This window comes from Pseudomonas sp. D3 (assembly GCF_029320995.1).
Taxonomy (GTDB): Bacteria; Pseudomonadota; Gammaproteobacteria; order Pseudomonadales; family Pseudomonadaceae; genus Aquipseudomonas; species Aquipseudomonas paraveronii.
Genome location: NZ_CP119772.1, coordinates 4973784 through 5030879, shown reverse-complemented (window position 1 = coordinate 5030879; position 57096 = coordinate 4973784). Strand labels below are relative to the sequence as shown.

55 protein-coding genes and 1 tRNA gene (1 of these 56 cut by a window edge) are annotated in these 57096 nt (G+C 60.7%); 36 read left to right on the top strand and 20 right to left on the bottom strand.

Features of this window, described 5'->3' with window-relative positions:
• The 3 genes from araG to P3S72_RS23145 all read left to right on the top strand — a co-directional run.
• Positions 1-1197, top strand: partial view of an L-arabinose ABC transporter ATP-binding protein AraG gene (gene araG, locus P3S72_RS23155; RefSeq protein ID WP_276197983.1) — the 3' portion only. 303 nt of this gene lie to the left of the window's left edge; the window shows 1197 of its 1500 coding nt (coding positions 304-1500); the start codon falls outside the window, past its left edge; its stop codon occupies positions 1195-1197.
• A gap of 19 nt (positions 1198-1216) precedes the next feature.
• On the top strand, positions 1217-2182 hold the full coding sequence (gene araH / locus P3S72_RS23150) for an L-arabinose ABC transporter permease AraH (protein WP_247408657.1): 966 nt from the start codon (positions 1217-1219) through the stop codon (positions 2180-2182).
• 100 nt (positions 2183-2282) lie between these two features.
• Entirely contained in the window at positions 2283-3086 is an 804-nt protein-coding gene (locus P3S72_RS23145; protein ID WP_276194383.1) for an IclR family transcriptional regulator, read from the top strand.
• Here P3S72_RS23145 and P3S72_RS23140 read toward each other — a convergent pair whose 3' ends face one another.
• On the bottom strand, positions 3087-4139 hold the full coding sequence (locus tag P3S72_RS23140) for an NAD(P)-dependent alcohol dehydrogenase (RefSeq protein ID WP_276194382.1): 1053 nt from the start codon (positions 4137-4139) through the stop codon (positions 3087-3089). It lies immediately after the preceding gene.
• Positions 4140-4320: 181 nt separating this feature from the next.
• Here P3S72_RS23140 and P3S72_RS23135 point away from each other — a divergent pair, with 181 nt between their 5' ends.
• The gene (locus tag P3S72_RS23135; RefSeq protein WP_276194381.1) at positions 4321-5214 is read left to right on the top strand and encodes an AraC family transcriptional regulator; all 894 of its coding nucleotides are present in this window, start codon (positions 4321-4323) and stop codon (positions 5212-5214) included.
• Positions 5215-5394: 180 nt separating this feature from the next.
• On the opposite strand, the gene P3S72_RS23130 is transcribed toward P3S72_RS23135, so the two are convergent.
• Positions 5395-7059, bottom strand: a complete 1665-nt coding sequence (locus P3S72_RS23130) for an electron transfer flavoprotein-ubiquinone oxidoreductase (protein WP_247406486.1) — start codon at positions 7057-7059, stop codon at positions 5395-5397.
• Positions 7060-7589: 530 nt separating this feature from the next.
• Here P3S72_RS23130 and P3S72_RS23125 point away from each other — a divergent pair.
• The 14 genes from P3S72_RS23125 to P3S72_RS23060 all read left to right on the top strand — a co-directional run bounded on the left by P3S72_RS23125 (position 7590) and on the right by P3S72_RS23060 (position 19153).
• Positions 7590-8339 (top strand): electron transfer flavoprotein subunit beta/FixA family protein, encoded by a 750-nt coding sequence (locus tag P3S72_RS23125; RefSeq protein WP_253398123.1) that lies wholly within the window; start codon positions 7590-7592, stop codon positions 8337-8339.
• A gap of 2 nt (positions 8340-8341) precedes the next feature.
• Positions 8342-9271, top strand: a complete 930-nt coding sequence (locus tag P3S72_RS23120; RefSeq protein WP_276194380.1) for an FAD-binding protein — start codon at positions 8342-8344, stop codon at positions 9269-9271.
• 68 nt (positions 9272-9339) lie between these two features.
• Entirely contained in the window at positions 9340-10158 is an 819-nt protein-coding gene (locus P3S72_RS23115; RefSeq protein WP_276194379.1) for a transporter substrate-binding domain-containing protein, read from the top strand.
• Positions 10159-10167: 9 nt separating this feature from the next.
• Positions 10168-10530 (top strand): DUF4398 domain-containing protein, encoded by a 363-nt coding sequence (locus P3S72_RS23110; RefSeq protein ID WP_253398117.1) that lies wholly within the window; start codon positions 10168-10170, stop codon positions 10528-10530.
• Complete coding sequence (locus P3S72_RS23105) at positions 10527-11342, top strand: OmpA family protein (RefSeq protein ID WP_247402644.1); 816 nt, start codon at positions 10527-10529, stop codon at positions 11340-11342. The genes P3S72_RS23110 and P3S72_RS23105 overlap by 4 nt, the downstream gene beginning before the upstream one ends.
• Positions 11343-11545: 203 nt before the next feature.
• On the top strand, positions 11546-12985 hold the full coding sequence (locus P3S72_RS23100) for a PLP-dependent aminotransferase family protein (protein WP_276194378.1): 1440 nt from the start codon (positions 11546-11548) through the stop codon (positions 12983-12985).
• A 104-nt stretch (positions 12986-13089) separates the two neighbouring features.
• Positions 13090-13581 (top strand): translation initiation factor 2, encoded by a 492-nt coding sequence (locus tag P3S72_RS23095; RefSeq protein ID WP_276194377.1) that lies wholly within the window; start codon positions 13090-13092, stop codon positions 13579-13581.
• Between the two features lie 162 nt (positions 13582-13743).
• Positions 13744-13998, top strand: a complete 255-nt coding sequence (locus tag P3S72_RS23090) for a YkgJ family cysteine cluster protein (protein ID WP_276194376.1) — start codon at positions 13744-13746, stop codon at positions 13996-13998.
• A gap of 41 nt (positions 13999-14039) precedes the next feature.
• Positions 14040-14645 carry an START domain-containing protein gene (locus tag P3S72_RS23085; RefSeq protein WP_276194375.1) on the top strand — a complete coding sequence of 202 codons (606 nt, stop codon included), beginning with the start codon at positions 14040-14042 and terminating at the stop codon, positions 14643-14645.
• Positions 14646-14748: 103 nt separating this feature from the next.
• Entirely contained in the window at positions 14749-14985 is a 237-nt protein-coding gene (locus P3S72_RS23080) for a hypothetical protein (RefSeq protein ID WP_247402633.1), read from the top strand.
• Positions 14986-15197: 212 nt separating this feature from the next.
• The gene (locus P3S72_RS23075; RefSeq protein WP_003193463.1) at positions 15198-15539 is read left to right on the top strand and encodes a ribonuclease E inhibitor RraB; all 342 of its coding nucleotides are present in this window, start codon (positions 15198-15200) and stop codon (positions 15537-15539) included.
• Between the two features lie 449 nt (positions 15540-15988).
• On the top strand, positions 15989-17398 hold the full coding sequence (locus P3S72_RS23070; RefSeq protein WP_276194374.1) for a circularly permuted type 2 ATP-grasp protein: 1410 nt from the start codon (positions 15989-15991) through the stop codon (positions 17396-17398).
• Between the two features lie 4 nt (positions 17399-17402).
• Positions 17403-18353 (top strand): alpha-E domain-containing protein, encoded by a 951-nt coding sequence (locus P3S72_RS23065; RefSeq protein ID WP_276194373.1) that lies wholly within the window; start codon positions 17403-17405, stop codon positions 18351-18353.
• Positions 18350-19153, top strand: coding sequence for a transglutaminase family protein (locus tag P3S72_RS23060; RefSeq protein ID WP_276194372.1), 804 nt, complete (start codon positions 18350-18352; stop codon positions 19151-19153). The genes P3S72_RS23065 and P3S72_RS23060 overlap by 4 nt, the downstream gene beginning before the upstream one ends.
• Before the next feature lies 1 nt (position 19154).
• Here P3S72_RS23060 and P3S72_RS23055 read toward each other — a convergent pair whose 3' ends face one another.
• Positions 19155-19961: a cytochrome c gene (locus P3S72_RS23055; protein WP_276194371.1), complete on the bottom strand. Its 807-nt coding sequence runs from the start codon at positions 19959-19961 to the stop codon at positions 19155-19157.
• A gap of 640 nt (positions 19962-20601) precedes the next feature.
• Here P3S72_RS23055 and P3S72_RS23050 point away from each other — a divergent pair.
• The 3 genes from P3S72_RS23050 (at position 20602) to P3S72_RS23040 (ending at position 24820) form a co-directional block, all read left to right on the top strand.
• Positions 20602-21807, top strand: a complete 1206-nt coding sequence (locus tag P3S72_RS23050; protein WP_276194370.1) for an acetyl-CoA C-acetyltransferase — start codon at positions 20602-20604, stop codon at positions 21805-21807.
• 15 nt (positions 21808-21822) lie between these two features.
• Positions 21823-23970 (top strand): 3-hydroxyacyl-CoA dehydrogenase NAD-binding domain-containing protein, encoded by a 2148-nt coding sequence (locus P3S72_RS23045; RefSeq protein ID WP_276194369.1) that lies wholly within the window; start codon positions 21823-21825, stop codon positions 23968-23970.
• 118 nt (positions 23971-24088) lie between these two features.
• Positions 24089-24820 (top strand): amidotransferase, encoded by a 732-nt coding sequence (locus P3S72_RS23040; protein ID WP_276194368.1) that lies wholly within the window; start codon positions 24089-24091, stop codon positions 24818-24820.
• Here the strand turns inward: P3S72_RS23040 and P3S72_RS23035 are convergent.
• The 3 genes from P3S72_RS23035 to P3S72_RS23025 form a co-directional block, all read right to left on the bottom strand.
• Positions 24817-25788: a magnesium and cobalt transport protein CorA gene (locus P3S72_RS23035; protein WP_276194367.1), complete on the bottom strand. Its 972-nt coding sequence runs from the start codon at positions 25786-25788 to the stop codon at positions 24817-24819. The two genes, P3S72_RS23040 and P3S72_RS23035, sit on opposite strands and share 4 nt — an antisense overlap.
• Positions 25789-25830: 42 nt before the next feature.
• On the bottom strand, positions 25831-26577 hold the full coding sequence (locus tag P3S72_RS23030; RefSeq protein WP_276194366.1) for a 1-acylglycerol-3-phosphate O-acyltransferase: 747 nt from the start codon (positions 26575-26577) through the stop codon (positions 25831-25833).
• Positions 26578-26789: 212 nt separating this feature from the next.
• Positions 26790-27482: a crotonase/enoyl-CoA hydratase family protein gene (locus tag P3S72_RS23025; RefSeq protein ID WP_247405379.1), complete on the bottom strand. Its 693-nt coding sequence runs from the start codon at positions 27480-27482 to the stop codon at positions 26790-26792.
• A gap of 319 nt (positions 27483-27801) precedes the next feature.
• Between P3S72_RS23025 and P3S72_RS23020 the strand changes: the two genes are divergently transcribed.
• The 3 genes from P3S72_RS23020 (at position 27802) to P3S72_RS23010 (ending at position 32126) form a co-directional block, all read left to right on the top strand.
• Positions 27802-27891, top strand: a tRNA-Ser gene (locus P3S72_RS23020).
• A gap of 428 nt (positions 27892-28319) precedes the next feature.
• Positions 28320-29960, top strand: coding sequence for a methyl-accepting chemotaxis protein (locus P3S72_RS23015; RefSeq protein WP_276194365.1), 1641 nt, complete (start codon positions 28320-28322; stop codon positions 29958-29960).
• Between the two features lie 606 nt (positions 29961-30566).
• On the top strand, positions 30567-32126 hold the full coding sequence (locus P3S72_RS23010) for a diguanylate cyclase (RefSeq protein WP_247402521.1): 1560 nt from the start codon (positions 30567-30569) through the stop codon (positions 32124-32126).
• A gap of 29 nt (positions 32127-32155) precedes the next feature.
• On the opposite strand, the gene P3S72_RS23005 is transcribed toward P3S72_RS23010, so the two are convergent.
• From P3S72_RS23005 to P3S72_RS22980, 6 genes are all read right to left on the bottom strand, one after another.
• On the bottom strand, positions 32156-33196 hold the full coding sequence (locus P3S72_RS23005) for a DMT family transporter (protein ID WP_276194364.1): 1041 nt from the start codon (positions 33194-33196) through the stop codon (positions 32156-32158).
• A 77-nt stretch (positions 33197-33273) separates the two neighbouring features.
• Entirely contained in the window at positions 33274-33609 is a 336-nt protein-coding gene (locus P3S72_RS23000; protein WP_247408343.1) for a hypothetical protein, read from the bottom strand.
• 93 nt (positions 33610-33702) lie between these two features.
• On the bottom strand, positions 33703-34056 hold the full coding sequence (locus tag P3S72_RS22995; protein ID WP_276194363.1) for a gamma-glutamylcyclotransferase family protein: 354 nt from the start codon (positions 34054-34056) through the stop codon (positions 33703-33705).
• 20 nt (positions 34057-34076) lie between these two features.
• On the bottom strand, positions 34077-34736 hold the full coding sequence (locus tag P3S72_RS22990; RefSeq protein ID WP_276194362.1) for a M24 family metallopeptidase: 660 nt from the start codon (positions 34734-34736) through the stop codon (positions 34077-34079).
• 77 nt (positions 34737-34813) lie between these two features.
• Positions 34814-35392: a DUF4337 domain-containing protein gene (locus P3S72_RS22985; RefSeq protein WP_276194361.1), complete on the bottom strand. Its 579-nt coding sequence runs from the start codon at positions 35390-35392 to the stop codon at positions 34814-34816.
• 54 nt (positions 35393-35446) lie between these two features.
• Positions 35447-36331 carry a LysR family transcriptional regulator gene (locus P3S72_RS22980; protein WP_276194360.1) on the bottom strand — a complete coding sequence of 295 codons (885 nt, stop codon included), beginning with the start codon at positions 36329-36331 and terminating at the stop codon, positions 35447-35449.
• 93 nt (positions 36332-36424) lie between these two features.
• On the opposite strand from P3S72_RS22980, the gene P3S72_RS22975 reads away from it, so the two are divergent.
• Together P3S72_RS22975 and P3S72_RS22970 are read left to right on the top strand one after the other, a co-directional pair.
• The gene (locus P3S72_RS22975; RefSeq protein ID WP_276194359.1) at positions 36425-37393 is read left to right on the top strand and encodes an NAD(P)H-binding protein; all 969 of its coding nucleotides are present in this window, start codon (positions 36425-36427) and stop codon (positions 37391-37393) included.
• A 90-nt stretch (positions 37394-37483) separates the two neighbouring features.
• A complete protein-coding gene (locus tag P3S72_RS22970; protein ID WP_017848488.1) occupies positions 37484-38173 on the top strand; it encodes an HAD-IA family hydrolase in 690 nt (229 codons plus the stop codon).
• An 18-nt stretch (positions 38174-38191) separates the two neighbouring features.
• Here the strand turns inward: P3S72_RS22970 and P3S72_RS22965 are convergent, their stop codons facing one another.
• Positions 38192-38938: a 3-oxoacyl-ACP reductase family protein gene (locus P3S72_RS22965; protein ID WP_276194358.1), complete on the bottom strand. Its 747-nt coding sequence runs from the start codon at positions 38936-38938 to the stop codon at positions 38192-38194.
• 126 nt (positions 38939-39064) lie between these two features.
• Here P3S72_RS22965 and P3S72_RS22960 point away from each other — a divergent pair, with 126 nt between their 5' ends.
• A complete protein-coding gene (locus P3S72_RS22960) occupies positions 39065-39988 on the top strand; it encodes a LysR family transcriptional regulator (protein ID WP_276194357.1) in 924 nt (307 codons plus the stop codon).
• 69 nt (positions 39989-40057) lie between these two features.
• On the opposite strand, the gene P3S72_RS22955 is transcribed toward P3S72_RS22960, so the two are convergent.
• The gene (locus tag P3S72_RS22955; protein ID WP_046382409.1) at positions 40058-40792 is read right to left on the bottom strand and encodes a phosphoadenylyl-sulfate reductase; all 735 of its coding nucleotides are present in this window, start codon (positions 40790-40792) and stop codon (positions 40058-40060) included.
• 152 nt (positions 40793-40944) lie between these two features.
• Between P3S72_RS22955 and thrH the strand changes: the two genes are divergently transcribed.
• Entirely contained in the window at positions 40945-41562 is a 618-nt protein-coding gene (gene thrH / locus P3S72_RS22950) for a bifunctional phosphoserine phosphatase/homoserine phosphotransferase ThrH (RefSeq protein WP_276194356.1), read from the top strand.
• Positions 41563-41695: 133 nt separating this feature from the next.
• On the opposite strand, the gene P3S72_RS22945 is transcribed toward thrH, so the two are convergent.
• From P3S72_RS22945 to P3S72_RS22920, 6 genes are all read right to left on the bottom strand, one after another.
• Positions 41696-42052 carry a transcriptional regulator gene (locus P3S72_RS22945; protein WP_276194355.1) on the bottom strand — a complete coding sequence of 119 codons (357 nt, stop codon included), beginning with the start codon at positions 42050-42052 and terminating at the stop codon, positions 41696-41698.
• A complete protein-coding gene (locus P3S72_RS22940; protein WP_247401215.1) occupies positions 42052-42354 on the bottom strand; it encodes a type II toxin-antitoxin system HigB family toxin in 303 nt (100 codons plus the stop codon). The genes P3S72_RS22945 and P3S72_RS22940 overlap by 1 nt, the downstream gene beginning before the upstream one ends.
• A 226-nt stretch (positions 42355-42580) precedes the next feature.
• Positions 42581-43924: an aminodeoxychorismate synthase component I gene (gene pabB, locus P3S72_RS22935; RefSeq protein WP_276194354.1), complete on the bottom strand. Its 1344-nt coding sequence runs from the start codon at positions 43922-43924 to the stop codon at positions 42581-42583.
• A gap of 99 nt (positions 43925-44023) precedes the next feature.
• Positions 44024-45010 carry an alpha-L-glutamate ligase-like protein gene (locus tag P3S72_RS22930; protein ID WP_276194353.1) on the bottom strand — a complete coding sequence of 329 codons (987 nt, stop codon included), beginning with the start codon at positions 45008-45010 and terminating at the stop codon, positions 44024-44026.
• On the bottom strand, positions 45010-46542 hold the full coding sequence (locus tag P3S72_RS22925) for an inactive transglutaminase family protein (RefSeq protein ID WP_276194352.1): 1533 nt from the start codon (positions 46540-46542) through the stop codon (positions 45010-45012). The genes P3S72_RS22930 and P3S72_RS22925 overlap by 1 nt, the downstream gene beginning before the upstream one ends.
• 5 nt (positions 46543-46547) lie before the next feature.
• Entirely contained in the window at positions 46548-47096 is a 549-nt protein-coding gene (locus P3S72_RS22920) for an ATP-dependent zinc protease (protein ID WP_276194351.1), read from the bottom strand.
• 47 nt (positions 47097-47143) lie between these two features.
• Here P3S72_RS22920 and P3S72_RS22915 point away from each other — a divergent pair, with 47 nt between their 5' ends.
• From P3S72_RS22915 to P3S72_RS22880, 8 genes are all read left to right on the top strand, one after another.
• Complete coding sequence (locus P3S72_RS22915; RefSeq protein WP_276194350.1) at positions 47144-47326, top strand: hypothetical protein; 183 nt, start codon at positions 47144-47146, stop codon at positions 47324-47326.
• 46 nt (positions 47327-47372) lie between these two features.
• Positions 47373-48092 (top strand): GntR family transcriptional regulator, encoded by a 720-nt coding sequence (locus P3S72_RS22910; protein WP_276197981.1) that lies wholly within the window; start codon positions 47373-47375, stop codon positions 48090-48092.
• A complete protein-coding gene (prpB, locus tag P3S72_RS22905; RefSeq protein WP_247401165.1) occupies positions 48089-48982 on the top strand; it encodes a methylisocitrate lyase in 894 nt (297 codons plus the stop codon). The genes P3S72_RS22910 and prpB overlap by 4 nt, the downstream gene beginning before the upstream one ends.
• A gap of 41 nt (positions 48983-49023) precedes the next feature.
• A complete protein-coding gene (prpC, locus tag P3S72_RS22900) occupies positions 49024-50151 on the top strand; it encodes a 2-methylcitrate synthase (RefSeq protein ID WP_276194349.1) in 1128 nt (375 codons plus the stop codon).
• Between the two features lie 191 nt (positions 50152-50342).
• Positions 50343-52937 carry a Fe/S-dependent 2-methylisocitrate dehydratase AcnD gene (gene acnD, locus P3S72_RS22895; protein ID WP_276194348.1) on the top strand — a complete coding sequence of 865 codons (2595 nt, stop codon included), beginning with the start codon at positions 50343-50345 and terminating at the stop codon, positions 52935-52937.
• Positions 52938-52948: 11 nt separating this feature from the next.
• Complete coding sequence (gene prpF, locus P3S72_RS22890; protein WP_276194347.1) at positions 52949-54139, top strand: 2-methylaconitate cis-trans isomerase PrpF; 1191 nt, start codon at positions 52949-52951, stop codon at positions 54137-54139.
• Between the two features lie 197 nt (positions 54140-54336).
• Complete coding sequence (gene prpD, locus P3S72_RS22885; protein WP_276194346.1) at positions 54337-55821, top strand: 2-methylcitrate dehydratase; 1485 nt, start codon at positions 54337-54339, stop codon at positions 55819-55821.
• Positions 55822-56008: 187 nt separating this feature from the next.
• On the top strand, positions 56009-57079 hold the full coding sequence (locus tag P3S72_RS22880) for a hypothetical protein (protein WP_276194345.1): 1071 nt from the start codon (positions 56009-56011) through the stop codon (positions 57077-57079).
• The last annotated feature ends 17 nt before the right edge of the window (positions 57080-57096 follow it).

Here is a 57096-nt window from a genome sequence, read left to right as displayed (position 1 = left end):
TTCCTCGGGCATTTGCCGGCGCGCTTCGGCGTGGTCAACCGCCGGCGGCTGCGCGAGCAGGCGCTGGCCTGCCTCAAGGGCCTGGCCGATGAAATCGACCCGCAGGAGAAGCTCGGGCGGCTGTCCCTGGGCCAGCGCCAACTGGTGGAAATCGCCAAGGCGCTGTCCCGTGGCGCGCATGTGATCGCTTTCGATGAACCGACCAGCAGCCTGTCGGCCCGCGAGATCGACCGGCTGATGGCGATCATCACGCGCCTGCGCGACGAGGGCAAAGTGGTGCTGTACGTGTCCCACCGCATGGAAGAAGTGTTCCGCATCTGCGACGCGGTGACGGTGTTCAAGGACGGCCGCTACGTGCGCACCTTCGACGACATGAGCGCGCTGAGCCACGACCAGTTGGTCACCTGCATGGTCGGCCGCGATATCCAGGACATCTACGACTATCGCCCGCGCGCGCACGGCGACGTGGCGCTCAAGGTCGACGGTTTGCTCGGCCCTGGCCTGCGCGAGCCGATCAGTTTTGACGTGCGCAAGGGCGAGATCCTCGGCCTGTTCGGCTTGGTCGGCGCCGGGCGTACCGAGCTGTTTCGCCTGCTCAGCGGCTTGCAGCGCGCCACGGCGGGGCAGTTGGAACTGTGCGGCGAAAGCCTGAACCTGCGTTCACCCCGCGACGCCATCGCCGCCGGCGTACTGCTGTGCCCGGAGGACCGCAAGAAGGAAGGCATCATCCCGCTGTCCAGCGTGGCCGAGAACATCAACATCAGCGCGCGCGGTGCCCATTCCCGGTTTGGCTGGCTGCTGCGCGAGGGCTGGGAGCAGGGCAACGCCGGCCGGCAAATCAGCGCGATGAAGGTCAAGACCCCAAGCGCCGAGCAAAAGATCATGTACCTGTCCGGCGGCAATCAGCAGAAGGCCATTCTCGGCCGCTGGCTGTCGATGCCGATGAAGGTGCTGCTGCTGGACGAGCCGACGCGGGGCATCGACATCGGCGCCAAGTCGGAGATCTACCAGATCATCCATGACCTGGCGGCCAGTGGTATCGCGGTGATTGTGGTGTCCAGCGACCTGATGGAGGTGATGGGGATTTCTGACCGCATTCTGGTGCTGTGCGAAGGCGCCCTGACCGGTGAATTGAGCCGCGAACAAGCGGATGAAGCACGGCTGCTGCAACTGGCACTCCCGCGGATGCGGGCTTGAAGAATTCGAGGGCACAGGTATGTCTCAGGTAAAAACTGCAAAAGGCTTCTGGCCGGGTTTCAACCAGCGCAAGTTTCTCGATGACTGGGTGATGCTGCTCGCCGCGTTGGGCATCTTTGTGCTCAGCGCACTGTTTATCGATAACTTTCTCTCGCCGCTGAACATGCGCGGCCTGGGCCTGGCGATTTCCACGGTGGGCATTGCGGCCTGCACCATGCTGTTCTGCCTGGCCTCGGGGCACTTCGACTTGTCGGTGGGCTCGGTGATCGCCTGCGCCGGCGTGGTGGCCGGGATCGTGATTCGTGACACCGACAGTGTGCTGCTCGGCGTGTCGGCGGCCTTGGCCATGGGCCTGGTGGTGGGGCTGATCAACGGCATCGTCATCGCCAAGCTGCGCATCAATGCGTTGATCGCCACCTTGGCGACCATGCAGATCGTGCGCGGCCTGGCCTACATCTTCTCCAACGGCAAGGCGGTCGGCGTGATGGACGAGCGCTTCTTCGTGCTCGGCAACGGCCAACTGCTGGGCGTGCCGGTGCCGATCATCATTACCGTGCTGTGCTTTGTGTTCTTCGGCTGGCTGCTCAACTACACCACCTACGGGCGCAACACCATGGCCATCGGCGGCAACCAGGAAGCGGCATTGCTCGCCGGGGTGAATGTCGACCGCACCAAGATCATCATCTTTGCCGTACACGGGTTGATCGGCGCATTGGCCGGGGTGATCCTCGCGTCACGCATGACTTCCGGCCAGCCGATGATCGGCCAGGGCTTTGAGCTGACGGTGATTTCCGCCTGCGTGCTAGGCGGGGTGTCGCTCAGCGGCGGCATCGGCATGATCCGCCATGTGATCGCCGGGGTGCTGATTCTGGCGATCATCGAGAACGCGATGAACCTGAAGAACATCGACACCTTCTATCAGTACGTGATCCGCGGCTCGATCCTGTTGCTGGCGGTCATCATCGACCGCATGAAGCAGCGCTGAATGCATGCCATGTGAAGATCCCACATTTGGATCTCAACTGTATTGAGGTTCGGTATTTGCCATAATGCCGCTCGTTTTCGTACCACCACATAGGCCCGATATGCAGGAAACCGCCCACACCCCCGTCAAAGACGCCGCTCCCACCGGCACCCAGACCTTGCTGCGTGGCTTGGGCGTGGTGCAGGCGGTGGCGGCCGGTGCGCGGGATCTGAAAGAGATCGCCCGGCGCATCGGCACCACCCGCAGCACCACGCACCGCCTGGCCAGTTGCCTGGTGGAGGAGCGCTACCTGCGCGTGGTGCCGCAAGTCGGCTACCTGCTGGGGCCGAAGCTGATCGAGCTGGGGTTTCAGGCGCGCGAAGAGTTGCCGTTGGTGACCCTGGCGGTGCCATATCTGGACGAGTTGTCGGCGCTGACCGGCGACACCATCCACCTGGCGATTCGTGAAGACGACGACGTGCTCTATCTGCACAAGAACCCCGGTCGCAACGGTCCGGAAATGCGCTCGCGGGTCGGCCATCGCATGCCGCTGGCGCGGACTGGTATCGGCAAGGCGTTGCTGTTGGATGACAGCGTCGAAGAGTGGCAGCGCCTGTACGAAGTCAGCCATCCGACGGCAGGGAAAAACCTGCAGTGGCCGCAACACCCGGAGCAATCCTGGGCGCAATTCGAGCAGCGCATGCGTGAGTATGTGGTGGGCGGTTATGCGTTCGACCTGGAAGACAACGAGCCGTCGATCCGCTGCGTGGCGGCACCGGTGCGCGATGCCAGCCGGCGAATCGTCGCCGGCATCAGCATCGCCAGTACCGTGCCCTACATGCCGCTGGAGAAAATGGCCGAGCTGATTCCCGTGATCAAACAGGTCGCGGCGCGGCTATCTGCGCAGTTGGGCGCGAAGGCCTGATCAGGCCTTCAAGGTCGCCATGTCGATGACAAAGCGGTACTTCACATCGCCGGCGATCATGCGCGTGAAAGCCTCGTTGATCTGGCGGATGTCGAGCATTTCGATGTCGCAGGTGATGCCATGCTCGGCGCAGAAATCCAGGACTTCCTGGGTTTCGGCGATGCCGCCAATCAGCGAACCGGCCAGCATTTTACGGCCGAGCACCAGCTTGGCGGCGTTGACGGGCGGGTCTACCGGCTCGATTAGACCGACCAAGATATGCACGCCGTCAAAGCGCAGCACATCGAGGTAGGGGTTCAGGTCGTGCTGCACCGGGATGGTGTCCAGCAGGAAGTCGAAGTGCCCGGCGGCGGCTTTCATTTGCGCGGCGTCGGTGGACACGATCACATGATCCGCGCCCTGGCGCCGGCCTTCCTCGGCCTTGCTCGCAGAACGGGTGAACAGCGTGACTTCGGCGCCCATGGCCTTGGCGAACTTGATGCCCATATGCCCCAGGCCGCCCATGCCGAGAATCCCGACTTTATCGCCGGCCTTCACACCGTAGTGCTTGAGCGGCGAGTAGGTGGTGACGCCTGCACAGAGGATCGGTGCGGCGCTGGCCAGATCGAGCTTGGCCGGGATCTTCACCACAAAGTGTTCGCTGACCACGATGCTGTCGGAGTAGCCGCCCATGGTGTTGCTGCCATCCACCCGGTCCGGGGTGGCGTAGGTCATGGTCGGGCCTTCGAGGCAGTATTGCTCCAGGTTCGATTGGCAGGCGGCGCAGTGGCGGCACGAGTCGACCATGCAGCCGACGCCGACCAGGTCGCCGACTTTATGCGCGGTGACGTTGGCGCCGACGGCGCTGACTTTGCCGACAATCTCATGGCCCGGCATCAGCGGGTACACGGCGATGCCCCATTCGTTGCGGGCCTGGTGGATGTCGGAATGGCAGACGCCGCAGTACAGAATTTCGATCGCCACGTCATCGGCGCGCGGGCTGCGGCGTTCAAACGACAGGGGGGCGAGGGGAGTGGTGGCCGACTGGGCGGCATAACCGATAGCGGTGTACATGGGCAAACCTCGCAAAAGCAGTGACAAGTGAGGTGGGCCATTTTCCGCGCCGACCCCGCAGGCGACCATGGCGATTGCTCCGAGTCTCATGCCTATTCGTCCGGGAGTGCCTCTGGTTTGGATGCACGGGGCGCTCGACCTGCGATGATGCTCTCATCCCTTATTAGCGAAGTTTTTTGCCATGTTGTTGACCCGCCATCTCGACGCCAACGCCACCCTGGTTTCCTTGATCGAGAGGCTGACGCCCCGCGACGGTTTCTCCCCGACCCACCTGCCGGGTGTGCAAGTGTTGCGCGCCAGTTGCGACGTCGCGCGCGGGCCGCAGATCTATGAGCCGAGCCTGATGTTCGTCGCCCAAGGCAGCAAAGTCGCGTACCTGGGCCCGCGTACCCTGGAGTACGGCGCGGGGCACTACCTGATCCAGGCGATGCCGGTGCCGTTCGAATGCGAGACGTTCGCCCGGGCGCCCGGCGCACCGCTGTTGGGGGTAACGGTGGGGATTGATCGGGTGGTGCTGGGCGAATTGGTGATGGCCATGGGCATGCAGGCCGGGCCGCCGCCGACCGCGCAGACCTTGGAGTCGATGAGTTCGGTGGTATTGGATGACGCCATGCGTGGCTGCGTCGAGCGGCTGTTGCAATGCCTGCACGATCCGCTGGAAAGCCGGATCATGGGCCCGGCGCGGGTGCGTGAATTGTTGTTCACCGCGTTGCGTGGGCCCCAGGCGGATGTGTTGCGCGCGTTGGTGGAACAGCAGGGGCAGTTTTCACGAATCGCCACCTCGTTGAATCACCTGCACGCCCATTACGCCGAGCCGCTGAATATCGAGACGTTGGCAGGTTATGCGCACATGAGTGCGTCGACCTTTCATGAACACTTCAAGCGCTGCACTTTGTTGTCGCCGGTGCAGTATCTGAAGCGTTTGCGGTTGCTCAAGGCGCAGCAGTTGTTGCTGGTGGAAGGCATGGGCGTGGCGCAGGCGGCGCATAGCGTGGGGTATCAGAGTACGTCGCAGTTCAGTCGCGAATATAAGCGCTACTTTGAGCGCAATCCCGGCGAAGAGCGCGCGGCCTGATTCTCCCTGGCTCAACGGGATTAAAAATGTGGGAGGGGGCTTGCCCCCGATAGCGGTGGAACAGTCAGCACATCTATGGCTGAACCACCGTCATCGGGGGCAAGCCCCCTCCCACATTGAGTTGATGCCAGCCACAAAAAAGGCTCCCGATCTGGGAGCCTCCTGGGTCATGCAACCCTCTTACATATTCGGGTAAGTCGGCCCGCCCGCGCCTTCCGGCGTCACCCAGGTGATGTTCTGCGAAGGGTCCTTGATGTCACAGGTCTTGCAGTGTACGCAGTTCTGGGCGTTGATCTGGAAGCGCTTCTCGCCGTCTTCCTTGGTCACCACTTCATACACGCCGGCCGGGCAATAGCGCTGCGCCGGTTCATCGTAGAGCGGCAGGTTGGTGCCGATCGGGATGCTCGGGTCTTTGAGTTTCAAGTGGCACGGCTGTTCTTCTTCGTGGTTGGTGCCGGAGATGAACACCGAGCTCAGTTTGTCAAAGCTCAGCTTGCCGTCGGGTTTGGGGTAGTCGATCTTCTGGCAGTCCTTGGCCAGCTTGAGGCAGGCATAGTCCGGCTTGGTGTCGTGCAGGGTCAACGGCATCTTGCCGCCGAGGATATTTTGGTCGAACCAGTTGAAGCCAGCACCGATGATCGGGCCGAACTTGTGCATCGCCGGGCCGAAGTTACGCGTGGCAAACAGTTCTTCGTAGAGCCAGCTTGCCTTGAAACTGTCAACGTAGTTGGTCAGCTCGTCGCCGCCTTCGGCGTCCGCCAGCAGGCGCTCGGCCACGGCTTCGGCGGCGAGCATGCCGGATTTCATCGCGGTGTGGCTGCCCTTGATCTTGGCCACGTTCATGGTGCCCAGGTCACAGCCGATCAATGCGCCGCCCTTGAACACCATCTTCGGCAACGAGTTGATGCCGCCCTTGGCCAGCGCGCGGGCGCCGTAGCTGATGCGCTTGCCGCCTTCCAGGTACTGCGCCAGCACCGGGTGATGCTTGAGGCGCTGAAACTCATCGAACGGTGACAGGAAGGTGTTGCTGTAGGACAAGTCGACGATCAGGCCGACGACCACCTGGTTGTTTTCCAAGTGATAGAGGAACGAGCCACCGGTGTTCTCGTTGCTCATGATATCCAGCGGCCAGCCGGCGGTGTGGACCACCAGGCCTGGTTGGTGCTTGGCTGGGTCGATTTCCCAGATTTCCTTCAGGCCGATGCCGTAATGCTGGGCGTCGGCGTCGCTGTCCAGCTTGAAGCGCTGGATCAGTTGCTTGCCGATATGGCCACGGCAGCCTTCGGCGAACAGCGTGTACTTGCCACGCAGTTCCATGCCGGGGGTGTACAGGCCTTCTTTCGGGTTGCCTTCGCGGTCGACGCCGAGGTCGCCGGTGATGATCCCGCGCACCACGCCGTTTTCGTCGAACAGCGCTTCCTGGGCGGCGAAGCCTGGGTAGATTTCCACGCCCAGGTTCTCGGCCTGCTGGGCCAGCCAGCGGCACAGGTTGCCCAGGGAGATAATGTAGTTGCCTTCGTTGTGCATGGTCTTGGGCACAAAGAAGTCAGGCACCTTGGTGGCGGTGTTGCTGCTGCGCAGTACATAGATGTCATCGCGCACCACGGGGGTGTTGAGCGGAGCGCCGAGTTCTTTCCAGTCCGGGAACAGTTCGTTCAGGGCGCGTGGTTCGAACACGGCACCGGAAAGGATATGTGCGCCGACCTCGGAGCCTTTCTCGACCACGCAGACGCTGATTTCCTTACCGGCTTCGGCGGCCTTCTGCTTCAGTCGGCAGGCGGCAGACAGGCCCGCCGGGCCAGCGCCGACGATGACCACGTCGAATTCCATGTATTCGCGTTCCACAGGCTATCTCCTACTCAGGCTCACAGGCTTTTTTTCTAATGGGTGGAGGTTGGGTGTCGTCACCGTCATCGCTGCGCTCACTGGGCAGGCGGATGACCACCTTTCTCTCTAGGTGGCGCATTATATCTACACCACTCTCAGCGTCCAATACAAACGTTTGTTTGAATTGCTTGGAAGCTAGGTAAATCAAAGCAACGGGGCTTATGACTGGCCATTTTGCCGTATTGACCAGAATAGGCGTTCCGGTCAATATACGGTCGGTTTTGCGCTAGCCGTAGGCTGACTGTAGGTTTCAAGAGCACCTTTAAAGACAGGCGAAGGCGAAAAAGGCTGGCGCGTGCCCAATGCTGGCGCGCAGTTTACACGTCGCGATCATGAATGACCTCCCAGTCACCTCTGACGAACGGTCATCACTCTCTATCGCTGCGTCACTTGCCGAAGGTTTTGAAGGTGCCCTTGTGTGCCGATGAGCATCAACCGCCAGGTTCGCCTAGGCGACTTTCTTTTCACCGGAGAGTAACGAGGAATCCATGAAGGTTCTTGTAGCTGTCAAACGCGTTGTCGATTACAACGTGAAAGTTCGCGTCAAGGCGGACAATTCCGGCGTCGACCTCGCTAACGTCAAGATGTCGATGAACCCTTTCTGCGAAATCGCCGTGGAAGAAGCTGTACGCCTGAAAGAGAAAGGCGTGGTGACTGAAATCGTCGTGGTTTCCATCGGCCCGACCACTGCTCAAGAGCAGCTGCGTACCGCCCTGGCACTGGGCGCTGATCGCGCCATCCTGGTTGAGTCGGCTGAAGAACTGACCTCCCTGGCCGTTGCCAAGTTGCTCAAAGCCGTTGTCGACAAGGAACAGCCATCGCTGGTGATCCTCGGCAAACAGGCCATCGACAGCGACAACAACCAGACTGGCCAGATGCTGGCTGCACTGACCGGTTACGGCCAGGGCACCTTCGCCTCGAAAGTCGAAGTGAGCGGCGACAGCGTTGCCGTGACCCGCGAAATCGACGGCGGCGCGCAAACAGTTTCGCTGAAACTGCCGGCCATCATCACCACCGACCTGCGTTTGAACGAGCCGCGCTACGCGTCCCTGCCAAACATCATGAAAGCCAAGAAGAAGCCTCTCGAAGTGCTGACTCCGGACGCTTTGGGCGTTTCCACCGCCTCTACCAACAAGACCGTCAAAGTTGAAGCGCCGGCTGCACGCAGCGCGGGCATCAAGGTCAAGTCGGTGGCTGAACTGGTTGAGAAACTGAAAAACGAAGCGAAGGTAATCTAATCATGACTATCTTGGTAATCGCAGAACACGACAACAAGGTACTGGCTCCGGCCACCCTGAACACCGTGGCTGCCGCTGCGAAAATCGGTGGCGACATCCACGTGCTGGTTGTCGGTCAGGGCGCTGGCGCCGTGGCCGAAGTCGCAGCGAAAATCGCTGGCGTGAGCAAAGTACTGCTGGCCGACAACGCCGCTTACGCTCACCAACTGCCGGAAAACGTCGCGCCGCTGGTAGCAGAGCTGGGTGCTGGCTACAGCCACATCCTGGCTGCCGCGACCTCCAACGGCAAAAACATCCTGCCGCGCGTTGCTGCGCAACTGGACGTTGACCAGATCTCCGAGATCATCTCGGTCGAAAGCGCCGACACCTTCAAGCGCCCGATCTACGCCGGTAACGCCATTGCCACTGTGCAATCGAGCGCTGCGGTCAAGGTCATCACCGTGCGTGCCACCGGTTTCGACCCGGTTGCAGCCGAAGGTGGTTCGGCTGCCGTTGAAGCCGTCTCCGCTGCCCACGACGCTGGCCTTTCCAGCTTTGTTGGCGAAGAGCTGGCCAAGTCGGATCGTCCTGAGCTGACCGCTGCCAAGATCGTCGTTTCGGGCGGGCGTGGCATGCAGAACGGTGACAACTTCAAGCACCTGTACGCCCTGGCCGACAAGCTGGGCGCTGCGGTCGGCGCTTCCCGCGCGGCCGTCGACGCCGGTTTCGTGCCCAACGACATGCAGGTCGGCCAGACCGGCAAGATCGTTGCGCCACAGCTGTACATCGCGGTCGGTATCTCCGGCGCGATCCAGCATTTGGCCGGCATGAAAGACTCCAAGGTGATCGTGGCGATCAACAAGGATGAAGAAGCACCGATCTTCCAGGTGGCTGATTACGGCCTGGTGGCGGACTTGTTCGAAGCCGTACCTGAGTTGGAGAAGCTGGTCTAATCCAGTCGCTTCACTTATAAAGAGCCCGGTCTTGTGACCGGGCTTTTTATTTATCGGAGCACCTCGCCATGGAATTGCGCCCCTGGGCCGTACTGCTGGGTTTCACACTGTTGCTGCCGACCTTGTCGCTGGCCGCCGGCAAATGCGAGCGCCTGGTGGTCACCGGCAGCCCGGATGCTCCGCCTCTGCTCTGGCGCGACCCCCAGGACCCCACGCACCTGATCGGCGCCACCGCCGACATGCTGCAGCAAGTGGCCCAGGACCTTGGGCTGAAAATCGACCTGCTTTACGGCGGCAAGCGCTCCCAGGCCTTGGATGAAGTGCGCAGCGGGCGCATGGATCTGCTGGCCGATGCGCCGTTGAATCTCGGCGAGCTGGAAACCCTCGACTACATCCACCCGGCGCTGGTGCAGATCGACTATCTGGTCTGGACCCGCAAGGATTCGGCGCTGGCCTATACCACGGCCACTGACCTGCACGGCCACAAGGGCGCGGTGTCCGAACGGGCGCGGTTGAGCCACGACTTTGAAACCTTCGCCGCCCAGCAATTGACTCTGCAACGCCTGCCTGCCTTGACTCCTGCGTTCCAGAAATTGCTGCTGGGGGAAGTGGATTACGTACTTGCCGGGCGTTACTCCGGCATGGCCATGGCCGAGACCTTGGGCATGAGCAAAGACCTGATTGCCCACGACATACCCGTCGATCAGCCTGGCCTGTACCTGGCGATTTCCCACAACTCCGCGTGCAATGATCCATGGCTGCGCGGACAGCTGGCGAAAAAGATGACAGAATTGTCCGGGTCTGGTGTGGCGCAAGCTGCGCTGCAGCGCAATCTAGAGCGCTGGAAAGCGCAATTGCAACAACCTGTCGGCACCCCAACAAAGTAGGGATTTTCAGTGACTTTTCGACCTCTTTTAGCGGCCCTCGCCGTCGTTGCTCTGGCGGGATGTGCAGCCGATCCTGCGCCGAATGAACAAATACGCCTCACCCAGCAAGCCTTGGAACAAGCCAATGCCGTGGGTGCCAACCCCGATGAATCGCCTGAGCTGAAACTGGCCGAAGGCAAACTCACCCAGGCCCAGGCCGACATGGCCGACCGGTCCTACAAGGACGCGCGCATGCAGGCCGAACAGGCCGAACTGGATGCACGTCTCGCCGAAGCCCAAGTGTTGACCCGCAAGAGCCAGGAACAACTGAACGTGCTCAATACCCGTATCACCCGCCTGCGTAAGCAATTGCAGTTGGGAGAAGCCCAATGAGCCCGATGATCCGTGGTTTGAGTTGTATCGTGCTGCTGGGCAGCGCGGCCCTGGGCGGTTGCGCCAGCCATCCGAATGGCGAGCAGGCCCTGCAACAGGCGGGCAGCGACTTCCAGAAGGTCAAGGAAGACGCCAATGTGCTGCGCTTCGCGCCCAAGGACGTGATCCGCGCCGGAGAGTCCCTGGCCCGTGCCGATCGCTTGTCCAGCTACTGGGGCAGCGGCGCCGACGTGGTGCATTACGCCTACCTCAGCCGGCGCTACAGCGCGATCGCCCGCGAACACACCGAGCAGGCACTCAACCAGGAACACGGTGCCAAACTCGAACTGGAACGCCAGCGACTGCAACTGGCCCTGCGTGAAAGCAAGCTGATCAGCGTGCAGCAGCAAGGCAAATGGCTCGAAGAACAGATCGCCAGCCTGGCCACCACCCAGACCGATCGCGGCTTGGTGATGACCCTGGGCGACGTGTTGTTCGACACCGGCGAAGCCGAATTGAAAAACTCGGCCAACCGCACCGTGCTGAAAATCGTCCAGTTCCTGCAACTGAACCCCAAACGCATAGTGCGTATCGAGGGTTACACCGACAGCACCGGCGGCGAGCAGGAAAACCTCCAACTGTCCCGCGACCGCGCGCAATCGGTGGCCGATGTGCTGGTGGACCTGGGGATCGACGAAAAACGCATCCAGGTCGAAGGCTATGGCGACCAGTACCCCGTGGAGGCCAACGCCTCCGAGCGCGGCCGTGCGCAGAACCGGCGGGTAGAGATCGTGTTCTCTGACGCAAAAGGCCAACTCGGCGCGGCCCGCTAGGAGCCTGGCGCAAGCAAAATGTGGGAGGTGGCTTGCTCCCACATTTTTTTGGATGTACCCGAAACGCCGCAGGCCACCCTTACAGTTTTTTCTATCACTGCCGCCCGCGCTCGACTATTGTGGCAACTGTCCCCGTACACTTCTAAACTGTGCCGGTATGTTTCACACAAAAATAAAATACCCGTGAAATCGAGTGCTGCGTCATGACCAATCTGTTGCTTTACCAACGTATCGCCCAGCAACTGGCTGAGGATATCCGGCGCGGTGTCTATCAACCGGGCGAACGCGTGCCCTCGGTGCGCAAGATGAGCTCCCAGCTCAACGTCAGCCATGCCACGGTGTTGCAGGCCTACGCCAATCTGGAAGATCAGGGCTTGATTCGTGCGCGGCCACAGTCCGGGTATTACGTACACCAGACACCGGCGCTGACGGCACCGACGCCGGATATCGCCCGGGTCGAGCGCCCAGGGTTGGTGACCCGCAGCAGCATCATTCAGCAAGTGTTGGTGGAGTCGCGTCGTGAAGGCGTATTCCCACTGGGCGCGGCCGTGCCGAGTGTGGATTACTTGCCGGTACGTGCACTGCACCAGCAGTTGGCCAAGGTCACGCGCTTCCAGAGCCCACGGGCGTTCAGCTACATGTTCAGCCCCGGCTTCGAGCCGTTGCGCCGCCAGGTGGCGATCCGCATGCGCGATGCCGGCGTGGTGGTGGACCCTTCCGAAGTGGTGATCACCCACGGCTGCGTTGATGCGTTGCAGATGTCGCTGCGGGTGCTGACGCGGCCGGGCGACCTGATCGCCGCCGAGTCACCCACCTATTACGGCTTACTGCAGTTGGCGGACCTGTTGGGCCTCAAGGTCATAGAGATCCCCAGTGACCCCGCCACCGGCATGAGCCTCGAAGCCCTGCAATTGGCCGCCAATCAGTGGTCGATCAAGGCCCTGGTGCTGACCACGCGCCTGAGCAACCCTTTGGGTGGCACCATGCCCGAGGAACGGCAGAAACAATTGCTGCGCCTGGCGTCGGATTTCGATATCCAGATCGTCGAAGACGACATCTACGGCGAACTGATGTTCGAGCTGGGTCGCACCAAAGCCCTGAAAGCCTACGATCGCCTTGATCGCGTGATTTATTGCTCGAGCTTTTCCAAAACCTTGTCACCCGGCGTGCGCATTGGCTGGATGATTGCCGGTAAGTATCAGCAGGAAATCCAGCGCTTGCAGATGTTCAGCACGCATTCGGCGTGCAGCGTCACCCAAATGGGCGTCGCCGCGTACCTGGAGAACGGCGGTTACGATCGGCACCTGCGTTACATCCGCCAGGAATATCGCAAGAACCTCAGTGCTTTCCAACTGGCGGTTCAGCAGTATTTCCCCGAAGGCACCCAGATGACCCGTCCGACCGGCGGTTTTATCCTGTGGGTCAGTTTGCCGGGGCGGGTCAATACCCAGGAACTGCATGTGCGTGCATTGCAACAGGGCATCAGCATCGCACCGGGGTTGATCTTCAGTAATACGGAACAGTTCAACCACTGTATTCGTCTTAACTGCGGCACGCCGTGGAACCGCGAAGCAGAGCGGGCGCTGATGACCTTGGGGATGCTCGCCAGTCAGTTATGCCAGGAGACCGCTGTCGGTTTTTGAGGTTCGCCAAGCAGACAACGCGGATAGCTGGCTGATCACCGCGCTTGTCATGCTGCCCTCAACAAGCGAGCATATGGCCCTCTGCCGTTAATGCTGTTGGCAATATGACTTCTATTTTTCGCGCTGTTTTAGTGATTAGCCTGTTCGGCCTGAGTAATGTCGGCGCCACGCTGGCCGCAACGCCTGTGGTCAACCCAGCCCCCGCCGCGAGCACCGAGCAGAAAACGCCCGCAAAAAAAACGACCCCGGCCAAAAAAGCCTCGGCCACGAACAAAAAAAACACGCCGGTAAAAAAACGCGCGCCGGTTGCGAGCAAGTCCAAGTCCGCCCGCGAAGTGGCCCAGACCCAACTGCCACCGGCACAGTTGGATTTGTCCCTGCCCTCCGACATGGTCAGGCACTTGCAGCCCATCGGCAGCGTGCCCGCGCCCAAAAACGTACCGTTGCTGCCGCCAATGTTTGGCGAGAAGCCGTCTGACAACAGTGCATTCCAGATCAACGGCCGCCTGCTCAGCAATGAGATGAGGCTGCAACTGCGCAACGAAGAACGGCGAGACGTGGAAGGCGCGGCGCTGGATTTCGAATTCAAGCAATAAACTTTTCCTATGCAGGTGACGTCGACACTCGACCATCTGTCGCAGACTGGTCAGTCACTTTTTTTTTCTGCGAAAAACCCCTGTTAGACCATTTTAAAACGGCTGTTTAAGGGCGTACTCTAGCCCGGCCATCCCTATTGAGCCGTCGAGGACCTGCTGGTCATGAAATGCCGTGAAGGCTGTGGCGCTTGCTGCATCGCCCCCTCCATCAGTTCACCGCTGCCGGGAATGCCCCAGGGCAAACCTGCGGGCGAACGCTGTCTGCACCTGTCGGTCGAACACTTATGCCAGTTGTTCGGGCAACCGGAACGGCCTGCGGTGTGCAGTGCTTTCAAGGCGGATATCGAGGTCTGCGGCATCGACCAGGCCGATGCGATCAGGTTGATCGGCTGGTGGGAGCAGATGACGGCGGCTTGATGGGCTTTACTATCGGAACTTCAACAATAAGGAATACAACAATGGGTTCGCTGAAACGAATGGCTGTGTTGTGCGGTTTTACAGTGTTATTTGCTGCCACTGCTCAGGCTGAGGATTGGCAAGTCGCCAAGGATGAAGACGGGATCAAGGTGTCGCTGAGCGAAGTCGCCGGTTCCAAGTACAAGGCATATCGCGGTGTGACAGTGATCAAGGCACCCGTGGCCAAGATCGAGGCCTTGCAGGAGGACGCTGTCGGTGCCTGCACCTGGATTCATGAATGCAAATCGCAAAAACTGCTCAAGCAGGAAGGCAACAAGAGCTGGACCTACACCCAGTTCAAGGCACCGTTCCCGGTGACCGACCGCGATTCTATCCTGGAAATCACCACGTCCAAGGCTGCCGACGGCAGCGTGACCCGCACCCTGCTGGAAGTGCCGACCTATCAGCCGGAAGTGAAGGGCTACGTGCGCGTGGCCCAGGTCGAAGGCTACTGGAAACTGGTGCCTAAAGGTGCCAATGAAACCGAAGTGACCTACCAGGTACACACCGAGCCAGGCGGCAGCGTGCCTTCATGGTTGGCCAACAAGTTCGTGGTGGACGCCCCGTTCAACACCTTGAAAGCCCTGAAGGAACGCGCTGAGAAGTAAGCGCAGTTGATCCGGTGCCTGCGACCTTGAGTGGAACGTTTGCCGAACCCTCAAGGTCCAGATAGAAGTAAGCCCACACACGGGTTTTATCGAGGAGGCACCGATGCAAAATTGGCAGATTACCTTCGTTGATGATCACGGCGTGCAGTCCGTGGAGCGGTTCGCCTGCGACCGCAAGCCGAGCCTCGAGGATGCGGCACATATGATTCGCAACAAGCTGGTGCCGGTGGCCGCCGAACTGGACCTCAATGACCTGGACGGCCGCAAACCCGAGCCGACGGTCAAGATCCTCAAAGACCAGAACAGTATCCAGATCCTCGACATCTCTCCCGCCGCCTGAACATTCCCTGTATGCCATTCAAGCGCCTCTGGTGGAGGTGATAGCTTCGCGCTACTCTGCAAGTGAGATCAGCGAATGAATCGCTAAGGTCTGGTCTTGTCAGCTACATGCTTGTTTTCCAGCGGTGATGTCATTGTCGTAGCCCCCGCGCCAGTACGGCGCCGGCTAGGGAAGCACGGAAAGTCTATCCATCGGTTTGAGGAGGACGTTTCATGAGCACAGCCTATCAAGAAGACATCAGCACCAACGTTCTGCGCCGCATGAAAGAGGGCGGCTTCGATTTTTCACGGTTCCACCCCATCGAGTTCTACGCCATTTTCCCGGACGAGGAACGGGCGCGCAGGGCTGCGGGTCGATTTCGTGGCGAGTCCCTGAATGCCCAGGTCAGCGCGCGCGACGATGGCGCCTGGTACTTGGAACTGAGCAAGATCATGTTTGCAACCTACGACGGCATAGGAGACTTCGAGCAAGACTTTGAAGCGGTGGTCGAGCCGCTGGGCGGGATCATCGAAGGATGGGGCGTCAAGCAGGAGGTGCGTGGGTTACCCATGTAGCAGTATGAGAAACACAGCGTATCGGCTGACCTTTGGGTCGGCCGATTTTGTTTGTGGCGTCTGAAAGCGGGCGAAACTTGCGCTGTATTTTCAGACAAAAAAAAAGCCACCCGAGCAGGGTGGCCGAAAGGGAAGACCGAAGGAGTCGGTCGGTACACGAGGGCACACGGTACCGATTGCGCGATGGATTGGGCTGTAGGACGGGTCCTGTTCAGCAGATGGTGGTGATTATCCGCAACGCTGGCCGGGCATTGAAATCAACTCTGGCTATGCTGTTGATAGTCAAAGCCCGCATTGTGATGAAGCGTGCGGCCGGACGCTGGGCATTCTACGCACCAGGATGGTGCTCTTAGCTCTCCGTTATTATTTAACTCACTGATTTTTAAGTGTTTATGCCGCTGGCACGGGCCTTGCGATGATTCTCGCGTCCGGGTGACAAGGAGTACGGCATGATCCGCACTTATTACGACGAAATGTACGATGGGGCAGGGCAGGTTCGCCCCCATTACCGCGAGTTCGCCCGCTGGTTGGCTGAAACCCCTGCTGAATTGCTGGCCCAGCGCCGGCGCGAAGCCGATTTGCTGTTTCACCGCGCCGGGATCACCTTCACCCTTTACGGAGATGAACAGGGCACCGAGCGCTTGATTCCCTTCGACACCATCCCGCGCAGCATTCCGGCCAGTGAATGGCGGATTGTCGAACGTGGCTGCATTCAGCGGGTCAAGGCGCTGAATATGTTTCTCGCCGACCTCTACCATGAACAACGCATCATCAAGGCCGGAATCATCCCCGCCGAACAGGTGCTGGCCAACGAGCAATATCAGTTGGCAATGCAGGGGCTGAATCTGCACCGCGATCTGTATTCCCACGTCTCCGGCGTCGATCTCGTTCGCGATGGCGACGGCACCTACTACGTGCTGGAGGACAACCTGCGGACCCCGAGCGGCGTCAGCTACATGCTCGAAGACCGCAAGATGATGATGCGCCTGTTCCCCGAGCTGTTCGCGGCCCAGCGTATCGCGCCGATCGACCATTACCCCAACTTGCTGCTCGACACCCTGAAAAGCTCGAGCCCCCTGGATAACCCAAGTGTGGTGGTGCTGACTCCCGGGCGTTTCAACAGTGCGTTTTTTGAGCATGCCTTCCTCGCCCGGGAAATGGGCGTGGAGTTGGTGGAGGGCGCCGACCTGTTCGTGCGCGATGACCGCGTCTTCATGCGCACCACCGACGGTCCCAAGGCTGTGGACGTGATTTATCGGCGCCTCGACGATGCATTTCTCGACCCGTTGGCCTTCAACCCGGACTCCATGCTCGGCGTCCCCGGCCTGCTTGCCGCCTATCGTTCGGGCAACGTGGTGTTGGCCAACGCGATCGGCACCGGGGTGGCGGATGACAAGTCGGTGTATCCCTTTGTCACCGAGATGATCCGTTTTTACCTGGATGAAGAACCGATCCTGAAGAATGTTCCGACCTTCCAATGCCGTAAGCCCGACGAATTGTCCCACGTACTGGCTAACCTGCCGCACCTGGTGGTCAAGGAAACCCAAGGCTCCGGCGGCTACGGCATGCTCGTCGGTCCGGCCTCCACCGCGGCGGAAATCGAAGCCTTCCGCGCGCGTATCAAGGCCAAGCCCCATGCCTATATCGCACAGCCGACCCTGTGTTTATCCACCTGCCCGACCTTTGTCGAAAACGGTATCGCCCCGCGCCATATCGACCTGCGCCCGTTCGTGCTGTCCGGCAAGGAAACCCGTGTGGTGCCCGGCGGCCTGACCCGCGTGGCCTTGCGCGAAGGCTCGCTGGTGGTCAACTCGTCCCAGGGCGGCGGCACCAAAGACACTTGGGTGGTTGAGGACTGATGCCATGTTGAGTAGAACTGCCTCGGATTTGTACTGGATGTCGCGCTACCTGGAACGTGCGGAAAACCTCGCGCGCATGCTCGACGTCAGCTATTCGCTGTCGCTGATGCCCCAGGACGGACGCGGCGACGGTTTGCATGAGTTGGCCATGCCGTTGTTGATCACCGGCACCCTGGAGGACTACCACGCACGCCACGGCGAACTGCATGCCGAGCGCCTGCTGCACTTTTTCGCGCTGGACGCGGCCAACCCGGCCAGCATCTACAGTTGCCTCGGCGCTGCACGGGCGAGTGCCCATGCGGTGCGTGGGCGAATCACCGCCGACATGTGGGAAAACATCAATGCCACCTGGCTGGATATCCGCGATATCGCTCAGCAAGGCTTGAGCCGCTACGGCATGAGTCGGTTCTGTGAGTGGGTCAAGGAGCGTTCGCACCTGTTTCGTGGAGCGACCTACGGCACCATCATGCGTAACGATGCCTTCCGCTTTATCCGCCTGGGCACGTTCATCGAGCGCGCCGACAACACCCTGCGCCTGCTGGACGCGCGCTACGAAATGGCCGGCGACCAGGCCGACGCGGTCAGCGATGGCACGGCCCACGCGTACTACCAGTGGAGTGCCTTGTTGCGTGCGTTGTCGTCGTTCGAGGCCTACACCGAGATCTACCGCGACGCCCCCGGCGCCCGGCAAGTGGCGGAGCTGTTGCTGTTGCGTGCCGATGTGCCGCGCTCGTTGCGGGCCTGCAGCGAAGAGATCGACCAGATCCTCGCCAGCCTGCCCGGCCTCAACGGCCGCCCGGCCCAGCGCCTGGCCGCCGAAATGGACGCACGCCTGCGCTTTACCGCGATCGACGAAATCCTCGAGGAAGGCCTGCACGCCTGGCTGACCGACTTTATCCCCTTGGTCCGCCAGTTGGGCGACGCCATCTACAGTTCCTACCTGGAGGCGGCATGAGACTCTCCATCAGCCACGAAACCACCTACCACTACGACGATCAGGTGCGCGCAAGCATCCAGTACCTGCGCCTTACGCCCCACGACAGCGAGCGCCAGCGCGTAATCAGTTGGCAATTGGACCTGCCGCGTCCGGTGCGCGCCCAGGTCGACCCGTTCGGCAATATCCTGCATGTGCTGACCATGGACGAGCCCCACGACGCCATCATCATTGGCGCCCGTGGCCAGGTCGATATCGACGAGTTGCGCGAGGCTGAGCACGAGAGCCAGTCAGCCTTCCCGTTTCTGCGCAGCACGCGCCTGACCGAGCCTGACGAAGCCTTGCGTCGCTTTGCCGAGCAGCATTGCCATCAGCGCCGCGACCGCAGCGCCCTGATCGACCTGATGCACGCGCTCAACCATTCGATGGTCTACACACCTGGCGCCACCGAGGTCGACACCAGCGCCGCCGAGGCCTTCGCGGGGCGTGCGGGTGTCTGCCAGGACCACACCCACGCGTTCCTGGCCTGTGCGCGCAGCCTCGGGATTCCAGCGCGGTATGTGTCGGGGTATTTGTACACCGAGGACAGCACGCACCTGGCCAGTCACGCCTGGGCCGAAGCCTGGCTGGACGACGCCTGGTACAGCTTTGACGTGACCAACCAACTGGCGCGGCCGGAGCGCCACCTGAAACTGGCCGTGGGCCTGGATTATCTGGACGCTTGCCCGGTGCGCGGCATGCGTCGCGGCGGCGGGCATGAGCAGATGCATGCCAAGGTGTTTGTGGCGCCGACGCCGCTGGTTTTGGTGCAGCAGCAATAACTCAGGGCTGCTGCTTACGTCCGGCCATATGCTTCAAATACCCCACCAACAACGCTAGCTCGCTGTCGGGCAACACCCCGGCGGCGAAGGCCGGCATTTTCGCCTGGGGCCAGCGGCGCAGGCTTTGCGGGTCGCGGATATAGCGCTTGAGGAAATCGCCGCTGAAGTATTCGGTGGGGTTATAGGGAATGTTCAGGTCCGGCCCCACCTGTGCATCGCCAGCCCCATTGAGGCGGTGACAGGCCATGCAGTTTTTCTGGAACAGCGCAAAGCCTTGGTTGACAGGATCATCCGCACTCAGCTTCGGGTCGGGCAACAACGCCGGAAAGCGCTCGGCGACCGTCTGCAACTGCTTGATCCCTGCGATCTGGAACGGCCATTGCTCGGGGCTGATGTGCCCGGCCTGAGGGTTCGTCCACACCAGGTAGAACGGCCCGGCACTCGGTTTGCCCTCGGCCAGCGCGGGCCACGGCTGGGTGGGATCTTCCACCGCCAGCCAGGCGCGGGCGCCGTGTGTTTCCAGCAAAGGCGCGGCGCTCAGTTCGGCGGCGAACCCATCGAGAGCAACGGCCTGCAGATGGTTTTCTGCCTGCAGACCCGGTAAGAGTACCGCCAGCGGGACTGCGCGATACGTCATGTTGCGCTTGTAGGAAACGTCATCAACGATATGCACCGTCTGTGCAGCGGGGTGCTTGAGCAGGTCGGCGGTCTGCCAGGTCTTGCTGGCGTGGTCCAACTCAATGCTCAACTGCGCGGCGGTAGCGGGCAGGGCGAGGAACACGGCGAGGAGGGCGAGGATCGATTTCAAGAGGGAGGCCCGGTGCGAGAGGGAATGGCGCCTAAGATAGCGGAAATTTCGCAGGCAAAACGGCAGCCCCTGCAACAGGACCGCTATTCGCAATGTCCCGGCAGGCGCTGCCAAAAACGCTAATCCTGATGCACAGAATGGGGTGTGTGATTCGTCAGCCAAGAACCTTGGTCAGGTTGGGCAGGATCAGAATCAGTGTGGTGGCGAACAGAATAAGTCCCGCCTGACGTACTTTCGAATGCTTGAACATGGCTGACTGCCTTTTGTTGTTATTCCTGAGCGTCAAATGCGTGCCGGTTTATTTCAGTATCGCAACGTGACGTGTCACTTTTCTTACAGTTGCTCCAGCAAAACCCGGCAGCAACTTCCTACTGAGTGAACCTTAGAGCCCTCGTTCTGCCTGGCTTAGATCCATTTCATATCACCTTGCCGTATATTTTAGTTAAATAGGTATGAGGCCTATCGCCATCTTGGCGCCAATGCCTTGGCTAGACCGCTAAAACGATTAATCAAAGGATTGCACTCGCCCGCTACCGTTCGTCCGAGCGAGGGGGTCAAAAGCAATGAGCGCATCCGTCATTGAAACCGTGTCAATCGGGCCTAAGGTAAGGGCACACCTGCACAGCGGTTCGAGGACGTCATGACCCAAGCTTTGATCTTTGATGCGATACGCACGCCCCGGGGCAAAGGCAAGGCCGACGGTGCCTTGTACAGCGTCAAGCCGGTAAACCTGGTGGCAGGTTTGCTGACTGCGCTGGCCCGGCGCAGCGACCTCGACACCCGCCAGGTGGATGACATCGTCCTCGGCTGCGTCACCCCCGTGGGGGACCAGGGCGCCGACATCGCCAAGACCGCCGCGCTGGTGGCGGACTGGGACGTCAGCGTCGCCGGTCTCCAGGTCAACCGCTTCTGCGCCTCGGGCCTTGAGGCGGTGAACCTGGGGGCGATGAAAGTGCGCTCCGGCTTCGAGGACCTGGTGGTAGTCGGTGGCGTCGAGTCGATGTCCCGCGTACCCATGGGCAGCGATGGCGGCGCCTGGGTGCTCGACCCACAAACCAACCTGCACAGTCACTTCACGCCCCAAGGCATTGGCGCGGACTTGATCGCAACCCTGGAAGGCTTCAGTCGTCAGGACGTTGACGCCTTTGCCCTGCATTCCCAGCAGAAAGCAGCCAGGGCGCGCTCAGACGGTTCCTTCAATAAGTCGCTGATCGCGGTGCAGGACCAGAACGGCATTGTGCTGTTGGACCACGATGAATTTGTCCGTGCCGACTCCACGCTCGAAGGCCTGGGCAAGCTCAAGCCCAGCTTCGAGATGATCGGGCAGATGGGCTTTGACGCCACAGCGCTGCGGGTCTACAGCCATGTCGAGCGGATCGACCATGTCCACACCCCCGGCAACAGCTCCGGTATCGTCGACGGTGCCGCGTTGATGTTGATCGGCTCGGAGGCCAAGGGCCGCGAGTTGGGCCTGCAACCGCGGGCGCGGATTGTCGCCACGGCGGTCACCAGCACCGACCCTACGATCATGCTCACCGGCCCGGCGCCGGCCACACGCAAGGCGTTGGCCAAGGCTGGGCTGCGCGTCGAAGACATCGACCTGTTCGAGGTCAACGAGGCCTTCGCCTCGGTGGTACTCAAGTTCATCAAGGACATGCGCATCGACGCCGCCCGGGTCAACGTCAACGGCGGCTCGATCGCCATGGGCCACCCGCTGGGTGCCACGGGTTGCGCGATCCTCGGCACCTTGCTCGACGAGCTGGAAGTGCGCCAACAACGCTACGGCCTGGCCACCCTGTGTGTCGGCGGTGGTATGGGCATCGCTACCATTATCGAACGCCTCTGAGCCCAAGGAATTGTCATGACCGAAGCCATTCGTTACGAAAAGGACCAGGACCAGATCGTGGTGCTGACCCTCGACATGCCTGGCCAGAGCGCCAACACCATGAACGCCGCGTACCGCGAGGCCATGGCGGCCACCGTGACGCGTCTGCAAGCGGAAAAGCACGGGATCGCCGGCGTGGTCATCACCTCGGCGAAGAAGACGTTCTTTGCCGGCGGCGACCTCAATGAATTGATCAAGGTCGACAAGGCTCACGCCAAGGCATTCTCCGACAGTGTGCGGGTATTGAAGGCGCAACTGCGCAGCCTGGAAACCCTTGGCAAGCCGGTGGTTGCCGCAATCAATGGCGCAGCCCTCGGCGGCGGCTGGGAGATTTGCCTGGCGTGTCATTACCGGGTCGCGCTGGACGACCAGTCGGTACAGCTCGGTCTGCCGGAAGTCACCCTGGGCCTGTTGCCGGGCGGCGGTGGCGTGGTGCGGATGGTGCGCCTGTTGGGCTTGGAAAAAGCCCTGCCCTATTTGCTGGAGGGTAAAAAAATCCGACCGCAGCAGGCCCTGCAAGCCGGCTTGATCGACGCATTGGCGGCGGATCGCGACGAACTGCTGGCCAAGGCCCGCGTCTGGATTCTCGCCCACCCTGAGGCCGCGCAACCTTGGGACAACAAGACCTACCAGATCCCCGGAGGCACGCCGTCTAGCCCGAAAGTCGCGCAGATGCTCGCCATCGCGCCATCGATCCTGCGCAGCAAAACCCATGGCTGCTTCCCGGCTCCGGAGAAAATTCTCTGCGCCGCGGTGGAAGGCGCCCAGGTGGATTTCGACACCGCACACCTGATCGAAACCCGCTACTTCACCGAATTGGTCACCGGGCAGGTGGCGAAAAACATGATCGGCACCTTCTGGTTCCAGCTCAATGAGATCAACGCCGGGCGTTCGCGTCCCCAGGGCTTTGCGCCTTACGTAACGCGTAAAGTCGGTGTGCTCGGTGCCGGGATGATGGGCGCGGGGATTGCCTACGTCAGCGCTTGCGCAGGCGTTGAGGTGGTGCTCAAGGACATCGACCTTGCGGCCGCCGAGAAAGGCAAGGCGCACTCGGCTACGCTGTTGGACAAGAAGGTCAGCCGTGGGCAATTGACCGCCGAGCAGCGCGAAGCCACCTTGGCGCGTATTTATCCTACGCAGTCTGACGCCGACCTGGCCGGCTGCGACCTGATCATCGAAGCCGTGTTCGAAGACCGTGAGCTCAAAGCCAAGGTCAATGCCGCCGCGCAAAACGTGGTCGGCACCGAGGCGGTAATCGCTTCCAACACCTCCACCTTGCCCATCAGCGGCCTGGCCACGGCGGTGTCGGATCAAACCAAGTTCATTGGCCTGCACTTCTTCAGCCCGGTGGACAAGATGCCGCTGGTGGAAATCATCAAGGGCACACAGACCTCGGACGAAACCCTGGCGCGTGGTTTCGACTTCGTCCTGCAAATCCACAAAACCCCGATTGTGGTCAACGACAGTCGCGGCTTCTTCACCTCTCGGGTGTTCGGCACGTTCACCAACGAAGGCATCGCCATGCTCGGCGAAGGCGTGGCTGCGCCTATGATCGAGACCGAAGCGCGCAAGGCCGGTATGCCGGTGGGGCCGCTGGCGGTGTCCGATGAAGTGTCCCTCAGCCTGATGAGCCATATCCGACAGCAGACAGCCAAGGATCTGCAGGCCGAAGGTAAAGCGCCGACGACCCATCCGGCGACGCAGGTGATTGATCTGTTGGTCAACGAGTACAAACGCACGGGCAAGGCGGCGGGGGGCGGCTTCTATGAATACCCCGCAGGTGGGCAGAAGTATTTGTGGCCGGAACTGAAAAGCCGATTCGAGCGCCCCGACCAACGCATTTCAGCACAGGATGTGCGCGACCGTTTGTTGTTTATCCAGGCCATCGAAACCGTGCGCTGCGTGGAGGAGGGCGTGTTGATGTCCACGGCGGATGCCAACGTCGGCTCGATCTTCGGCATCGGCTTTGCTGCGTGGACGGGTGGCGCGTTGCAATTTATCAACCAGTACGGCTTGAATGACTTTATTGCGCGCGCGCGCTACCTGGCCGAGCAGTATGGCGAACGCTTCGCGCCGCCGGCGTTGTTGCTGCGAAAAGCCGCACAGGGTGAAGTATTTGCCTGACCACAACCCTGCCCGCTGAACCACAGCGATCCACTGTGCGCGGGCTTGCGTTGCGGGGGTATTTCAAGGCAGGCTCTGTGGGTGTTCAATATTCCCATCGCCGTGTCAGGTATTTTTTATGTCGCTACGCGTCTGCATCCTGGAAACCGATATCCTGCGTCCAGGCTTGATTGATCAGTACCAAGGTTACGGGCAGATGTTCAAGCGCCTGTTCTCCAAGCAGCCGATCCCCGCCGAGTTTGTCGTGTACAACGTGGTGCAGGGTGAATACCCCTCGGATGATGAGGTGTTTGACGCGTACCTGGTGACCGGCAGCAAGGCCGACTCGTTTGGCACCGACCCTTGGATTCAGACGCTCAAAACCTACCTGCTCGAGCGCTATGAGCGCGGCGACAAGTTGTTGGGCATCTGTTTCGGCCACCAATTGCTGGCGCTGCTGCTAGGCGGCAAGACCGAGCGCGCCGGCCAGGGCTGGGGCATGGGCATCCACGATTACAAAATCGGTGCCAAAGCGCCGTGGATGAGCCCTGAGGTGCCAGAGCTGACGTTGTTGATCAGTCATCAGGATCAGGTGACCACCTTGCCGGAAAATGCCACGGTCATCGCTTCCAGCGAGTTTTGCCCGTTCGCTGCGTACCATATCGGCGACCAGGTGCTGTGTTTCCAGGGGCACCCGGAGTTCATTCACGACTATTCCCGCGAGTTGTTGGAGATTCTTCAGACAACCTTGGGCGAGAAAGTCTACAAGAATGGCGTCGCCAGCCTGGAGCGCGACCACCACGGTGTGACCGTGGCGGAGTGGATGATGCGCTTTGTCACGCATAAGCCCGAAGCCAAGGTTAATGCCTAAAGCCAGCCCGAACGCTTGAAGCTGGCCCACAACCCGCTACAGCCGACGGCGATGAACCCCAGCACGGCAAAATAGCCGTAGTGCCATTGCAGCTCGGGCATGTTCTGGAAGTTCATCCCGTAAATCCCCGCCACGGCCGTGGGGAACGCCAGGATCGCCGCCCACGCGGCGAACTTGCGCTGCACCACACTCTGGCGCGAGGCCTCCAGCAACACACCGATCTCGATGGTCTGGCTGGCGATGTCGCGCAGGGTGGCCAGGTCTTCCATCTGTCGTGTGACGTGGATTTGTACATCACGAAAATACGGCCGCATGTTCTTGTCGATAAACGGGAAACTCAGTTTCTGCAGTTCCTCGCTGATCTCCACCATCGGTGCCACGTAGCGGCGCAGGCGCAGCACGTCACGGCGCAGGCCGTGGAGGTTCTGGATATCGTGCTCATTGAGTGAGCTGCACAGCACGTTGCGCTCCAGTTCATCGATCTCGGCGTGGATGGCCTCGCTTACCGGCTGGTAATTTTCGGTGACGAAATCCAGCAGCGCATAGAGTACGAAATCTTCCCCATGCTCTAGCAGCAGTGGCCGCGCCTCACAGCGCTGGCGTACAAAGCCGTAGGACGCTGAGTGCCCGTTGCGCGCAGTGATGATGTAGCCGTTGCCGGCAAAGATATGGGTCTCGATAAACACCAGCTTGCCGTTTTCGCGCACCGGTGAATAAGTGACGATAAACAGCGCGTCGCCGAAGGTTTCCAGCTTGGGGCGGCTGTGTTTTTCCAGGGCGTCTTCGATGGCCAGTTCATGCAGGTTGAACTGGCGTTGCAGGTTGGCCAGCTCGCGGGCGTCGGGCTCTTCCAGGCCGATCCAGACAAAATGCCCAGGTTTGGCGGCCCAGGCCGCGCCTTCGTCGAGGGTGATATCGGTAACTTTCTTTCCCGCGTTGTAAACAGCGGCCGCAACAACTCTACCCATGGTGCCTATCACTTCTTATCAGGGGGACAGATGTTGGGCAGCTTAGCTGGAAGCGAGTTCTATTGTTACGGCACTTTGCAATTGCTGGTCCATCGCCTGGATGCATTCATCCATCTGCGCGTAGCAGGCTTGCATCAACGCCGGGATGTCATCAACCGTCAGGCCGGTGGTAGGAATCGGCGGCAGCGAGCGTATGAGCACATCACCACTGTTCCAGCGATTGAGCCGCATATGCGTGACGTAATTGCTTACACACACCTGCACGATGGGCACGCCGGCGGCAATCGCCATGTGGAACGCGCCTTTCTTGAACGGCAGCAGGCCCTTGCCCAAGTTACGCGTGCCTTCCGGGAATACCCAGATCGACGTGTCCTTATGCTGCAACGTCTTGGTGGTGGTGAGCATCGCACTGCGAGCCTTTTGCGCATTGCTGCGGTCGATCAGCACGTTGCCAGCCAGCCAGAACAACTGGCCGAACAAAGGCACCCATTTCAGGCTTTTCTTGGCGATACACACAGTGCGGTGCGGCACCACGGTACCCAGCACAAACAGGTCATAGTTGGACTGGTGGTTGGCAATGATCAGGCAACTGCCGGGCTTGTTGCGCAGCGAATCCACATCGGTCTCGACTCGCAATCCGAGTATCCGCATCGCGGGCAGTGCATACAGGCGCGCGCACAGACGGCTGTTGTCCGGGTTGAACGGCCGACAGATCCCCAGCAACACGCCCAATCCACCGGCGAGCATAAAGTGCAGCCCCATCAATAACATACGCAACATAAACAGCATCGACGCGGCCCATCGAGAGAAAAGGTGGCGCAGTGTACGGATGTGCACTGTATTCGGCAATTGCCCGGTAGAGGTAGGAGATAGGCGATGTTTAAGTACATGTTTCAACAATTGCCAGCAGAGGCTGACTAGAGCGGCTAAGGAGGATTCGAATTTATTTGTAAGAAAAAGCCCGACTCAAGGTCGGGCTCTGGCGCAACAGGTGTGGGGACTTAGCTAAGGATATGGCCCTGGTCCTGGATGATTGCCTCATCCAGGGCTTCCAACAGTGCCTTGCGCACTTTCAGTTTGGTCTGCTTGTGGGCATTCATATTGAGCTTCTTCAACTGCCGGGCCGCCTCCAGCGCCGCCGTGTGCAATGCGTCCGGCGCCACCACCTTATCGAGGAAGCCGGCTTGCAAGGCGCCTTGCGGGTCGAACATCTCGGCATTGATCACCGAGCGGTGAAACGCCGACTTGCGCAGACGATCCCGCGCCAATTCGATACCGGCGTGGTGCATGGTCATGCCGATCGCCACTTCATTCAGGCCAATGCTGAACGGGCCCTCGACCCCGATCCGATAATCCGCCGACAACAGCAGGAAAGCGCCCTTGGCCACCGCATGCCCAGGGCACGCGACGATCACCGGGAACGGATGCGCCAACAGGCGCCGCGCCAGCGTCGAGCCCGACGTCACCAGGCCGATGGCCTCTTTAGGGCCAGCGGTCATCACTTTCAAATCATAGCCACCCGACAGAATCCCCGGCGTCCCGGTGATGATCACCACCGCCCGATCCTTCTCGGCCTGATCCAGTGCTTCATTAAACGCACTGACCACCGCCGGAGAAATGGCATTTACCTTGCCGTTGCTCAAGGTCAGGGTCGCGATACCGTCTTCCAGGTGGTAGGAGATCAACTCACTCATGACGCGGTTCCTTGTAGGACTTGTTATAGAGGTGCATGCGCAGACGTTACCCACCACGCCCGCCCTGGTAAAGCGCCGTGACTGACTGGCCGGTCAGGCTTTCCCTCGATACCCGGCGGTAAACCGCCTAGGCAGGGCGCAGCAACCGTCCCAGACGCGTGTTGCCTATGCCTGAGAATGGCAGAATCATCGCCCTCACATGGCCCGTCACGGAATACCGGTCTAACCGCATGAAAATTCTGAAAAAAACCTTTGCCATCAGAAAGGCTTTCGACTACATTAGCGCGCCTCGACAGACTGAACTGGTTTGACGAGATACGGTGAAGTGTCCGAGTGGCTTAAGGAGCACGCCTGGAAAGTGTGTATACAAGAAATTGTATCGAGAGTTCGAATCTCTCCTTCACCGCCACATTCTGCAAACACAAACCCCTGATTTTCCTAGAGAAAGTCGGGGGTTTGTGGTTTCTGGCGTCCAAAAAGTAACGTCATGGGAGCAATATGGGACTGGCGTTCTATTCTGGTGCGGAAAGTAGAGTCAGTGGTTGAGTTCGACCCAAAACTACTGGTCTATGTCTTAACAACACCAAAAGCGCTTCCATTGTCGTTCCATAGATCCTGCTGATGACACTGGCAGGATACGCAGGCGGCGTTCTTATTCCACAGACTGGTCATGCTTAGCTCACCACGTGGCCGATTGTGGCTAAAGCCTTTAGTTAGCTAGCTAACGTATTGGCTCATAAAAATGAGACCACGATTAAAGTTAGCGGATATCTTGCCGAATATAGTTAATGCCCAAGCCTTCTTGGGGCAGCCAACTAAGAGTTCGTCGGGGGTCCTATGGACGCATTACGTAGCATCAAGCTTTCCACACGATTGATCTCTGCATTTGTGGTGTGTGCCATCATCACATTGGGAGTGGGGCTTTTAGGGCGCTCGGGCATCACAACACTAAAAGCAACAATGAACGAAATCGTAAGCAACAATCTGGTGTCTGTTTACAACACCGGTAATGCGCGCGCGAGTGCTTATGCATATTCCAGGGCTGTGCATGCTGCTCTGCTATTTAAGTACTCCAAGGCAGATCCGGTTAAATTTGACGCCGCAGTGCAATCCATGTCCGAGAGTCAGAAGGACGTTGAACGACTCTTCAAGGAATACCGCCAAACGCCTCTTGCCGATGACGAGCGCGTCGCCGGTGATCAGTTCGAAAAAGACTGGCCCGCCTATGTTCAGGGGTCAAATAAAGTAATCGCGTTGGCGACGGCGGGCGACCTTGATGGTGCTACGCAGCTATTCCAGCAGCAGGTTTCGCCGACCTTCAAGGGCGCTATTGATGACCTTCAAGTCATTGTTGCATCCAACTATCGCCAAAGCGGTGAGACTGCAGACGCGGCAGAGGCCGCCACTACGAGTGCTTACTGGATATTGGGTGTAGGGGTAATGGTCGCTTTTTTGGCTGCCATCGCTTTGGGAATGATCATCACACGCTCGATTACGCGACCGCTTTCTATCGCTATACGCAGCGCTGAGGAAGTGGCGGAGGGTGACCTTTCTCAACATATTGAAATCAGTGGGCGAGACGACGTCAGTGTACTGCTGAGTGCGCTGGGTAAAATGCAGGAAAATCTGCGGACCACTGTAAAAGAGATTGGCAGTGCTGCTGACCAACTGGCCTCTGCATCTGAAGAGCTGAACGCTGTCACGGAGGAAAGCTCACGCGGCCTGACGCGGCAGAATGATGAGATTCAGCAAGCGGCAACGGCAGTGAACGAAATGACTGCGGCCGTGGATGAAGTTGCCCGAAATGCGGCAGGCGCCGCTGAAGCCTCTGAGCAAACCAGCCTTAGTGCTGTGCAAGGGCGTGATCAAGTGCGCAGAGCCGTTAACTCTGTGGGGGCGATGGCGGATGAGATTTCAAACTCAACCGGCAAGGTTGAGGTGCTTGCAACCCGTGTCAGCGAGATCACAAAAGTACTTGAGGTGATCAGGGCCATTGCGGAGCAGACCAATCTCCTGGCACTGAACGCCGCCATCGAAGCAGCCAGGGCGGGTGAGCAGGGTCGCGGGTTCGCTGTTGTAGCAGATGAAGTGCGCGCACTTGCCCATCGGACCCAGGCGTCGACGGCGGACATCGAGTCGATGATGCAACAGGTTCGTTCGGGAGCTGAAGAAGCCGTCCTCGCGATGAATAAGAGTAAAGAGCTGGCAGTCGATACGCGGGCGCAGTCCATTGAGGCTGGCCAGGCCCTTGACCGAATCACCGAGGGTGTTTCAATCATCAATGAAAAGAACCTAGTGATCGCAAGTGCCGCTGAAGAGCAGGCTCAGGTTGCTCGTGAGGTTGATCGTAATCTGGTCAATATTCAGGATCTTTCCACGCAAACAGCGGCGGGCGCACATCAAACCAATGCGTCGAGCGCCGAACTTTCGCGACTGGCGGCGTCGTTTGGCGTACTGATCAGTCGATTCAAAGTTTGAGCACTATGGTTGCTGGGCGTACTTGGTATCAGCGGTGATGGTGATCCGCAGCGTTGGACTGGACGCATATTGCGGCGGTTGACGGTAGATCGAACGCCGAATTCGCATAACGCCGTTTATGTTCAACGGGCCCCCACATCTAAGCCAGGTGCGGGGGCCTTTTTTCGGGCTCCGGAAACCAGAGTGGCCGTGTTCTGCAACCCGGTGCGTTTAACCCTTGGGACTACTTCTACACATGCCACCAGGCTGCGGCCCTTGTAAGCCGTGGGGCTTGTCTCTAAAATGCGCTCGCGGGTAGTTTCGAGTCTCTTCTTTACCGCCACATTCTACAAACACAAACCCCTGATTTTCCTAGAGAAAATCGGGGGTTTGTGGTTTTTTTGGCTGAAAAAGGCCATATAGGCCCAATGTGGGACTGACGGTGTTTTTTGCCGTCTGCCTTCAGACACAACTGTTTGGCGGGTTCAGAATTGGCAGATGGGTTTCTATGCGGGTTAAGCAGGCTGCTTTCGGCCAAAACTGGTCGATCAGGTGCCTTCTAAAACTAGGAGGATTCATCCTGCATCGAATCGTTGGCAATTCTTCCGCCCATCCGGACTGCGTAAAATGACCACCCGACCGAAGCCGAAGCTCAACCTGCGCATTCTGATTCTTATCTTTGTACTGCTTTCGGCCATCGCAACCCTGGGCAACAGTTTCTGGGTGACGTTCAAGATTCAGAAGCAGGAATTGATCGAGAATGCGCTGGAAGTGAACAAGGCCTATGCCTCTCGGATCGCCCGGAGTGTGGAGCAGGTACTCAACTCCGACCTCGATAAACTGAAATATGGCTCGGTCGTCATTGGCAAAACGTTTGGTGACAAGCAAGAACTCGCGGAGGAAGTCCAGCGACTGTTTGGGCAAGACGCCAGTTTTAACTCCGTGTTGATCGCCGATGCGGGGGGAACAATCGTTGCCTCAGCTCCGGAAAACCTCCATCTCGATGGGCTGGCGCTGCAACACCGGGAGCCTCTCAGCCTTCGCACGCCGATCATCAGCAACGCGTTCAGGTCCATCGCAGGTAATCTGGTGGTCTTTATTTCCCACCCCATATTCGACGCGAAAGGAGAGTACCTGGGCCTGATAGGCGGCAGTATCCAGCTTGAACAGAGGAATACGCTCCAGGCGCTGATGGACACCAATGTGCGCAAGGACGGGGCGCATGTCTATCTCGTCGACAGCGCTCGCCGGGTGATCTATCACACCGATCCCGAGCACATCGGCAACGTCACTGGAGTGGGGTTGATCGTTGACGCGGCACTTAGTCAGGACGCGGGAACGTTGCAGGCGACGGATGCCAATGGCGTGGACATGCTCGCGGGGTTCGCCAGGGTGCCCAGCAGTGGTTGGGGGGTGATCTCGCAGCAGCCACTCGACAACATACACGCCATTCTGCGACACACCATGGCCAAGGTGGCGCAGGGCATCGCGCCCCTGGCGCTGTTCGGAATCGTGTTGATTTGGTGGTTGGGCGCACGGATCTCGGCGCCATTGTCCAGGCTTGCCGATTGCGCTAAACGGCTGGACTCGCCTGACAGCTACGAACGCATCAGCGCAATCCCGTCGCGCTATTTCGAAAGCTGGCAGATTCGCAGAGCACTGCTGCTTGGCGCTACCCTGCTACAGGAAAAGATCGGCAAGCTAAACCAGGAGGCACAAACTGATGTGCTGACAGGGCTGGCCAATCGTCGAGCGATGCAGGACATCCTGTCGCGCTGGCAGGACGCCGACAAAACGTTCGCAGTCGTTTCCATGGACATCGACCATTTCAAGCGTGTGAACGATACGTTTGGTCATGGTGTGGGTGATGAAACGCTGAGGGCCATCGCACAGCTCATGCAGCAGAACTCACGGTCCAACGACTTGCCCTGCCGGGTCGGCGGAGAGGAGTTCGTATTGTTATTGCCCAACAGTTCGCTTCAAGCTGCAACGGATGTCGCCGAGCGATTGCGTGCCTCGATCGAAGCAGCAAACATTGTGACGGTCGGGCATGTCACCGTGTCGCTGGGCGTCGCGCTATGGCATCCCGGTGGCGATTCGATATCCGCTGTGCTTGAGAGGGCTGACCAGCTTTTGTACCAGGCCAAGCAAAACGGTCGTAATCGGGTGGTGGCGGAACAGGCTTGATGGGCCTCCGCCAGTCTCGGGACACGCCTTCAATGCCTATGCCGATGATGAATGTCCGGAAAATGCGGATGGCTATGCTTGATCGGGTTATGGGTGTGCACATGCGTGTGCGGCGTTGCCGGGTCCCACTCAACCGCGTGTTCATGTTGATGATGTTCATCGTGGACATGCCGATGCCCGTGTTCCGTCGCCTCATGCTGATGTGCATGGGCATGGCGCTCGGTCAGGTGCAGCCACACCCCTGCAGCCATCAGCGCCGAAGCAATCCAGAACGCGCCGCTCACCGACTCGCCCAGCACCAGCAAGGCGAGTGCGGCGCCGAGGAAAGGCGCGGTAGAAAAATAGGCGCCGGTGCGCGCACTGCCCAGCCCGCGTAACGCCAACACAAACAGCACCAGGCTGATGCCATAGCCGAGAAACCCGACCAGCAAAATCGGCGCGAGCTGCGCCATGCCGGGGATCTGCGCGCCGAGGTACAGTGCCAGGCTGCAATTGACCACACCCGCGATCAAACCCTTGGCGCCGGCGATAAACAGCGCGTCCGAGGCCGACACCTTGCGTGTCAGGTTGTTATCAATCCCCCAGCACAGGCAGGCCACGGCAACCGCGAGTGGCCCGATCCAATCGTGACTGTCGGCGCCGTCTTGGGGCCATGACAACGCCACGCCACCAAGCACAATCGCAATCATCCCTAGGACGATGCGGCGGTCTGCGTTTTCCCTGAAGACCAGCCAGGCGATCAGCGCGGTCAATACCGATTCAAGGTTGAGCATTAGCGACGCGGTGGCGCCGGAGGTGCGGGTGAGGCCGAACATCAGGGCCACGGGCCCGAGGATGCCGCCGAACGCAATGGCGCCGAGCAGCCACGGCCATTCGGAGGGCGTCAGCCCGGTGGGGGTCCAGCCGCGATCACGGATCAGGCGCACGATGGCGAGTCCGCCGCCGCTGCCGAGGTAAAGCAGGCCTGCGAGCAGCACGGGCGAGAGGCCCAGGCCGAGGCTTTTGGCGAGCGGGGTGCTGGCGCCGAATAGCGCGGCGGCGGCGAGCGCGTAAAGGATACTGAGGTTCATGGACCATCCTCGAGAGGTTGGCCCATGATACGTCGCTCGCTCAGGTTAAATCCCGCGCAAATAGAGCAACGTCCGGTTTAGTGTGCTGCTTTCAGCTTGACCACATCACCGGAGATCTTGGTGGTGTAACCGCTCAGCACCCAAGCCCAAAACCATTTTTCCTGGATTTCGGTATTGATCATTGCGTCGCCGCCTTTTGCCTGGATGGCAGCCGTCTGGGCGCGGACGAAACGGCTGTTCTGGCCGATTGGGATCACACCGAACAGCATGATGCCGGTGGCGGTGGCTTCACTGTGACCCAGCACGGTGTATTGGCTGCTGTCGTATTGCGGGGATTTGATGGCGGTGCCGGTGCAGCCTGCGAGGGTGAAACCGAGAACAGCTGCTGCAACCACTTTACTGACGTACTTCACTGAGTAACTCCATGGACTGAATCCCGAGATTCAATTCTCGGGGGGCGATACTTTAAACGCTCCTGTAACAGATTGAAAACAATTGCCCGTCGTTCAGGCTTGCACATACGCCCAAGCCGTCAGGCCCGATGCCAACGCCACGCTGACCCGCTTGTAGTCGGACACTTCATACGCATCCGCCGCCGCCAACTCGTGCTCGGTAATCTGAAACACCCTGCCTTCAACGCTGGCGCCTTGGTCGGTGCTCGGCGCGACGATCGGGTGATGGGTCTTGCCGCTGGTGGCCAGCACTTGCGGGTCGGTAATCTCTACCCAGTTTTTCGAGTAGCCCAACATGGCGTCATGCTGGCCTGCCAGTTCTCTGCCGAAGCTGGCGAGTTGGACAGCCTTGTCCTGCAAGGTGCCGTAGGAAAACAACAGCACGGGAAAATCGGCGCAGCCTTCCATTTTTTGGTTCCCTTGAACAATTAAGCGAGTAGGTCTTCATAGAACGCGCCATACGGCTTGCTCGGGTGAGCGATCTGGATTTCCAGAATCCACAGCCCCGCATTCGGGTACTGCTCGAAGTCGCCGAGGTCGCCGCCACGATGGATAGCGTGGGGAAAGTCGCTGACGCGGTGGCCCTTGATGTCGAGGTTCAACTGCCAGCCCATGGCCTGGGCTTGTGCTTCGGCGTAGCGGTAGAGTTCGAGGCCGATGACCTGGTCGTTTTTCCAGCGCGCCTGCACGCGGTGGAACAGCTCTTTGGCCGCGTTGGCGCAGGCGATCATGTCCGGGTCGGTGCCAATGCAGAACGTGGCACCCGCGTCGCCTTCGTGACCTTGCCAGACGGCGCCCATGTCGATGAAGAAAATGTCGTTTTCACCGAGTACCGGGTCACCGTCGGAGCGTTGCTTGAAGGTCTTGAGGGTATTGGCGCCGAAGCGCACCAGCAACGGGTGCCAGATGCGTTGCATGTCGAGGTCGGCGAGGATGTGCTTGCCCAGCTCTCGCGCTTCGGACTCGAGCATGCCGGGGCGGATGCGTTGGGCCAGTTGTTCGATGGCTTGCCAGGTCATGGCCTGGGCATGGCGCATGGATTCGATACTGTAGGCGGCGCCCACGGCTTCTTTGGGGTGTCCTGACACCGTTATCTCCTTGTGCGGCAGCTAGCGTTATACGTTTTACTATATAGCGGCTGGCGTTAGGCGCCCAAGTGAAATTATTAGAAATGCAGCCACGCCAGGCTGCCCAGCACCACGGCCACACCGCCAGCCGTATACGACATGCGCTTCAACCATTCCTTGCGCGTCAACAACGTAATCGCCGCCAACGAAATCGCGATCTGAATCGCCGTCATCGCCTGGGCCCAGCGGTGATGCTGGTGCAGCGCTTCTTCGGATTTCTGATCCCATTCCTGTGAGGTTGCCTCAAGTTTCTCGGCCTGTTTACGCACGTCTTCCTTCTGGCCCTTGTAACGCTCGCTCTCATCCTTGTAGTGCGCGGCGTCTACACCGGGAATATGGGTAGCCAGTTCCGCCAGGTTTTGCCGGCTGGATTTGGCCTGGTAGTAGTTCCACTGGTTGGCCGCTTCGGTCTTGAAAATGGCAGCGTTGTTCTTGTCCATCGCCGCTTCGCTTTCGGTGGAGCCGGCCTGGTAGCTGAGCATGGCGCCAAGGGTGGCCATCAGTGCCGTCATCACGGCGATGCGGCTGGCGAAATTGTCACCGCGCGCGTGGGCATGTTCGGTGGTGTGTTCGATGTGTTTTTCGTGGGGGCTGGGGACTTCGAAGGCTTCGGTCATGGGGGCGGCTATGAAGGGATTGAGGGAGTTTGATTCTTCCTCAGTGAAGCTGTCTCAATCCTGTACGTAACGCTGTAAACCCGCGACTAGCGCGTCAAACGTCGCCCGGCAGCGCGGGCTGTTGCGCAGGTCTTCATGCATGGTGACCCAGGTGTCGAGTTTGAGCGCGAATGCCTCCGGCAGTACCCGCTGCAGGCGCGCGTCTTGTTTGGCCAGTTTGACCTGGCATCCGCCGATGCCGGCGCCAGCACGGATCAGCGCCAGTTGCGCCAGGTCGCTGTCGCTACTGAGGGCGAAGGTGCTGCGCTCGAAGCCTTTAACGGCCAGGCTGCGGATAAATGCGTTCTCCTGGTCGTAGCCGATCACCGCGTGGCCGCTCAGGTCTTTGAGCTCTTGCGGCGTACCGTGCTGGTGCAGGTAATCGTCGCGGGCATGCAGGCCGACTTCGATCAGGCCGATGCGCTGTGCCAGCAGTTGCGCCTGGCTGGGGCGGACCATACGCACGGCGATGTCGGCTTCCAATTGCAGCAGGTCGATCAGGCGGTTGGTCAGGACCAGTTCGACCTTGAGGTGAGGATGCTGTTGGCGCAGCCGCGTGATGATCGGCGGCAGTACTTCCACGCCGACCATCTCGCTGGCGGATACGCGCACCACGCCGCGGACCTCGTCGCCCTGGGAGGAGGCGCTGCGTTCCAGGGCAGCGGCCGTGCGCTCCATGGTCTCGGCGTGGGCCCTCATGGTGTGGGCCACTGCTGTCGGCAGCAGTCCGGTGGGGGAGCGAGTGAACAGCACCACGCCCAAGGCCGTTTCCAGCGCGGCAATGTGCCGACCGACGGTGGGCTGTGTGATGCCGAGCTGCCGCGCGGCCCCCGACAGCGATCCTTCCTTGAGTACGCCAAGAAACGATCGGTAAAGCTCCCAACCAATGTTCAATGCCATGCGTAAATGTATAGCGTCTGGATGGTCTTCGGCAATTCCTCTATAGCCATGCTGCGAACAGAATGGCCGCTCCAACCAACGTGGGAGTGGGTGATGAGCAAGGTACTGGTATTGGGTGCAACCGGCGGTATTGGCGGCGAAGTAGCGCGACAGCTGAGCGCGGCGGGCTGGCAGGTGTGTGCGTTGACCCGGGATGTCGACAAGGCCCGTAGCCAGAATGCCACCTATACCTGGCTCAAAGGCGATGCGCTCAATCGCGACGAAGTGATCGCTGCCGCGCGGGGCTGCGCGGTGATCGTCCATGCGGTGAACCCGCCGGGCTATCGCAATTGGGCCGAACAGGTGCTGCCGATGATCGACAACACCATAGCGGCCGCCATCGCCGAGCGCGCGACCATCGTGTTGCCCGGCACGGTCTACAACTTCGGGCCGGATGCGTTCCCCGTGCTGGACGAAGACTCACCCCAGCACCCGCTTACCCGCAAGGGCGCGGTACGGGTGCAACTGGAGCAGCGCTTGCTGCGGTCTTCCCGCGAGGGCGCTCGCGTATTGATCGTGCGTGCCGGGGATTTTTTCGGCGCCGGGGCGGCCAACAACTGGTTCTCCCAAGGCTTGGTCAAACCCGGTAAACCGGTGCGTGCCGTCAGCGATCCTGGCGCGCCAGGCGTGGCCCACCAGTGGGCCTACCTACCGGATGTGGCGCGCACCATGCTCGAGTTGATTGAGCGTCGCGCTACCCTCGAGGCGTTTGCCTGCTTTCATATGGCCGGGCACGTGGACATCGATGGCACGCAGATGAGCCAGGCGATCCAGCGCGTGGTGTTACGCAGGACGGGCCGGCAACCACGTGTAGGCGTATTTCCCTGGTGGTTGTTGACGTTGGCTGCGCCGTTTGTCGTGACCTTTCGCGAGATACAGGAGATGCGTTATCTGTGGCACACCCCGCTGCGTTTGGATAACCGGCGCTTGCTTGTGGCCCTGGGCCACGAGCCCCATACGCCGTTGGAGCACGCGGTGGAGGCCGCATTGACCAGCCTGGGCTGCCTGCCCACGCCCGCTTGATCAGGCGCACAGCCTAAAGGGTTGCCTGCCGACAAGCGTCGCCGGTATTGTGCTGAATCCTTTTAGTCCTTCCTCCAGGGTTTTGTCACGATGAATGCACCGCGTAGCGCAGTCGGTCCGATCAAGGCCGTGATTTTCGATATGGACGGCTTGTTGCTGGATACCGAAGGCATCTACACCGAAGTGACGCAGATCATCGCTGAGCGCTTCGGGCGTACCTATGACTGGGGGATCAAGCAGCACATCATCGGGCGCGGTGCCCAGGACCTGGCCGACTATGTGGTCAAGGCGCTGGACCTGCCGATCACGGCGGCTGAGTTCCTCGAAATCCGTGAGCCGCTGATGAGCGAGCGTTTCCCCAGGGCATTGGGCATGCCCGGCGCCGAAGCGTTGGTACGGCACCTGAACGCGCACAATATTCCGATTGCGGTGGGCACCAGTTCGTCGCGCAACTCCTTTGGCCACAAGACCACGTTGCACCGCGAGTGGTTTGGCCTGTTCGGCACCATCGTCACGGCTGACGACCCGGAAGTCGGCGCGGCCAAACCCGCGCCGGACATCTTCCTTACCGCCGCACGGCGCCTGGGCATTGCGCCGCAAGATTGCCTGGTATTTGAAGACTCGCCGTTCGGCGTCACCGCGGCGAAGGCGGCCCGGATGACCGCCATCGCCGTGCCCGATGAAGCCATGGCCGACAGCAAGTACCACCACGCCGACCAGATCATCCGCAAACTCGCGGATTTCGACCTCGCCGCCTACGGCTTGCCGCCAATGTCCTGATCCGGCGCCTACAGGCGGTTATGCGCTGAAGCCACCGTCAATGGTCAGGCTGGCCCCGGTGATGTACCCCGCTTCCGGCCCGGCGAGGTAGGCCACAAAGCTGGCGATCTCCTCGACATGGCCATAACGGCCCACCGCCATCAACCCGATCAGGCTCTCGGCGAATTCACTGTTCGCCGGGTTCATGTCGGTGTCCACCGGCCCCGGTTGCACGTTGTTAATGGTGATGCCACGTGGCCCCAGGTCCCGCGCTAGGCCCTTGGTCAAGCCGACCAGCGCCGCCTTGCTCATCGCATACGGCCCGCCACCGCCAAACGGCATGCGCTCGGCGTTGGTGCTGCCGATGTTGATCACGCGGCCGCCTTCGCGCATGTGCTTGGCCGCTTCCTGAGTGGCGATGAACACGCTGCGCACGTTGATTGCCAGGGTCTGGTCGAAGTCCTCCAGCTTGAAGTCTTCCAGCGGGGCGATGGCCAGTACGCCAGCGTTGTTCACCAGGATATCCAGGCGCCCAAAGGCATGGACCGTGGCGTTGACCGCGTTGCGAATCGCCGTGGCATCGGCACTGTCGGCCTGAATCGCCAAGGCTTTGCCGCCGGCGCTGATCACGCTGTTCTGCAATTCTGCGGCCTTGGCGGCCGAACTGATGTAGGTAAAGGCGACGGCTGCACCTTGCGCCGCAAGACGCTTGACGATGGCGGCGCCGATGCCGCGTGAACCGCCTTGAATCAAGGCGACTTTGCCGCTGAGGTTATGGGTGGTCATGTCGATCTCCTAACTGTTCAAGGCGGGATGCCTTGTTGATGGAGCCGAGTATCGACCTCACCTCCCGCAGTCGGTAGACCTTGATTGCTATAGTCTGTGTAAACCAAAAGTTTAGAGTGGGCGGATATGGAGAGCTTCGGCAGTATCGAATGCTTTGTGCGCAGCGCCGAAGGCGGCAGCTTTGCCGAAGCAGCCCGGCACTTGAGCCTGACCCCGGCGGCGGTGGGCAAAAGTGTCGCCAAGCTGGAAGCGCGCCTGGGCGTGCGGTTGTTCCAGCGCAGCACCCGGCGCCTGACCCTGACCGAAGCCGGCAAGCGGTTCCTCGCAGAAGTCAGCGACAGCCTCATCACCATCCAGAACGCCGTGGCCAACCTGGCCAGCGCCGAGGGCCGGCCGGTGGGGACGCTCAAGGTCAGCATGGGCACGGTGTTCGGTAATCGTTATGTCATGCCGTTGCTGGGGGAGTTCGTGCGGCGTTTTCCGGATATCAGCCCGGATTGGCATTTTGATAACCGCCAGGTTGACCTGATCGGCCAGGGCTTCGATGCGGCCATCGGCGGTGGCTTTGAGCTGCCCCAGGGCGTGGTGGCGCGCAAGCTGACGCCCGCGCACCGGGTGCTGGTGGCGTCATCGAATTACCTGGCGCAGCGCCTGCCGGTACTGGCACCCGAGGATCTGGCGCGCTGCCTGGGCATCCTGATCCGCTCCCCGCAAACCGGCCGCGTGCGCTCCTGGCAACTGACCAACCGTGAGCGCGAACAGCGCCCGTTGGTGCTCAAACCGCGCATGACCTTGAGCGATTCGGAGGCCGCCTGTTGCGCCGCCGCCCAGGGCCTGGGCATCGCGTTGGTGAGCATGCCGATGGCGGTGCCGTTCCTCGACAGCGGCGCGGTGGTGCGGGTGCTGCCCGACTGGTACGTCGACGACGGCAACATCTCTCTCTACTACGCCGAACACAAACTGCTGCCCGGTAAGACGCGGGCGTTTGTCGACTTCATCATCGAGCAGTTTGTAATGACGGGATTGGCGCAGCGCTTCAGCGCGATTTGATGGCGACGCCATACCGGGCGTCTGCGTCGCGGGCAAGCGCCTTACCACATCTTTTGACCGCCTCAGCATTTACGCCTTGCTGATGAGATTCCCGGCATGCAGCCCGCATTCCTTCTGCGTGGCTTCTTCCCACCACCAGCGGCCTTCGCGCTCGTGCTGGTTTGGCAACACCGGGCGGGTGCAGGGCTCGCAGCCGATGCTGATAAAACCGCGCTCGTGCAGGCTGTTGTACGGCAGCTCCAGCATGCGGATGTAACCCCAGATTTCTTCGCTGGTCATCTGCGCCAGCGGGTTGAACTTGTACAGGGTGCGTTCCGGTGTAGAAAAGGCCGTGTCGATTTCCAGTGCCGCCACTTGGCTGCGGGTGCCGGGGCTCTGGTCGCGGCGTTGGCCGGTGGCCCAGGCGCGCACGCCGGAGAGCTTGCGGCGCAGCGGCTCGATCTTGCGCACGCCGCAGCATTCGCCATGGCCGTCTTTATAGAAGCTGAACAGGCCTTTCTCTTTGACGAACGGTTCCAGTTTGCTCTGGTCCGGCGAGATCAGCTCGATGTCGATCTTGTAGAACTCGCGCACCTGTTCAATGAAGCGGTAGGTCTCAGGGTGCAGGCGGCCGGTGTCGAGGCTGAACACCTTGACGTTCTTGTTCAGCTTCCAGGCCATGTCTACCAGCACCACATCCTCGGCACCGCTGAAGGAAATCCACAAGTCATCGCCGAACTGGCTGAACGCCAGCTTGAGAATGTCCTGGGCAGATTTGTTGGCATAGGTCGTGGCGAGTTCAACGACATCGAAGGCTTGGTTCATCAGGACGGTTCCTACAGGTCAGTGGCGCTGAGCGCTCTATAGGGGAGCGATGGTATCAAAATCCGCCCTGCGTTGCGGCCGCCGCCTTGAATCGCTAGAGTTCGGCAGTCTTTTTGCTCGCTCGACTTGAACAATACAAATAGGAGTGTCTCGTGGAAATTGCCTGTCTCGACCTGGAAGGAGTACTGGTTCCGGAAATCTGGATCGCCTTCGCCGAAAAAACCGGTATTGAATCCCTGCGGGCGACCACCCGGGACATTCCCGACTACGACGTGCTGATGAAGCAACGCCTGCGCATCCTCGACGAACACGGGCTCAAGCTCGCCGATATCCAGGAAGTGATCGCCACCCTCAAGCCGCTGGACGGCGCCATCGAGTTCGTCAACTGGCTGCGTGAGCGCTTCCAGGTGGTGATCCTGTCGGACACCTTCTACGAATTTTCCCAGCCGCTGATGCGTCAGCTGGGCTTCCCGACTCTGTTGTGCCACCGCCTGATCACTGACGAAAGCGATCGCGTGGTCAGCTACCAACTGCGCCAGAAAGACCCCAAGCGCCAGTCGGTGCTGTCGTTCAAGAGCTTGTACTACCGCGTGATCGCTGCCGGCGATTCGTACAACGACACCAGCATGTTGGGCGAGGCTGATCGTGGGATTCTGTTCCATGCGCCGGAGAATGTGATCCGCGAGTTCCCGCAGTTCCCGGCGGTGCATACGTTTGAAGACCTGAAGAACGAGTTCATCAAGGCTTCGAACCGACCGTTGAGTCTGTAAGTCGTTCAGCGAATCTGACGGCCTCATCGCGAGCAAGCCCGCTCCCACATTCGAACGCGTTTATCCTTTGGAAGCGCGGTCGAATGTGGGAGCGGGCTTGCTCGCGATGGGGACCTTACGGCCGCCTGAGATCTTAAGCCCCAGCCAGCAACCGCTCATACGGGATGCTCAAGCCTTCATGCAGGCGCTTGATCATCGACAGGCTCAGCTTGCGCTTGCGGTTAAGCACTTCGGACACCCGGCCGCTGGTGCCGATGAATGCCTCCAGGTCGCGCGCTGTCATGCCGAGTTGCTCCATGCGAAAGCGGATGGCTTCCACCGGGTCCGACGGCGGCATTGGATAATGTTCGGCCTCGTACTTTTCAATGAGGACCGCAAGGATTTCCAGCTCATCGCCCTCGGGCGAGCCGATTGGTGCTTCCCATATCTGCTCGACGCGTGCGAGCGCGGCGGTGAGGTTTTCTTGGGAATGTATGGGTTTGATGTTCATCACACGGTCTCCGCGTTGATCTGATCGTACTGTGCGTGGGTCCCGACGAAACGTATGAACCCAAGCTGACGCTGATAATTGATCGCCATGATCACTCGATACCGGTTGCCGCCCACGTTGAATACAACCCTGCTGCCTTTGAGGATGCTCGCGGTTCCGAGGTCCGCCTTGAGCGCTTGCGGCGTTGGGTATGCAGCCTTCTCCATATGGCGATACAACTCGACCAGCGGTGTTTTGGCGTCGATGTAAGCTGGGTGGCTCTCCCAGAAGAGACGTAAGGTCGAGAACGCGATTATCCGCATGAGTCGAACCTCCCAATTTGGGAGATGTTAGTCTCAGGCAAGTGCAGATGCAATCTTGGAAATATTTTCTGACGAGTAAGCAATCGCTTCATGTGATCCTTCACAGATGGCGGGTGGAGGTCGAAACCGGACGCTATCCTCCAGCTCATACGCCGTCCACAGCGCGTCTGATTCAGGTTTTTTCTGCGCTCGGGCGCTACGTCCCGAAGCCGGGAAGGGCGCTGCGCTAGAGGCTTTCCAGGGTTTGTAACAACACCCGCACCTTGGTCAGCGACTCCTGATATTCCGCCTGCCATTCCGAGTCGGCGACGATCCCGCCGCCGCCCCAGCAGCACACCTGGCCGTCCTTGACCAGCAAGCTGCGGATGGCGATGGAGCTGTCCATCTCGCCGCGCACGTCCAGGTACACCAGCGAGCCGCAGTACAGCCCGCGCCGGGTTGGCTCCAGTTCGTCGATGATCTGCATCGCGCGGATCTTCGGTGCGCCAGTGATGGAGCCGCCGGGGAAGCTGCCGGCGATCAGATCCAGGGCGTCCTTGTCGTCGGCCAATTCGCCGGTGACGCTGCTGACCAGGTGATGCACGTTGGGGTAGCTTTCCAGGCTGAACAACTCCGGCACGTTCACCGAGCCGGTGCGGCAGGTGCGGCCGAGGTCGTTGCGCAGCAGGTCGACGATCATCAGGTTCTCGGCACGATCCTTGGGGCTCGCCAGCAGTTCGGCGGCGTTGGCGGCGTCTTCTTCAGGCGTCAGGCCACGCGGGCGGGTGCCTTTGATCGGGCGGGTTTCGACCTGGCGCTGGCTGATCTTGATGAAGCGTTCCGGTGACAGGCTCAACACCGCGCCGTCATCCGGCAGGCTCTGGAACCCGGAAAATGGTGTCGGGCAGGCTTCGCGCAAGGCGCAATAGGCCGCCCAGGGATCACCGCTGCACGCTGCGCGAAAGCGCTGGGTGAAGTTGACCTGGTAGCAGTCGCCCGCCTGGATGTAGGCATGGATGCGTGCGATGGCGTGTGCGTAGGTCTGGGCGCTGAGGTCCGGTGTCATGGGGCCGTGGAGTTTGAAAGCGGCCGCTGTCTCTGCACCGGGTTGGCTGAACAGGCTGATCAGTCGCTGCCGCTCGCCATCGACCAGCGCCGGGTGAAAGACCAACTGGCTGGTTTGCGCCTGGTGATCGCTGACCAGGGCCCAGGCATACAGCCCAAAACGTGCGTCCGGCAGGTGCAGATCATCCACCGCCCGGTGCGGCAGTTGTTCCAGGTGCCGGCCGAAATCGTAGCTCAGGTAACCGATCAGGCCACCGGCAAACGGCAACGCGTAGCCAGCCGGCAATGCCGCTTCACCCAACTGCGTAAGGTTTTCCCGCAGGCGTTGCAGGAATTCGCTGCCGCTCTCGTCAGGCCGCACCGCCAGCGTCGCCTCGGGCCAGGCGCTGAGCAGGTCATAACGCCCACGCTCGGCCACCGGGCGGCCGCTGTCCAATAGCACTGCGCCAGGGGCATGGCGAATCGCCGCAAAATACTCGGCGGGGTTGGCCCGGTAGGGCAGTGGGTATACGGAGCAGGTCGACATGCGGGGTGGATCAGCTGATGGCGTGGGGGAGGGGATTGTAGACCCCTGTAGGATTTGGTCCTAGAGGGGATGTCGGGGATAGACAGATCGAAGGCCGGTTCAGCCTTCGACTGCCGGGATGTGCCCAAACATGGCCTGCACGAACTTCACTCGTTCGTCCGGCGTTTCCGTCGTGCCGGCAGCTTTCAATTCTTCCAAGCGTGCCTCGACCGCATGGGTGCGCAGGGTCAGGCCGCAGTCGTTGGCGATCTGGATATTCAGCCCCGGCCGCGCATTCAGTTCGAGGATCAGCGGGCCTTTTTCCTGGTCCAACACCATGTCCACGCCGATGTAGCCCAGCCCGCACAACTCATAACAGCCCGCGGCGAGTTTCATGAACCCGTCCCAGTTTGGCAGTTGCACGCCATCCACCGCGTTGGTGGTGTCGGGGTGTTTGGTGATGATGCTGTTCAGCCAGGTGCCGCGCAGGGTCAGGCCGGTGGCCAAATCTACGCCCACGCCGATCGCGCCCTGGTGCAGGTTGGCCTTGCCGCCGGACTGGCGGGTCGGCAAGCGCAGCATGGCCATCACCGGGTAGCCCATCAGCACGATGATGCGGATATCCGGCACGCCTTCGTAGCTGATGCTCTTGAAAATCTGGTCGGGTACCACGCGGTACTCGATCAGCGCGCGGTCGCGGTGGCCGCCCAGGGAGTACAGGCCGGTGAGGATGCTGGAAATCTGATGCTCGATTTCCTCATGGCTGATGATCTTGCCGGACACCGTGCGATAGCGCCCTTCAAAACGGTCGGCGATGACGAGGATGCCGTCACCGCCAGCGCCCTGGGCCGGCTTGATCACGAAGTCGCTGCGCCCGCCAATGATCTCGTCGAGCTTGTCGATTTCCTTTTCGGTGGAGATCACCCCGTACATTTCCGGCACGTGGATGCCGGCCGCCAGGGCTCGTTCCTTGGTGATGATCTTGTCATCCACGATCGGGTACAGGCTGCGCTTGTTGTACTTGAGCACGTAGTCGGCGTTACGCCGGTTGATGCCCATGATGCCGCGCGCTTCCAGGGCCTTCCAGGTCTTCCAGAAGCCGAACATTACGAGTCAGCCTTGAGGAAGGCCTTGAAGCGCACCAACTCGGTCAGGCGATAGCCGCGATAACGCCCCATGGCCAGCATGAAGCCCACCAGGATCAGCAGGATCGCCGGGAAGGTGAACACAAAGTAGACCAGCTCCGGCACGCTCATGATCACGTGCGCCAGCGACGCCGCGAACAGCGTGCCGATCGCCACTTTCATCGCATGCCCGGCACCGCGTTCTTCCCAGGTGATCGACAGGCGTTCGATGGTCATGGTCAGAATCACCATCGGGAACAGCGCCACCGACAGCCCGCGCTCCAGCCCCAGCTTATGGCTGAACAGGCTGATGGCCGCGATCAGCACCACGACGAAGGTCAGCACCACCGACAGCCTTGGCAGCATCTGCAACTTCAGGTGTTCCAGGTACGAGCGCAGGGACAAGCCCAGCGCCGTGATGATCGTAAACAGCACAATCCCGAAGCCCAACTGGGTCTCGCGGAACGCCAGGGCGATCAGCACCGGGGTAAACGTGCCCAGGGTCTGCAGGCCGATCAGGTTGCGCAGGATCAGGATCACCAGCACGCCAATCGGGATCATCACCATGATCATGAAGGTCTGCTGGGTTTGCAGCGGCAGGCCGTACAGCGAGTATTCGAGGAAATTGGCGTCGGTGTTTTCGTCGGTCAACTTGGCCAGGCGAATCGCGTTCATTTCGCTGTTGTTCAGGCTGAAGGTGACCATGGCTTTCTTGCCGCCATCGACGGTGATCAGGTTTTCATCGCCGGTCCACCACAGCAGGCGGTCGGCGGGCAGGCCGGGTTCGCCGGTTTCCGGGTTGAAGTACAGCCAGTCATTGCCATTGAAGCTGCGCAGCCACAGTTCCGGGGTTTGCGGCTGGTCGGCGACGAGGCGGATGGTGTGGACTTTTTCCACCGGCACGTGGGCGATGGACAGCAGCAGTTCGACGATCTTGGCCTTGTGCGGCGTGGAGGGGTCGCCCGCCAGCAGCAGCTTGACGTTGTCGTCGTTGAGGTTGTTGGTGCGCTTGATGGCTTCGGTAATAAAGGTTTCCACATCGGCCGAGTGCTGGCGGATCGGCGCCAGCAGGGCTTCGGCGGCGATTTTTTCCGGGCCTTCCACCGCAATGCTGTCGCGGAAGGTCGGGCCCTTGATCTTGACCTTTTCGCCGCTGTAACGCTTGGTCAGCACCAGGCGGTAATACAGGGTCTGCTTGCCCTTGGCCCTGCGCGCCGACCAGGTGACCTTGCGGTTGCCATCGATGCGGTTGACGCTGACCCCGTAGTTATTCGAGATGAAACTCTCATTGAGGCTGACGAAGTCGCGGCTCAGGGGCGGCACGAACATCTGGATCTTCACCGGGTCTTTCGGGTTAGCGGCGAACTCGACCTTGGCGTCGATGTTCCACAAGTCATCGGTGGCGTCCTCGGTGACGGGAATGCCCAGCACGAAGATCTGGTAGGCGGTGACCGAAATACCCAGCACCACCAGGAGGGTGATCAGGATTCTCAGGTGCAGGGTCAGAGAGCGCATTCGGTTTACTCGGCGGTATGAGCGTCGGCGGCGCAGGCAGGTTTACCCGCTGCGTATTTAAGACTGGGGTCGACCAGCGCATCGAAGCGTTTCAGCGCTTCGGAGCCGATCAGCAGCGGGTATTGGAAAGCGCTGCGGTCAGTCAAGTTCACTTCGATGCTGCGTAATGCGCTGCCCATGCAGATGTCCAGGGCAATCACTGGACGGGCGGTGTAGTTCTTGTCCTCATCGGGATCGTAGTCACCGGCGCGGCGCTTGATCTTGCTGACGCGGGCCAGTGGGCGTTCGATGGGGTGGGAATGGGCGGTGTCGATGGCCAGATAGAAGCGCACCCAGGATTCACCGTTGCGCTTGAAGCGTTTGATATCGCGCGCGCTCAACGAGGCGGTCTTGGCGCCGGTGTCGAGTTTGGCTGCCACTTCCAGGTCGATATCTGCCAGCTTGGCGTATTCGTTGAGGCCATACACGGTCTTCTCGGCGGCAGCACAGAGCCCCGGTATAAGTCCCGGTATGAACAGTAGGCAAAATAATCGGGGGAAGGGCTTGAGTCTCATAAATCCTGAGGCGGTGCAGTGCGATGTTCAATTCAAGGCGACTGGCATTGCTGCGCAAGCTCCCTCGTGCGCCGTTTCATCAAGAGATGTCAGGCAAAAGCGGCGGCTATTCTAACATGATGCTTTTTTGGCGCCAGCGCTGGCAGGCGGCCATGCTCGTGGTGCCTGCAACGTTGGTTATTAGACGATTGTCGACAATGTTGATTTATTCTTTGACTAAGAAGGGCTAATTGGCTAGTTTTTGCGGCATTGCTTTTAAAAGGTGTCGACAATATGCTGGATCAATCGGAAGCTCCGGTGGTCTCCCCGGAAGAATCCCAGACAATGTCGGAGAACGTCTTTAGGCGTATACAGGCCGCGATCGTCAAAGGTGAGATCGCCCCCGGCAGCAAGATCTCCGAGCCGGAACTGGCGCGCACCTACGGCATCAGCCGCGGCCCGTTGCGTGAGGCGATCCACCGCCTTGAAGGCCAGCGCCTGCTGGTGCGCGTGCCCCATGTGGGCGCTCGCGTGGTGTCGTTGAGCCACGAAGAACTGATCGAACTCTATGAAATCCGCGAATCCCTCGAAGGCATGGCGTGCCGCCTGGCCGCCGAGCGCATGACCGATGCCGAGATCGAAGAACTGCGCCAGGTGCTGCATACCCACGAACGGGATGCGGCGTTCCAGGCCGGTGTCGGCTATTACCAGCAGGAAGGCGACTTCGACTTTCATTACCGGATCATCCAGGGCGCCGGCAACCGCACCTTGACCCAAATGCTCTGCGGCGAGCTGTACCAACTGGTGCGCATGTACCGCATCCAGTTCTCCGCGACCCCCAATCGTCCACGCCAGGCCTTTGCCGAGCATCACCGAATTCTTGACGCGATCGCCGATCGCGACGGTGAACTGGCCGAGTTGTTGATGCGTCGTCACATCGGCGCCTCCAAACGCAATATCGCCCGCCACTTTCCAGGCGGTGCTCCCCAGACAGCCACTCAGCGAGGTGAGTCATGAGTTCCAGTAACAACCGCACTCCAGGCCAGCGTTTTCGTGACGCGGTCGCCAGCGAACACCCGTTGCAGGTGGTCGGTACGATCAACGCCAACCATGCACTGCTGGCCAAACGCGCTGGCTTCAAGGCGATCTACCTGTCGGGTGGCGGGGTGGCCGCAGGCTCCCTCGGCGTGCCGGACCTGGGCATTACCGGCCTCGATGACGTGCTGACCGACGTGCGCCGCATCACCGATGTGTGCGACCTGCCGCTGCTGGTGGACGTGGACACCGGTTTCGGTTCCTCGGCCTTCAACGTGGCGCGCACCGTCAAGTCGATGATCAAGTTCGGCGCCGCCGCGATCCATATCGAAGACCAGGTCGGCGCCAAGCGCTGCGGTCATCGTCCGAACAAAGAAATCGTGTCCCTGCAGGAAATGGTCGACCGCATCAAGGCCGCCGTGGATGCGCGCACCGATGACAGCTTCGTGATCATGGCGCGTACCGATGCGCTGGCCGTCGAAGGCCTGGAATCCGCCCTGGAACGAGCCGCCGCCTGCATCGAGGCCGGCGCCGACATGGTGTTCCCGGAAGCCATCACCGAGCTGGACATGTACAAGCTGTTCGCGTCAAAGGTGAAGGCGCCGATCCTGGCTAACATCACTGAATTCGGTGCAACCCCGCTGTACACCGTCGAACAGTTGAAATCTGCCGATGTTTCCCTGGTGCTGTACCCGCTCTCGGCCTTCCGTGCCATGAACAAGGCTGCCGAGAACGTCTACACCGCGATCCGTCGCGATGGCACCCAACAGAACGTGATCGACACCATGCAAACCCGCATGGAGCTTTACGATCGTATCGACTACCACACCTTCGAGCAGAAGCTCGACGCGCTGTTCGCCGCCAAGAAGTAACGAACGCGCCTCCCGGATAACTACAAAATTGGAGAGTAACCATGGCTGAAGCAAAAGTACTGAGTGGCGCTGGCCTGCGTGGCCAGGTGGCCGGGCAGACCGCACTGTCCACCGTGGGCCAGGCCGGTGCCGGCCTGACCTATCGCGGCTACGACGTGCGCGAACTGGCCGCTGATGCGCAGTTCGAAGAAGTCGCCTACCTGCTGCTGTACGGCGAATTGCCGACCAAGGCCGAACTGGCTGCCTACAGCGCCAAGCTGAGCACGCTGCGTGACCTGCCCCAGGCGCTCAAAGAAGTGCTCGAGCGCATCCCGGCCGACGCCCACCCGATGGACGTGATGCGCACCGGTTGCTCGTTCCTCGGCAACCTCGAGCCGGAGCAGGACTTCAGCGTCCAGCGCGATGTCACCGACCGCCTGCTCGCTGCCTTCCCGGCGATCATGTGCTACTGGTACCGCTTCAGCCATGACGGCAAACGCATCGACTGCGTGACCGACGAACCTTCCCTCGGCGGTCACTTCCTGCACCTGCTGCACGGCAAGGCGCCGAGCGAGTTGCACGTCAAAGTGATGAACGTGTCGCTGATCCTCTACGCCGAGCACGAATTCAACGCGTCGACCTTTACCGCGCGTGTCTGCGCGTCGACCCTGTCTGACTTGTATTCCTGCGTCACCGCCGCCATCGGCTCGCTGCGCGGCCCGCTGCACGGCGGTGCCAACGAAGCGGCGATGGAAATGATCGAGCGCTTCCTGTCGGCCGAGGACGCTGTCGACGGCACCCTCGCCATGCTGGCGCGCAAGGACAAGATCATGGGCTTCGGCCACGCGATCTACAAAGACTGCGACCCGCGTAATGAGGTCATCAAGGGCTGGTCGAAACTGCTCGCCGAAGAAGTCGACGACAAGGTCTTGTTCCCGGTCTCCGAGGCCATCGACAAGGTCATGTGGGAGCAGAAGAGGTTGTTCCCCAACGCCGACTTCTACCATGCCTCGGCGTACCACTTCATGGGCATTCCGACCAAGCTGTTCACGCCGATCTTCGTGTGCTCGCGCCTCACTGGCTGGGCCGCCCACGTGTTCGAACAGCGCGCCAACAACCGCATCATCCGTCCAAGCGCCGACTACATCGGCGTCGAGCAGCGCAAGTTCGTGCCAATCGAACGTCGCTGAAGGCCGACGATTCCAGGACTGAAATGAGGGCAAAAGGTGGGAGGGGGCTTGCCCCCGATAGCGGAGTGTTATTCAACACCTATAGCAACTGATACACCGCCATCGGGGGCAAGCCCTCTCCCACATTTGAATCGCATTTCAAATCTGGATCAGTGGGTCCCTTTTGTAATCACCGTGACCGAGTCCCGACGATGAACACTGAATTTCGCAAATCGCTCCCCGGCAGCCGCCTCGATTACTTCGACGCCCGCGCGGCTGTCGAGGCAATCACCCCCGGCGCCTACGCCACCTTGCCTTACACCTCCCGCGTACTCGCGGAAAACCTGGTGCGCCGTTGCGCCCCGGCCACCCTCAACGCTTCCCTGAGCCAACTGATCGAACGCAAACGCGACCTCGACTTCCCTTGGTTCCCGGCGCGAGTGGTGTGCCATGACATTCTTGGCCAAACCGCCCTGGTCGACCTCGCCGGCCTGCGCGATGCCATCGCCCTGCAAGGCGGCGACCCGGCCCAGGTCAACCCGGTGGTGCCGACCCAACTGATCGTCGACCACTCCCTGGCCGTTGAAGCCGGTGGTTTCGACCCGGACGCGTTCGAGAAAAACCGCGCCATCGAAGACCGCCGCAACGAGGACCGCTTCCACTTTATCGAGTGGACCAAAAAGGCCTTCAAGAACGTCGACGTGATCCCGCCGGGCAACGGCATCATGCACCAGATCAACCTGGAGAAAATGTCTCCGGTGATCCAGGTGCGTGACGGCGTGGCGTTCCCCGACACCTGCGTCGGCACCGACAGCCACACCCCGCACGTGGACGCCCTCGGCGTGATCGCCATCGGCGTCGGCGGCCTCGAAGCCGAGAGCGTGATGCTCGGCCGCGCGTCATGGATGCGCCTGCCGGAAAGCGTCGGCGTGGAGCTGACGGGCAAGCTGCAACCGGGCATCACCGCCACCGACATGGTGCTGGCGCTGACCGAGTTCCTGCGTCAACAGAAAGTGGTGGGTGCGTGGCTGGAGTTCTTCGGCGAAGGTGCATCGGCACTGACCCTGGGCGACCGCGCGACCATCTCCAACATGGCCCCGGAATACGGCGCAACCGCGGCGATGTTCTACATCGACCCGCAGACCATCGCCTACCTGAAACTCACCGGCCGTGAAGACGCGCAAGTCGCCCTGGTCGAGCAATACGCCCGCCTGACCGGCCTGTGGGCTGACGACCTCAAAGGCGCCCAATACGAGCGCGGCCTGACCTTCGACTTGTCCAGCGTCGTGCGCAACATGGCCGGCCCGAGCAACCCGCACGCCCGTGTCGCCACCAGCGACCTTGCTGCCAAAGGCATCTCCGGCCAGTGGGATGACGTACCGGGGCAAATGCCCGACGGTGCGGTCATCATTGCCGCGATCACCAGTTGCACCAACACCAGCAACCCGCGCAACGTGATCGCTGCCGGCCTCCTGGCGCGCAACGCCAACAAGCTGGGGCTGACCCGCAAGCCGTGGGTCAAGTCGTCCCTGGCACCCGGTTCGAAAACCGTGGCCATGTACCTGGAAGAAGCCGGCCTTGGGCACGAACTGGAAAAACTCGGTTTCGGTGTGGTGGCCTTCGCCTGCACCACCTGCAACGGTATGTCCGGTGCGCTCGACCCGGTGATCCAGCAAGAGATCATTGACCGCGACCTGTACGCCACCGCTGTGTTGTCGGGGAACCGCAACTTCGACGGGCGTATCCACCCGTATGCCAAGCAAGCCTTCCTGGCTTCGCCGCCGCTGGTGGTAGCCTACGCGATTGCCGGCACCATCCGTTTCGACATCGAGAAGGACGTGCTGGGTCTCGACGCCGACGGCAAGGAAATCCGCCTGAAAGACATCTGGCCGAGCGACGAAGAAATCGACGCAGTGGTCAAGGCGTCGGTCAAGCCGGAACAGTTTCGCAAAGTGTATATCCCGATGTTCGCGATCCACGAAGACACCGGCCCGAAAGTCGCGCCGCTGTATGAGTGGCGCCCGCAAAGCACCTATATCCGCCGTCCGCCGTACTGGGAAGGCGCGTTGGCCGGTGCGCGTCCGCTCAAGGGCATGCGCCCGCTGGCGGTGCTGCCGGACAACATCACCACTGACCACCTGTCGCCATCCAACGCGATCATGCTCGACAGCGCCGCCGGCGAATACCTGGCGAAAATGGGCCTGCCGGAAGTTGACTTCAACTCCTACGCAACCCACCGCGGCGACCACCTGACCGCGCAACGCGCCACCTTCGCCAACCCGAAACTGTTCAACGAAATGGTGGTGGAAAACGGTAAGGTCAAGCAGGGCTCCCTGGCGCGCATCGAGCCGGAAGGCAAGGTCACACGCATGTGGGAAGCCATTGAAACCTACATGGAACGCAAGCAGCCGCTGATCATTATCGCTGGCGCCGACTACGGTCAGGGTTCGTCCCGCGACTGGGCTGCCAAGGGCGTGCGCCTGGCGGGTGTGGAAGCGATTGCCGCCGAAGGTTTCGAGCGCATTCACCGCACCAACCTGGTGGGCATGGGCGTGTTGCCGCTGGAGTTCCTGCCGGGCACCGACCGTCACACGCTGAAGATCGACGGCAGCGAAACCTACGACGTGGTCGGCAAACGCACCCCGCGTGCGCAATTGACCCTGGTGATCAACCGCAAGAATGGCGAACGTGTCGAAGTGCCGGTGACCTGCCGCCTGGACACCGCTGAAGAAGTGTCGATCTACGAGGCGGGCGGCGTGTTGCAACGTTTTGCCCAGGACTTCCTGGAATCGGCGGCGACCGTCTGAAGAGGATGACCATGGCACACGTACCGCAAATCAAGATCCCCGCCACCTACATGCGTGGCGGCACCAGCAAGGGCGTGTTTTTCCGCGTCCAGGACCTGCCCGAGTCGGCGCAGGTGCCGGGTGCTGCGCGCGATGCCCTGCTGTTGCGGGTGATCGGCAGCCCCGACCCCTACGACAAGCAGATCGACGGCATGGGCGGCGCCACGTCGAGCACCAGCAAAACCGTGATCCTCGCCAAGAGCAGCCGCGCCGGGCATGACGTGGATTACCTGTTCGGCCAGGTCGCCATCGACAAACCGTTTGTCGACTGGAGCGGCAACTGCGGCAACCTGTCGGCGGCGGTGGGTTCCTTCGCCATCAGCGCGGGCCTGGTCGATCCAGCCCGTGTGCCGCATAACGGCGTGGCCGTGGTGCGGATCTGGCAGGCCAACATCGGCAAGACCATCATCGCCCACGTACCGATCACCGACGGTGCGGTGCAGGAAACCGGCGACTTCGAACTGGACGGAGTGACCTTCCCGGCCGCCGAAGTGCAGTTGGAGTTCATGGACCCGGCAGCGGAAGAAGAGGGCGGCGGCGGTTCGATGTTCCCCACCGGCAACCTGATCGACGACCTGGAGGTGCCGGGAATCGGCACCTTCAAGGCCACGCTGATCAACGCCGGCATCCCGACGATCTTCATCAACGCCGAAGACCTGGGTTACACCGGTACCGAGCTGCAAGGCGCGATCAACAGTGACCCCAAGGCCCTGGCGATGTTCGAGACCGTCCGGGCCCATGGCGCGTTGCGCATGGGTCTGATCAAGCACCTGGACGAAGCCGCCCTGCGTCAACACACGCCGAAGGTGGCCTTCGTGGCTAAGCCTGCGGACTATGTGGCCTCCAGCGGCAAGGCGATCAAGGCCGGCGATATCGACCTGCTGGTGCGTGCCTTGTCCATGGGCAAGTTGCACCACGCGATGATGGGCACCGCAGCGGTCGCGATCGGCACGGCCGCAGCGATTTCCGGAACCTTGGTCAACCTCGCGGCGGGCGGCGTGGAGCGTAATGCGGTGCGCTTCGGGCATCCGTCCGGCACCTTGCGTGTCGGCGCCGAAGCCACCCAGGTGAACGGCGAATGGGTGGTGAAGAAGGCCATCATGAGCCGCAGTGCTCGGGTGTTGATGGAAGGCTTCGTGCGCGTGCCCGGCGACGCGTTCTAAAACCCAGCACCAATCCCCTGTGGGAGGGGGCTTGCCCCCGATAGCGGTGTGCCAGTCGACACATTCGTTAACTGACCCGCCGTCATCGGGGGCAAGCCCCTCCCACAAGGGATCTCTATTCCCAGGCAGGCATCCAAGATCTGCTTCCAGTAACCGTGAGCCCGAGGACTGACCCCCACCCACTTTGGAGAACAGCCATGAGCGCCAACGTCGACCAGAACAACCGTCCCGACTACGACCAGGTCCTGCAGGACATCGCTGACTACGTCCTCAACTACCGGATCGACTCGCCGGACGCGCTGGACACCGCCCGCAACTGCCTGATGGACACCCTCGGTTGCGGCCTGCTGGCGCTGCGGTTCCCGGAATGCACCAAGCACCTGGGGCCGCTGGTCGAGGGCACGGTGGTGCCGTTCGGCGCACGGGTGCCGGGCACGTCGTTCCGGCTGGACCCGGTCAAGGCCGCCTGGGACATCGGTTGCATCGTGCGCTGGCTCGACTACAACGACACCTGGCTCGCCGCCGAATGGGGCCACCCCTCGGATAACCTCGGCGGCATCCTTGCCGTGGCCGACCACCTTTCGCAACAACGCGTGGCCAATGGCGACGCGCCGCTGACCATGCGCGCAGTGCTGGAAGCGATGATCATGGCGCACGAGATCCAGGGTGTGATTGCCCTGGAAAACTCCTTCAACCGCGTCGGCCTCGACCATGTGCTGCTGGTGAAAGTCGCCTCCACGGCGGTAACCGCCAAGCTGATGGGCGCCAACCGCGAACAGCTGCTTTCGGCGCTGTCTCACGCCTTTGTCGATGGTCAGGCATTGCGCACCTACCGGCACGCGCCGAACGCCGGTTCGCGCAAATCCTGGGCGGCGGGCGATGCCTCCAGTCGCGGCGTGCGCCTGGCGGACATCGCGCTACGTGGCGAGATGGGCATTCCCGGCGTGTTGAGCGCGCCGCAATGGGGCTTCTACGACGTGCTGTTCAGCCACACCAACAAGGACTTGGCGCTCAAGCCCGAAGACAAGCGCACGTTCAGCTTGTCCCAACCCTACGGCACCTATGTGATGGAAAACGTGCTGTTCAAGATCAGTTTCCCCGCCGAGTTCCACGCGCAAACCGCCTGCGAAGCGGCAGTGACCTTGCACCCGCAGGTTGTCGATCGCCTGCATGACATCGAACGCATCGTGATCACCACCCATGAGTCGGCGATTCGCATCATTTCCAAGGTCGGGAAGTTGGCCAACGCTGCTGACCGCGACCACTGCCTGCAATACATGACCGCCGTGCCCCTGGCCTTCGGTAACCTGGTGGCCGAGCAGTACGAAGATGAATTCCACGCCGCGCACCTGATCATCGACGAGCTGCGCGAAAAGATGGTGATCGTCGAAGAACCGCGCTACAGCCGTGAGTACCTGGAGGCGGATAAACGCTCCATCGCCAACGCGGTGCAGGTGTTCTTCAACGATGGCAGCCACACCGAGCAGGTGGCGGTGGAATACCCGATCGGGCACCGCCGTCGCCGGGTGGACGGCATTCCGTTGCTGGAAGACAAGTTCAAGGTCAACCTGGCCACGCGTTTTACTGCCCAGCGCAGTGCCGGGATTTTTGCGTTGTGCAAGGATCAGGCGCGGCTTGAAGCGACGCCGGTGAATCGCTTTGTGGATTTATGGGTGATATGAAGGTGTCGCTGTTGCGCACGTTCCTGAACGCTAGGTTTTGACGCCGACACACCTTGCGATTCATGCGTCCTACATCTCAGGAACCGTTTTCAGATAGAAACCAATCAGGTGTCAGATGCCCTGCAGGCGCGGGTCATCTGGCAAGCGACGCTTGCGAATAAACACCTGAATCTGAGAAGGCGCTTTTATGACTAGCATAAACAATCGACAGCCAACGCCCTACACCGTCGGCTATGAAATGTCCCCGAAGCCCACGCCCATTCGCGGTGAAGACAGTGCCAAGGCGTCTGGCAATTCTAGCCCCCAGCCGTCTTCGGGGCCTTCCCGTCAGCCTATGAATGCGCCGCAGCTAGCTCATCGGGAGCTGGCCAACGCGTCGTCTGCCGCAAAAAGCGCCGTGCCCGATCAGCTACAACGGCTCGCTGGCCAGAATAAACAATTAAACGAAAAATATGATCAGATGGTCGCTAAGCTCGCGCCGCAAATCATGAAGCTCCAGGCGCAAGTAAACCAGCTCACTCAGTACCACAATGCGAAGACAACCCCTGGAAACGAGGCTGCTCCGTCGAACCCAAGTACTCGTGGTGGCCCGGCGGCGCAGCAGAACAGCAAGTCGCCTGACGCGCGCGCCCCTGCAGAAAATACACAAGCGTCCGGGCGCGATGCACCTCCCAGCCTTGAGCGGTTGACTGCCAACAATAAGCTCCTGAGCGATAAGCTCGATCAGTTGGAATCCTGGTTTAGTTCGACAGTTAAAGCGCTTCAAGGCCAGATTGGTGATTTGACTAAGAAGTTGGGCGGGGCAGATACCCCTGAAACCCGCACGCCTCCCGCGACACCAGGCGCAGGCAACGGCAAGCAGGCTGCGGCGAATAACATGCCGGCCAAAGATGCACCTAATGCCAACCAAGGCGCCGCATCGGGTAAGGCGAGCCTAGGTGCAGCATCGGGTCAAGCCAACCAAGGCGCGGCGTCGGGTAAGGCGAGCCCAGGTGCAGCATCGGGTCAAGCCAACCAAGGTGCGGCGTCAGGCCAGTCCAACCAAGCCAAACCGGCGGCGCAGTCCAGCGAAAGTAAGCCGTCGGCCCGGTCTGATGAATCAAGCCAGACGCCTCGTACCCTCGACGATCTTGCACGCGACAATGAGCAACTTCGTGCGCGCCTCGATCACATGATGGCTGAGTTCACCAAGATGATTTCCCAACTTCAACAGCAAATTGAGCGACTGAGTAACCAGATCAATTCGCTGAAGGGTTAAGGTCAGCGATGAAAAAC

Coding starts and splice junctions, on each gene's coding strand:
- araH (WP_247408657.1), top strand. CDS start 1,217: ATGTCTCAGGTAAAAACTGCAAAAGGCTTCTGGCCGGGTTTCAACCAG.
- P3S72_RS23145 (WP_276194383.1), top strand. CDS start 2,283: ATGCAGGAAACCGCCCACACCCCCGTCAAAGACGCCGCTCCCACCGGC.
- P3S72_RS23140 (WP_276194382.1), bottom strand. CDS start 4,139: ATGTACACCGCTATCGGTTATGCCGCCCAGTCGGCCACCACTCCCCTC.
- P3S72_RS23135 (WP_276194381.1), top strand. CDS start 4,321: ATGTTGTTGACCCGCCATCTCGACGCCAACGCCACCCTGGTTTCCTTG.
- P3S72_RS23125 (WP_253398123.1), top strand. CDS start 7,590: ATGAAGGTTCTTGTAGCTGTCAAACGCGTTGTCGATTACAACGTGAAA.
- P3S72_RS23120 (WP_276194380.1), top strand. CDS start 8,342: ATGACTATCTTGGTAATCGCAGAACACGACAACAAGGTACTGGCTCCG.
- P3S72_RS23115 (WP_276194379.1), top strand. CDS start 9,340: ATGGAATTGCGCCCCTGGGCCGTACTGCTGGGTTTCACACTGTTGCTG.
- P3S72_RS23105 (WP_247402644.1), top strand. CDS start 10,527: ATGAGCCCGATGATCCGTGGTTTGAGTTGTATCGTGCTGCTGGGCAGC.
- P3S72_RS23100 (WP_276194378.1), top strand. CDS start 11,546: ATGACCAATCTGTTGCTTTACCAACGTATCGCCCAGCAACTGGCTGAG.
- P3S72_RS23095 (WP_276194377.1), top strand. CDS start 13,090: ATGACTTCTATTTTTCGCGCTGTTTTAGTGATTAGCCTGTTCGGCCTG.
- P3S72_RS23090 (WP_276194376.1), top strand. CDS start 13,744: ATGAAATGCCGTGAAGGCTGTGGCGCTTGCTGCATCGCCCCCTCCATC.
- P3S72_RS23085 (WP_276194375.1), top strand. CDS start 14,040: ATGGGTTCGCTGAAACGAATGGCTGTGTTGTGCGGTTTTACAGTGTTA.
- P3S72_RS23080 (WP_247402633.1), top strand. CDS start 14,749: ATGCAAAATTGGCAGATTACCTTCGTTGATGATCACGGCGTGCAGTCC.
- P3S72_RS23075 (WP_003193463.1), top strand. CDS start 15,198: ATGAGCACAGCCTATCAAGAAGACATCAGCACCAACGTTCTGCGCCGC.
- P3S72_RS23070 (WP_276194374.1), top strand. CDS start 15,989: ATGATCCGCACTTATTACGACGAAATGTACGATGGGGCAGGGCAGGTT.
- P3S72_RS23065 (WP_276194373.1), top strand. CDS start 17,403: ATGTTGAGTAGAACTGCCTCGGATTTGTACTGGATGTCGCGCTACCTG.
- P3S72_RS23060 (WP_276194372.1), top strand. CDS start 18,350: ATGAGACTCTCCATCAGCCACGAAACCACCTACCACTACGACGATCAG.
- P3S72_RS23050 (WP_276194370.1), top strand. CDS start 20,602: ATGACCCAAGCTTTGATCTTTGATGCGATACGCACGCCCCGGGGCAAA.
- P3S72_RS23045 (WP_276194369.1), top strand. CDS start 21,823: ATGACCGAAGCCATTCGTTACGAAAAGGACCAGGACCAGATCGTGGTG.
- P3S72_RS23040 (WP_276194368.1), top strand. CDS start 24,089: ATGTCGCTACGCGTCTGCATCCTGGAAACCGATATCCTGCGTCCAGGC.
- P3S72_RS23035 (WP_276194367.1), bottom strand. CDS start 25,788: ATGGGTAGAGTTGTTGCGGCCGCTGTTTACAACGCGGGAAAGAAAGTT.
- P3S72_RS23030 (WP_276194366.1), bottom strand. CDS start 26,577: ATGCTGTTTATGTTGCGTATGTTATTGATGGGGCTGCACTTTATGCTC.
- P3S72_RS23025 (WP_247405379.1), bottom strand. CDS start 27,482: ATGAGTGAGTTGATCTCCTACCACCTGGAAGACGGTATCGCGACCCTG.
- P3S72_RS23015 (WP_276194365.1), top strand. CDS start 28,320: ATGGACGCATTACGTAGCATCAAGCTTTCCACACGATTGATCTCTGCA.
- P3S72_RS23010 (WP_247402521.1), top strand. CDS start 30,567: ATGACCACCCGACCGAAGCCGAAGCTCAACCTGCGCATTCTGATTCTT.
- P3S72_RS23005 (WP_276194364.1), bottom strand. CDS start 33,196: ATGAACCTCAGTATCCTTTACGCGCTCGCCGCCGCCGCGCTATTCGGC.
- P3S72_RS22995 (WP_276194363.1), bottom strand. CDS start 34,056: ATGGAAGGCTGCGCCGATTTTCCCGTGCTGTTGTTTTCCTACGGCACC.
- P3S72_RS22985 (WP_276194361.1), bottom strand. CDS start 35,392: ATGACCGAAGCCTTCGAAGTCCCCAGCCCCCACGAAAAACACATCGAA.
- P3S72_RS22980 (WP_276194360.1), bottom strand. CDS start 36,331: ATGGCATTGAACATTGGTTGGGAGCTTTACCGATCGTTTCTTGGCGTA.
- P3S72_RS22975 (WP_276194359.1), top strand. CDS start 36,425: ATGAGCAAGGTACTGGTATTGGGTGCAACCGGCGGTATTGGCGGCGAA.
- P3S72_RS22970 (WP_017848488.1), top strand. CDS start 37,484: ATGAATGCACCGCGTAGCGCAGTCGGTCCGATCAAGGCCGTGATTTTC.
- P3S72_RS22965 (WP_276194358.1), bottom strand. CDS start 38,938: ATGACCACCCATAACCTCAGCGGCAAAGTCGCCTTGATTCAAGGCGGT.
- P3S72_RS22960 (WP_276194357.1), top strand. CDS start 39,065: ATGGAGAGCTTCGGCAGTATCGAATGCTTTGTGCGCAGCGCCGAAGGC.
- P3S72_RS22955 (WP_046382409.1), bottom strand. CDS start 40,792: ATGAACCAAGCCTTCGATGTCGTTGAACTCGCCACGACCTATGCCAAC.
- P3S72_RS22945 (WP_276194355.1), bottom strand. CDS start 42,052: ATGAACATCAAACCCATACATTCCCAAGAAAACCTCACCGCCGCGCTC.
- P3S72_RS22940 (WP_247401215.1), bottom strand. CDS start 42,354: ATGCGGATAATCGCGTTCTCGACCTTACGTCTCTTCTGGGAGAGCCAC.
- pabB (WP_276194354.1), bottom strand. CDS start 43,924: ATGTCGACCTGCTCCGTATACCCACTGCCCTACCGGGCCAACCCCGCC.
- P3S72_RS22930 (WP_276194353.1), bottom strand. CDS start 45,010: ATGTTCGGCTTCTGGAAGACCTGGAAGGCCCTGGAAGCGCGCGGCATC.
- P3S72_RS22925 (WP_276194352.1), bottom strand. CDS start 46,542: ATGCGCTCTCTGACCCTGCACCTGAGAATCCTGATCACCCTCCTGGTG.
- P3S72_RS22920 (WP_276194351.1), bottom strand. CDS start 47,096: ATGAGACTCAAGCCCTTCCCCCGATTATTTTGCCTACTGTTCATACCG.
- prpB (WP_247401165.1), top strand. CDS start 48,089: ATGAGTTCCAGTAACAACCGCACTCCAGGCCAGCGTTTTCGTGACGCG.
- prpC (WP_276194349.1), top strand. CDS start 49,024: ATGGCTGAAGCAAAAGTACTGAGTGGCGCTGGCCTGCGTGGCCAGGTG.
- acnD (WP_276194348.1), top strand. CDS start 50,343: ATGAACACTGAATTTCGCAAATCGCTCCCCGGCAGCCGCCTCGATTAC.
- prpF (WP_276194347.1), top strand. CDS start 52,949: ATGGCACACGTACCGCAAATCAAGATCCCCGCCACCTACATGCGTGGC.
- prpD (WP_276194346.1), top strand. CDS start 54,337: ATGAGCGCCAACGTCGACCAGAACAACCGTCCCGACTACGACCAGGTC.
- P3S72_RS22880 (WP_276194345.1), top strand. CDS start 56,009: ATGACTAGCATAAACAATCGACAGCCAACGCCCTACACCGTCGGCTAT.